General features: G+C 62.4%; 52 protein-coding genes (2 of these 52 cut by a window edge). 31 read left to right on the top strand and 21 right to left on the bottom strand.

All coding sequences use genetic code 11. The features are described 5' to 3' along the window. A protein-coding gene (locus tag GJ699_RS07985; RefSeq protein WP_154374842.1) for a Fe2+-dependent dioxygenase crosses the window boundary here: on the top strand, window positions 1-348 show its 3' portion. It extends 339 nt beyond the left edge of the window; 348 of the gene's 687 nt are visible here — the last part of the coding sequence; the start codon falls outside the window, past its left edge; its stop codon occupies window positions 346-348. Between the two features lie 46 nt (window positions 349-394). After that, the gene (locus tag GJ699_RS07980; RefSeq protein ID WP_154374840.1) at window positions 395-1,435 is read left to right on the top strand and encodes a bifunctional UDP-4-keto-pentose/UDP-xylose synthase; all 1,041 of its coding nucleotides are present in this window, start codon (window positions 395-397) and stop codon (window positions 1,433-1,435) included. On the opposite strand, the gene GJ699_RS07975 is transcribed toward GJ699_RS07980, so the two are convergent. From GJ699_RS07975 to GJ699_RS07960, 4 genes are read right to left on the bottom strand one after another with little or no spacing between them, the layout of a single operon-like run. Further along, window positions 1,436-1,870 (bottom strand): hypothetical protein, encoded by a 435-nt coding sequence (locus GJ699_RS07975; protein ID WP_154374838.1) that lies wholly within the window; start codon window positions 1,868-1,870, stop codon window positions 1,436-1,438. It abuts the gene before it with no gap. Continuing rightward, entirely contained in the window at window positions 1,867-2,712 is an 846-nt protein-coding gene (locus tag GJ699_RS07970; RefSeq protein ID WP_154374836.1) for an FAD:protein FMN transferase, read from the bottom strand. Before GJ699_RS07970 ends, GJ699_RS07975 begins: the two co-directional genes overlap by 4 nt. Continuing rightward, the gene (locus GJ699_RS07965; RefSeq protein WP_154374835.1) at window positions 2,702-3,241 is read right to left on the bottom strand and encodes an FMN-binding protein; all 540 of its coding nucleotides are present in this window, start codon (window positions 3,239-3,241) and stop codon (window positions 2,702-2,704) included. The genes GJ699_RS07970 and GJ699_RS07965 overlap by 11 nt, the downstream gene beginning before the upstream one ends. Window positions 3,242-3,249: 8 nt before the next feature. Then, entirely contained in the window at window positions 3,250-4,167 is a 918-nt protein-coding gene (locus GJ699_RS07960) for a DUF6662 family protein (RefSeq protein ID WP_154374833.1), read from the bottom strand. Window positions 4,168-4,458: 291 nt separating this feature from the next. On the opposite strand from GJ699_RS07960, the gene GJ699_RS07955 reads away from it, so the two are divergent. From GJ699_RS07955 to GJ699_RS07925, 7 genes are all read left to right on the top strand, one after another. Then, a complete protein-coding gene (locus GJ699_RS07955) occupies window positions 4,459-6,534 on the top strand; it encodes an outer membrane beta-barrel family protein (protein ID WP_154374831.1) in 2,076 nt (691 codons plus the stop codon). A 67-nt stretch (window positions 6,535-6,601) separates the two neighbouring features. Next, the gene (locus tag GJ699_RS07950) at window positions 6,602-7,342 is read left to right on the top strand and encodes a COG4705 family protein (protein WP_154374829.1); all 741 of its coding nucleotides are present in this window, start codon (window positions 6,602-6,604) and stop codon (window positions 7,340-7,342) included. A 12-nt stretch (window positions 7,343-7,354) separates the two neighbouring features. Then, the gene (locus GJ699_RS07945) at window positions 7,355-7,741 is read left to right on the top strand and encodes a histidine kinase (RefSeq protein ID WP_154374827.1); all 387 of its coding nucleotides are present in this window, start codon (window positions 7,355-7,357) and stop codon (window positions 7,739-7,741) included. An 11-nt stretch (window positions 7,742-7,752) separates the two neighbouring features. Continuing rightward, window positions 7,753-8,598: an undecaprenyl-diphosphate phosphatase gene (locus GJ699_RS07940; protein ID WP_154375119.1), complete on the top strand. Its 846-nt coding sequence runs from the start codon at window positions 7,753-7,755 to the stop codon at window positions 8,596-8,598. Between the two features lie 5 nt (window positions 8,599-8,603). After that, window positions 8,604-9,263, top strand: a complete 660-nt coding sequence (locus GJ699_RS07935; RefSeq protein ID WP_154374825.1) for a phosphatase PAP2 family protein — start codon at window positions 8,604-8,606, stop codon at window positions 9,261-9,263. A gap of 3 nt (window positions 9,264-9,266) precedes the next feature. Further along, window positions 9,267-10,409 carry an ATP-grasp domain-containing protein gene (locus tag GJ699_RS07930; protein ID WP_154374823.1) on the top strand — a complete coding sequence of 381 codons (1,143 nt, stop codon included), beginning with the start codon at window positions 9,267-9,269 and terminating at the stop codon, window positions 10,407-10,409. 96 nt (window positions 10,410-10,505) lie between these two features. Further along, entirely contained in the window at window positions 10,506-11,513 is a 1,008-nt protein-coding gene (locus GJ699_RS07925) for a YncE family protein (RefSeq protein WP_154374821.1), read from the top strand. A 10-nt stretch (window positions 11,514-11,523) separates the two neighbouring features. On the opposite strand, the gene GJ699_RS07920 is transcribed toward GJ699_RS07925, so the two are convergent. From GJ699_RS07920 to GJ699_RS07890, 7 genes are all read right to left on the bottom strand, one after another. Then, a complete protein-coding gene (locus GJ699_RS07920; protein WP_154375117.1) occupies window positions 11,524-12,612 on the bottom strand; it encodes a DegT/DnrJ/EryC1/StrS family aminotransferase in 1,089 nt (362 codons plus the stop codon). Window positions 12,613-12,654: 42 nt separating this feature from the next. Then, complete coding sequence (locus tag GJ699_RS07915) at window positions 12,655-13,821, bottom strand: ATP-grasp domain-containing protein (protein WP_154374818.1); 1,167 nt, start codon at window positions 13,819-13,821, stop codon at window positions 12,655-12,657. Window positions 13,822-13,825: 4 nt separating this feature from the next. Next, window positions 13,826-15,238: an efflux transporter outer membrane subunit gene (locus tag GJ699_RS07910; RefSeq protein WP_154374816.1), complete on the bottom strand. Its 1,413-nt coding sequence runs from the start codon at window positions 15,236-15,238 to the stop codon at window positions 13,826-13,828. Between the two features lie 9 nt (window positions 15,239-15,247). Then, complete coding sequence (locus tag GJ699_RS07905; protein ID WP_154374814.1) at window positions 15,248-18,367, bottom strand: efflux RND transporter permease subunit; 3,120 nt, start codon at window positions 18,365-18,367, stop codon at window positions 15,248-15,250. 9 nt (window positions 18,368-18,376) lie between these two features. Then, window positions 18,377-19,555, bottom strand: a complete 1,179-nt coding sequence (locus GJ699_RS07900; RefSeq protein WP_229261991.1) for an efflux RND transporter periplasmic adaptor subunit — start codon at window positions 19,553-19,555, stop codon at window positions 18,377-18,379. 117 nt (window positions 19,556-19,672) lie between these two features. Continuing rightward, window positions 19,673-21,061, bottom strand: coding sequence for a sensor histidine kinase (locus tag GJ699_RS07895; protein WP_154374812.1), 1,389 nt, complete (start codon window positions 21,059-21,061; stop codon window positions 19,673-19,675). Next, window positions 21,039-21,722 (bottom strand): response regulator transcription factor, encoded by a 684-nt coding sequence (locus GJ699_RS07890; RefSeq protein ID WP_154375113.1) that lies wholly within the window; start codon window positions 21,720-21,722, stop codon window positions 21,039-21,041. The genes GJ699_RS07895 and GJ699_RS07890 overlap by 23 nt, the downstream gene beginning before the upstream one ends. Before the next feature lie 102 nt (window positions 21,723-21,824). Here GJ699_RS07890 and GJ699_RS07885 point away from each other — a divergent pair, with 102 nt between their 5' ends. Further along, complete coding sequence (locus GJ699_RS07885; protein WP_229261990.1) at window positions 21,825-22,517, top strand: response regulator; 693 nt, start codon at window positions 21,825-21,827, stop codon at window positions 22,515-22,517. Here GJ699_RS07885 and GJ699_RS07880 read toward each other — a convergent pair. Then, window positions 22,481-23,176 carry a COG4705 family protein gene (locus GJ699_RS07880; RefSeq protein ID WP_195763491.1) on the bottom strand — a complete coding sequence of 232 codons (696 nt, stop codon included), beginning with the start codon at window positions 23,174-23,176 and terminating at the stop codon, window positions 22,481-22,483. The two genes, GJ699_RS07885 and GJ699_RS07880, sit on opposite strands and share 37 nt — an antisense overlap. A 191-nt stretch (window positions 23,177-23,367) precedes the next feature. On the opposite strand from GJ699_RS07880, the gene GJ699_RS07875 reads away from it, so the two are divergent. From GJ699_RS07875 to GJ699_RS34135, 10 genes are all read left to right on the top strand, one after another. Then, entirely contained in the window at window positions 23,368-23,712 is a 345-nt protein-coding gene (locus tag GJ699_RS07875; protein WP_154374808.1) for a CzcE family metal-binding protein, read from the top strand. A gap of 4 nt (window positions 23,713-23,716) precedes the next feature. Then, on the top strand, window positions 23,717-23,953 hold the full coding sequence (locus tag GJ699_RS07870) for a hypothetical protein (protein ID WP_154374806.1): 237 nt from the start codon (window positions 23,717-23,719) through the stop codon (window positions 23,951-23,953). Window positions 23,954-24,022: 69 nt separating this feature from the next. Further along, window positions 24,023-24,694 (top strand): heavy metal response regulator transcription factor, encoded by a 672-nt coding sequence (locus GJ699_RS07865; RefSeq protein ID WP_154374804.1) that lies wholly within the window; start codon window positions 24,023-24,025, stop codon window positions 24,692-24,694. Next, window positions 24,691-26,127, top strand: coding sequence for a heavy metal sensor histidine kinase (locus tag GJ699_RS07860; protein ID WP_371867489.1), 1,437 nt, complete (start codon window positions 24,691-24,693; stop codon window positions 26,125-26,127). Before GJ699_RS07865 ends, GJ699_RS07860 begins: the two co-directional genes overlap by 4 nt. Window positions 26,128-26,271: 144 nt before the next feature. Next, entirely contained in the window at window positions 26,272-28,119 is a 1,848-nt protein-coding gene (locus GJ699_RS07855; protein ID WP_154374802.1) for a prolyl oligopeptidase family serine peptidase, read from the top strand. A 67-nt stretch (window positions 28,120-28,186) separates the two neighbouring features. After that, the gene (locus GJ699_RS07850) at window positions 28,187-28,879 is read left to right on the top strand and encodes a heavy metal response regulator transcription factor (protein WP_154374800.1); all 693 of its coding nucleotides are present in this window, start codon (window positions 28,187-28,189) and stop codon (window positions 28,877-28,879) included. Next, window positions 28,876-30,252 (top strand): heavy metal sensor histidine kinase, encoded by a 1,377-nt coding sequence (locus GJ699_RS07845; protein ID WP_154374798.1) that lies wholly within the window; start codon window positions 28,876-28,878, stop codon window positions 30,250-30,252. The genes GJ699_RS07850 and GJ699_RS07845 overlap by 4 nt, the downstream gene beginning before the upstream one ends. Window positions 30,253-30,593: 341 nt before the next feature. Beyond that, window positions 30,594-31,583 carry an extracellular catalytic domain type 2 short-chain-length polyhydroxyalkanoate depolymerase gene (locus GJ699_RS07840; RefSeq protein WP_195763490.1) on the top strand — a complete coding sequence of 330 codons (990 nt, stop codon included), beginning with the start codon at window positions 30,594-30,596 and terminating at the stop codon, window positions 31,581-31,583. An 11-nt stretch (window positions 31,584-31,594) separates the two neighbouring features. Then, window positions 31,595-32,107, top strand: coding sequence for a hypothetical protein (locus tag GJ699_RS07835; protein ID WP_154374794.1), 513 nt, complete (start codon window positions 31,595-31,597; stop codon window positions 32,105-32,107). A 53-nt stretch (window positions 32,108-32,160) separates the two neighbouring features. Further along, window positions 32,161-33,258: a hypothetical protein gene (locus GJ699_RS34135; RefSeq protein ID WP_195763489.1), complete on the top strand. Its 1,098-nt coding sequence runs from the start codon at window positions 32,161-32,163 to the stop codon at window positions 33,256-33,258. Window position 33,259: 1 nt separating this feature from the next. Here the strand turns inward: GJ699_RS34135 and GJ699_RS07825 are convergent, their stop codons facing one another. Together GJ699_RS07825 and GJ699_RS07820 are read right to left on the bottom strand one after the other, a co-directional pair. After that, window positions 33,260-34,690, bottom strand: a complete 1,431-nt coding sequence (locus tag GJ699_RS07825; protein ID WP_195763488.1) for an esterase-like activity of phytase family protein — start codon at window positions 34,688-34,690, stop codon at window positions 33,260-33,262. Window positions 34,691-34,749: 59 nt separating this feature from the next. Next, on the bottom strand, window positions 34,750-35,715 hold the full coding sequence (locus GJ699_RS07820) for a LysR family transcriptional regulator (protein WP_154374790.1): 966 nt from the start codon (window positions 35,713-35,715) through the stop codon (window positions 34,750-34,752). Between the two features lie 152 nt (window positions 35,716-35,867). Between GJ699_RS07820 and GJ699_RS07815 the strand changes: the two genes are divergently transcribed. From GJ699_RS07815 to GJ699_RS07785, 7 genes are all read left to right on the top strand, one after another. Further along, window positions 35,868-37,187, top strand: a complete 1,320-nt coding sequence (locus GJ699_RS07815) for an NAD(P)/FAD-dependent oxidoreductase (protein ID WP_154374788.1) — start codon at window positions 35,868-35,870, stop codon at window positions 37,185-37,187. Between the two features lie 49 nt (window positions 37,188-37,236). After that, complete coding sequence (locus GJ699_RS07810; protein ID WP_229261989.1) at window positions 37,237-38,592, top strand: MFS transporter; 1,356 nt, start codon at window positions 37,237-37,239, stop codon at window positions 38,590-38,592. Window positions 38,593-38,626: 34 nt separating this feature from the next. Continuing rightward, the gene (locus tag GJ699_RS07805; RefSeq protein WP_154374786.1) at window positions 38,627-39,535 is read left to right on the top strand and encodes a dihydrodipicolinate synthase family protein; all 909 of its coding nucleotides are present in this window, start codon (window positions 38,627-38,629) and stop codon (window positions 39,533-39,535) included. Further along, complete coding sequence (locus GJ699_RS07800; RefSeq protein ID WP_154374784.1) at window positions 39,535-41,025, top strand: aldehyde dehydrogenase; 1,491 nt, start codon at window positions 39,535-39,537, stop codon at window positions 41,023-41,025. Before GJ699_RS07805 ends, GJ699_RS07800 begins: the two co-directional genes overlap by 1 nt. Continuing rightward, entirely contained in the window at window positions 41,022-41,924 is a 903-nt protein-coding gene (gene yddG, locus GJ699_RS07795) for an aromatic amino acid DMT transporter YddG (RefSeq protein WP_154374782.1), read from the top strand. The genes GJ699_RS07800 and yddG overlap by 4 nt, the downstream gene beginning before the upstream one ends. A gap of 127 nt (window positions 41,925-42,051) precedes the next feature. Beyond that, window positions 42,052-43,011 (top strand): porin, encoded by a 960-nt coding sequence (locus GJ699_RS07790; protein ID WP_154374780.1) that lies wholly within the window; start codon window positions 42,052-42,054, stop codon window positions 43,009-43,011. A gap of 87 nt (window positions 43,012-43,098) precedes the next feature. Then, window positions 43,099-44,703 (top strand): tetratricopeptide repeat-containing glycosyltransferase family protein, encoded by a 1,605-nt coding sequence (locus GJ699_RS07785; RefSeq protein WP_154374778.1) that lies wholly within the window; start codon window positions 43,099-43,101, stop codon window positions 44,701-44,703. Here the strand turns inward: GJ699_RS07785 and GJ699_RS07780 are convergent. The 3 genes from GJ699_RS07780 to GJ699_RS07770 form a co-directional block, all read right to left on the bottom strand. Continuing rightward, window positions 44,690-45,079 (bottom strand): type II toxin-antitoxin system VapC family toxin, encoded by a 390-nt coding sequence (locus GJ699_RS07780; protein ID WP_371867501.1) that lies wholly within the window; start codon window positions 45,077-45,079, stop codon window positions 44,690-44,692. The two genes, GJ699_RS07785 and GJ699_RS07780, sit on opposite strands and share 14 nt — an antisense overlap. Then, on the bottom strand, window positions 45,073-45,270 hold the full coding sequence (locus GJ699_RS07775) for a type II toxin-antitoxin system VapB family antitoxin (protein WP_154374777.1): 198 nt from the start codon (window positions 45,268-45,270) through the stop codon (window positions 45,073-45,075). Before GJ699_RS07775 ends, GJ699_RS07780 begins: the two co-directional genes overlap by 7 nt. Before the next feature lie 82 nt (window positions 45,271-45,352). Beyond that, window positions 45,353-47,773, bottom strand: a complete 2,421-nt coding sequence (locus GJ699_RS07770) for a sensor domain-containing protein (RefSeq protein ID WP_229261988.1) — start codon at window positions 47,771-47,773, stop codon at window positions 45,353-45,355. A gap of 203 nt (window positions 47,774-47,976) precedes the next feature. Between GJ699_RS07770 and GJ699_RS07765 the strand changes: the two genes are divergently transcribed. Further along, window positions 47,977-48,927, top strand: coding sequence for a 2-hydroxyacid dehydrogenase (locus GJ699_RS07765; RefSeq protein WP_154374773.1), 951 nt, complete (start codon window positions 47,977-47,979; stop codon window positions 48,925-48,927). Window positions 48,928-49,022: 95 nt separating this feature from the next. Here GJ699_RS07765 and GJ699_RS07760 read toward each other — a convergent pair whose 3' ends face one another. After that, entirely contained in the window at window positions 49,023-49,973 is a 951-nt protein-coding gene (locus GJ699_RS07760) for a DUF4351 domain-containing protein (protein ID WP_154374771.1), read from the bottom strand. 139 nt (window positions 49,974-50,112) lie between these two features. Between GJ699_RS07760 and GJ699_RS07755 the strand changes: the two genes are divergently transcribed. After that, window positions 50,113-51,051: a family 43 glycosylhydrolase gene (locus GJ699_RS07755; protein WP_154374769.1), complete on the top strand. Its 939-nt coding sequence runs from the start codon at window positions 50,113-50,115 to the stop codon at window positions 51,049-51,051. 13 nt (window positions 51,052-51,064) lie between these two features. Here the strand turns inward: GJ699_RS07755 and GJ699_RS07750 are convergent, their stop codons facing one another. Further along, window positions 51,065-53,002 carry a TonB-dependent receptor gene (locus GJ699_RS07750; RefSeq protein ID WP_154374767.1) on the bottom strand — a complete coding sequence of 646 codons (1,938 nt, stop codon included), beginning with the start codon at window positions 53,000-53,002 and terminating at the stop codon, window positions 51,065-51,067. 238 nt (window positions 53,003-53,240) lie between these two features. Between GJ699_RS07750 and GJ699_RS07745 the strand changes: the two genes are divergently transcribed. Then, complete coding sequence (locus GJ699_RS07745; RefSeq protein ID WP_154374765.1) at window positions 53,241-55,826, top strand: bifunctional aconitate hydratase 2/2-methylisocitrate dehydratase; 2,586 nt, start codon at window positions 53,241-53,243, stop codon at window positions 55,824-55,826. A gap of 135 nt (window positions 55,827-55,961) precedes the next feature. After that, a complete protein-coding gene (locus GJ699_RS34130) occupies window positions 55,962-56,258 on the top strand; it encodes a DUF6447 family protein (RefSeq protein ID WP_195763487.1) in 297 nt (98 codons plus the stop codon). Here GJ699_RS34130 and GJ699_RS07735 read toward each other — a convergent pair. Continuing rightward, window positions 56,255-56,914 carry a DUF2459 domain-containing protein gene (locus GJ699_RS07735; protein ID WP_154374763.1) on the bottom strand — a complete coding sequence of 220 codons (660 nt, stop codon included), beginning with the start codon at window positions 56,912-56,914 and terminating at the stop codon, window positions 56,255-56,257. The genes GJ699_RS34130 and GJ699_RS07735 overlap by 4 nt on opposite strands. 92 nt (window positions 56,915-57,006) lie before the next feature. Further along, window positions 57,007-57,017: the final stretch of a hypothetical protein gene (locus GJ699_RS07730; RefSeq protein ID WP_154374762.1), read on the bottom strand. It continues 361 nt past the right edge of the window; 11 of the gene's 372 nt are visible here — the last part of the coding sequence; the start codon falls outside the window, past its right edge; its stop codon occupies window positions 57,007-57,009.

Raw genomic sequence — 57,017 nt, 5'->3', positions numbered from 1 at the left:
TCCTGCACGCTGTTTTTGAGCGAACCCGATAGCTATAGCGGCGGCGAGCTGGTCATCGCCGACGCCTGGCGCGATGAAGTGGTCAAGCTGGCGGCGGGCGACATGGTGCTGTATCCGGCCAATCGCGTGCACCGGGTCAAACCGATCGAAGCCGGCGCCCGCCAGGCGTGCTTCTTCTGGATCGAAAGCATGGTGCGCAGCGCCGAGCAGCGCGATCTGCTGTTCGAGATGGACCGCAATCTGATGCAATTGCGCGCCGAGCCGGCGGCCACGGCGGAAGCCCGCGCCGCCTTGCTGGGGCTGACCGGCGTTTATCACAATCTGCTGCGGCAGTGGGCGGACAGTTAGGACGTTTTTAATGCGCTGTTAATGATTGCTCTGGCATCATGCGGCGATGAAGAAAGTACTTATCCTTGGCGTGAATGGTTTTATCGGTCACCACCTCTCCAAGCGCATCCTGGAAACGACCGACTGGCAAGTGTACGGCATGGACATGAGCACCGACCGTATCACTGACCTGATCACGCATGAGCGCATGCATTTCTTTGAAGGTGACATCACCATCAACAAGGAATGGGTCGATTATCATGTCAAGAAGTGCGACGTGATCCTGCCGCTGGTGGCGATCGCGACCCCGTCGACTTACGTCAAAGCGCCGCTGCGCGTGTTCGAGCTGGACTTCGAAGCCAATCTGCCGATCGTGCGTTCGGCCGCCAAGTACGGCAAGCACCTGGTGTTCCCATCGACCTCGGAAGTGTATGGCATGTGCCACGACGAAGAGTTCGATCCGGAGAACTCCGAGCTGATCTGCGGCCCGATCAACAAGCCGCGCTGGATCTACTCCAACGCCAAGCAGCTGATGGACCGCGTGATCTGGGGCTACGGCATGGAAGGCCTGAACTTCACGCTGTTCCGTCCATTCAACTGGATCGGCGCCGGCCTGGATTCGATCCATACGCCGAAAGAAGGCTCGTCGCGCGTGGTGACCCAGTTCTTCGGCCACATCGTGCGCGGCGAGAATATTTCGCTGGTTGATGGCGGCCACCAAAAGCGCGCTTTCACCGACATCGACGACGGCATCGACGCGCTGATGAAAATCATCGAGAACAAGAACTGGGCCGCCACCGGCAAGATCTACAACATCGGCAACCCGGTCAACAACTACTCGATCCGCGAACTGGCCAATATGATGCTGGCACTGGCGCCGCAATATCCTGAGTACGCCGAAGGCGCCGCCAAGGTTCAGATCGTTGAGACCACCTCGGGCGCCTACTATGGCGCGGGCTATCAGGACGTGCAGAACCGCGTGCCGAAAATCACCAATACCTGCGAAGAGCTGGACTGGAAGCCAACCACCACCATGGCAGAAGCGCTGAAGAAAATCTTCGACGCCTACCAGGGCCAGGTGGCCGCCGCCCAGGCGCTGATGGAGTAATCAGCTTCGGCTGCGTGCCCACCAAATATGCCAGGGGAACACTATCCCCACGGCTATCCCGACGGCGACGTGCACCCAGTGTCCGGCGTCGTGCCAATCTTCCAGTCCGTATTGCAGACACAGGGCGCTCAGCACCACCAGCGCCAGTGTCGCGCCCAGCACGGCGCCGGCCGTGCGGTTGCGGTGCGCGCGCCAGGTCATCAGCGCGTGCTGTGGCACAGCGGCGCCTATCGCCAGCGTGGCGGCGAGGGCGGTGATGCCGTGCAGCACCCAGCACAGACGCAAACGTGGTGGCGGTAAATCCAGCAGATCCAGTCCGACGAACCAGGCCAGCCCGCTCAGCGCGCATAGCGCCAGCAGCGTGTAAGTGGTCAGCCGGTGCCAGCGCGCCATGCGGCCGATGCGGCGAGGAGGGAAGGAGTGTGGGTGGTTCATAACAGAATTGCAGTAGCGTTGAATTGGGAAAAATAGGGGGCGGTAGGATTGGCGTCGACCGCCAGCGCCTTGGTCAGCGCATCGGCCAGCGCGCATGTGGGCGCTAGCACGGTGTAGCTGGCGATGCGGTTCAGGGCATCGCCGGTGTGCGGATGGACCAAAGCGCAGCGCTGGTCCGTGCCGTCGGTGGTGCGTGAAAAGTAGGGCGCCGAGGTGGCCATGGCGCCATCGGCCAGCGTGCCTAGGTAAAGCAGATGCTGCGCTTGCTGTGGATTGCGGATGTGGATTTCTTCCGGAGCATCTCCCAATACGCGCAGATCGCCGCCGGCGTTGACGACGGCATGCGTGACACCATGCGATGCCAGCGCTTCGATCGCCTGGTCGACAGCGTAGCCTTTGGCGATGCCGCCGAGGTCCAGGCATAGTGGACGATGCACCATGATGGTGTCATCGCCCAGCAGTTCCAGTTGCGACAGGTCGCCTCTGTGGCTCCATGGCCGGGGCGGCGCATCGGGGTGGTGCGGCAGCATCTGCCATTCCTGCAGCCGGGCGCCGATCGCGCAATCGAAAGCACCGCCGCTGGCCTCGTACACCGCACGGGCCAGCGACAGCACTTCATAGGTCCACGAATCGATGCGCAACAGCTCGCCGGCCCCGGCGCGGTTGATGGCGGACAGCTCACTGCCGGCATCGTGGAACGACATCAGCGTCGCCACGCGCGCCACCGCCGCATAGGCAGCTTCGGCAGCTTCGGCGGCCGCCACGGCATCCGCGCCGTGGACGGTCAGCTCGACCAGCGTGCCGAGCAGAGGACGACAAAACCGCATCGTCTCACTTGCCATGCCGGAGCACCAGTTCGTACATCGTCATGACGCGCTTGACGCCATCTGTCAGGTGCTTGGCGGACAGCGTGGCGCCGGCCAGGTTTTCAATGTCGCGTTCAAGCTTCAGCGGCGAAGCGGCGGTCTTGCCGACGAACTGCTGGCGCCATTTGGCGTCGGCCACTTCACTGCCGTACGACTCCTGGTATTCCAGCACGGCGATCTGGCGGACAGCGCCCGCCGCGTCGATGCCCACCGCATAGGTAATCATCTCGTGCTTGCCGACCACTTCATCGACCACAAACCAGCCGCCATCGCCGGTCTTCCAGACGCGGTCGCCCTGGAACGGCAGGCTGACGCTGGACGCTTCGCGCAGCTTGGCCTGCTGCTCGGCGGTCAGCAACACCCGTACCGGCGTCATGCTGGCGGTGCCGAACATGGCTTGCTGGGCGGCGGCCACGGTGGCATAGGTCTTGGCATGCGCCAGCACCGGCACGGCGGCCGCGCTGAGCGCGGCCAGTGTCAGCGCGCCGGCGGGAACAAATGACATGGCCATGATTAGTGCGAACCGAAAGGAATGCCCACTTTGATCATCAACTGGTCGCGGCCATGGTTATCCGAGACATAGCCGTTCCAGCAATCCGCCGTGCCATCGTTGAAGCAATGACCGCTCAGCTGATGGCGCCAGGTGGTGGTGACCCACCAGTTCTGCGCCGCGTAGTGCACGGTCGGGCCGATGAAGTGGGCGGTCTGGCTGTGCGAGTTGTACAGGTAGCCGTCGTAGTCGGTGTGGCGGCGGCCTTCGATGCCGGCGGTCCAGCTCGGTGCGAAGCGGTAGCTGACGCCATAAAGAATATCGAACATGCTGTTGCGGATGATATCGGTGTCGTACTTTTCCTTTTCCAGTTCGGACAGGAAGTTGACGGCGACGATCAGGCGGTCATCCATGAAATTGCTTTGCAGGAGCAGGCGGGTTTCCAGTTCATCTTCCAGATGACCGAGCGTCGGCTCGATGTACAGGCCGACGCCGACCGGCGAGGTGACCGGGTTGGTGATACGCCAGATCAGCTCCGCCGAGGCGCCATCCACAGCGGTGTGGTTGTAGGCGGCGGTTGGATTGCGGTTACCCGGCACGCCAAAGCCGGCGGTGCAGCGCGGCGTGGTGTCGCAGGTTTCCGGATTCAGGTAGTTGTTGTTGGCATTGACGGAAATTACGTTCATATAGCCGGCCACCTGGATGTCGTTGGTCAGGCCGTATTCAATCTCGGAGCGATACTGGCCCAGGTTGTAGCTGCCGGCCGATTGGCGGTGGGTGATGTCGGCTTTCTGCTCGAATTCCCAGCTGCCCTTGGGTTGCAGATCGAGCGTTTGCAGCCAGCCAAACGCGCTTTCGCCGGCCTGGCTGGTCACGCTGGCCAGCAGTAGCGCGGCTGCCATCGTGGTGCGTAAAAATGGAGCGGATTGAATGCTTTTCATGGCTTCCTTATGATTAATTGCGAACGAGAACGATTCGCATCATAGTTAATCAACCGGCTGCCGTGGAGCTGTCTTTACATGGATTTTCATGAAAAAAAATATTCTTTTTCGTCGCGCCACACTAGGCGGATTTTTAATGATCGGTTAATGTTGCGGCTAGTACGCTGAGGAAGGAAGTCAGCGTGTAAGCGCGGTTTGGGGGTGTGAACGCGGGCGGCGGACTTAATGTGGGGTTAATAATGGGCTTGATGTAATGCGCTCTCATTAGCCAGCATTGAAAGCCTCCATCACATGAAATTTCCTCTGTCCATCGCGCTGGCCGTCACCGCCACTGTTGCCCACGCCCAGAGTGATACGCCGTCCACCGTGGTGGTGGCCGGCAAGCGCGCGGACGTCATCAACAAGATCGACCGCAAGGTCTATCGGGCCGAGGCCGATATCCAGGCCAGCACCGGCAGCGCCGTCGATTTGCTGAACAATATTCCCGCCGTCGATGTCGATATCGATGGCAATGTCAGCTTGCGTGGCGACACCAGTGTGACGGTGCTGATCGATGGCAAGCCCTCCAGCCAGATGCAGGGCGCGGCGCGCGGCGGCGCCTTGATGGGCTTTTCGGCGGCCGATATCGAGCAGATTGAAGTCATCACCTCGCCGTCGGCCGAGTTCAAGCCGGATGGCGCGGGCGGCATCATCAACATCGTCACCAAAAAGAATCGCAAGCCGGGTTCCAGTGGCCAGCTATTGGCGAATCTGGGCAATGAAGGCCGCCATAACGGGGCGCTGTCTGGCGCTTACAAGGCTGGCAGCCTGGATCTCAGCGGTACGCTGGGCAACCGCCTGGACCAGCGGCGGCGCATCAGCGACAGCCTGGCCGGCACGCGCGGTGTAGATCCGACCGGCTCGCACCAGGTGCTGGATGAGAGCAATGACCGCTGGTATGGCAAGGGTGCCGTCAAATACTCGCCGGACGACAAGCAGACGCTGGGGCTGACGCTGGACTACGTCAACCGCACTGAACATCGCATCTCCGAACAGGATACGACTCCGGCCAGCAGTCCGGCCTATCAGCGCTCTGGCGATGGCGGTGGACCGCGCACGGATGCCGGCATCATGCTCAGCCTGGACCAGAAGCTGGCGCTGCCGGGGGAGGCGCTGTCGCTGTATCTGCAGCGCAGCCATTCGGTCGAAACCAATCTGTACGATTACCGCACCTACAACGCCGATCCCGCGCTGCAGCGGGATTTCAGCCAGCAGGTGTATGACATCTCAAAATTCAGCGGCAGCTATGTGCGGCCGACCGGCGAGGCCGCGACGCTCAAGCTGGGCTACGAGGTGGAGTACAACCATAACGGCTTCAACAACTGGAGCGCGCAGGGCGATGTTGAATCGACAACGGCCAACCCAGCCGCCGATAATCACTTCCGTTACCGGCAGGCGGTCAATGCCGCTTACGGTACCTATGCATTCAAGCACGGCGCACTGGAAACGCTGACTGGCCTGCGGGTTGAGCAGGTGGATATCCATAGCTTGCAGCGGGTATCGGGCGACACCAGCGCGCAGCATTACCGCAAGCTGTACCCGACATTGAATCTGCTGTACACGCTGAGCGACAATGATCTGCTGTCGCTGGGCTACAGCCGGCGCGTGAAGAAGCCGGATCCGGAAGACTTGAATCCCTATATCAACGCGGCGGACCCGAAGAATCTGCGCCAAGGCAATCCCTCGCTACGCCCGCAAGTCACCGACGCGTTGGAGTTGGGCTATCGCCACGAGGCTGGCGGCGCCTCATACGGCGTCACGGCTTACTACCGCCGCAGCCGCGATGGCGATACCGAAGTCCTGACGCCGCTGGGCAACGATGTGGTGCTGGTCACCAAGGCGAATATGCCGGGCAACCAGTCCGGCGGTCTGGAGTTCAGCGCCGCCGGCAAGTTCTGGCCGGGGCTGAGCTACAACCTGAGCGGCAACGGCTTTTACAACCAGATCGACGGCCAGGCGCTGGGGTATGCGGCCAAGCGTTCGAATGTGGGCCTCAACGGCAAGGGCACGCTGGATTACCAGTTGAGCGCGCGCGACCGTGTGCAACTTGGGCTGAATTATCGCGGCAAGCGTCTGACGCCGCAGGGTTACATTCTGCCTTTCACTGTACTCAACCTGGGCTACCGCCGCCAGATCGACGAGCAATGGACGCTGGTGGCTACTTTGTCCGACGCCTTCAACACCCAGCGCATGCGCCGCGTGTATGAGACGCCGACATTCAGCGGTGTCTACCGTCGCCAGCAAATGGGCCAGATCGCCTATTTGGGTTTTGCCTACAGCTTTGGCGGCGCGCGTAAATCCAAAGACGCGGATTTCAATTACGAGTGAACGCCACTTAATACGGCGTTAATGCTGGCCCGGTTTTAATGGACGCTGTTGTCATAAGGAGCATTCCATGCTGAACAAGGTTCCCGCAGTCACTCTCAGCTTCTGGCTGATCAAGATTCTTTCCACCACTGTTGGCGAGACCGGCGCCGATTATTTGGCAGTGAATGTCGGGCTGGGCGCGATGGTGACCGATGCCATCAGCGTTGCCTTGCTGCTGGCGGCGCTGTGGCATCAGCTGCGCGCGCCACGCTACACGCCTTGGGTGTACTGGCTGTGCGTGGTGCTGCTGAGCGTGGTCGGCACGCAAATCACCGATGCGCTGACGGACGGGCTGGAGGTCAGCCTGTATCTGAGCACCGGCGTGTTTGGCGTGTTGCTGGCCGTGGTGTTTGCCAGCTGGTACCAGCGCGAACGCACGCTGTCGATTCACACCATCATGACGCGGCGGCGCGAGCTGTTTTACTGGAGCGCGATTCTGCTGACCTTCGCTCTGGGCACGGCCGCCGGCGATCTGGCCACCGAGGCGCTGGGACTGGGCTTCCGTGTCGGCGTCTTCATCTTTGGTGGCCTGATCGCCGCCACTTACGTCGCATACCGTTGCGGCCTTAATCCGGTGCTGAGCTTCTGGATGGCTTACATCCTGACTCGTCCGCTGGGCGCATCGCTGGGCGACTTGCTGTCGCAATCGCCTGAATACGGCGGTGTCGGTCTGGGTACGGTCAATACCAGCCTGGCCTTCCTGCTGGTGATCGCGGCGCTGGTCGCGTTCATCAGCCGCTCCGCGTCATCGACTTCCACCAACGCTTAAAAAGGACCACACATGAAAACCGTACACCTGATGATGGCAGCCGCCGTCTTTGCCCTGGGCGTGCTCGATGTGCCCGTGTTGCAGGCCGTGGTGCCGGCGGCCCAGGCCGCGCAGGGCACGCTGGGAGACCTGAGCAAATTCCGCCTGATCGCCGCCGATACCGCAGCCATCGCCAACAAGGGCGACCTGGCCGGTGCCAAGACTCGCATCAAGGATCTGGAAACCAGCTGGGACCAGGCCGAAGCGGGCCTGAAGCCGCGCGCGGCGGCGGACTGGCACGTGGTCGATAAGGCTATCGACAAAGCGCTGTCGGCCTTGCGTGCCAGCCATCCGGACGCCGCCGCGTGCAAGCAGGCGCTGGCCGACTTGCTGGCGTCCTTCGACAAATACGGCAAATAACCATGGCTGAGTTGAGTATCTTGCAGGTCGCGCTGTTGGCGGCGATACAGGGATTCGCGGAGCTATTGCCGGTGTCCAGTTCGGCCCACGTGATTACCGCTGAAAAGCTGATGGGGCTGGATCCGACCGCGCCGGAAATGACCTTGCTGCTGGTGATGCTGCATACCGGCACCATGTTTGCCGTCATCGTGTATTTCTGGAAGGCGTGGCGGCAAGCGTATTTCAGCTCGGCGGCGGTGCTGCGCCAGACCATCACCTATCTGGTGGTGGCGACTGCGGCGACCGGCGTGGTCGGTCTGGGATTGCAGGCGTTGATCAAGTACCAGTTTGCCGCTGATGCGTCCAAGTTTGAAATTGAGCAGCTGTTTGGCAATGCCACCCTGATGGCCGTTGCGCTGGCTGCGGCGGGCGTGCTAATCATCGTTTCTTCGCGCCTCAAGGAGCGCGAGGGGGCACTGTCATTGCAATCGGCGGCGGTGATTGGCGGCGTGCAGGGTTTGTGTCTGCCGTTTCGCGGCTTTTCGCGTTCGGGAGCGACCATCTCTACCGGCCTGGTGGCCGGTGTCGCCCGCAAGCGCGCGGAAGAGTTCAGTTTCGCGCTGGTGGTGGTGCTGACGCCGGCTGTCATCGTCAAAGAGGTGCTGCGCGTGCTGCATGCGCGGGCGGAATTGCCGGTCGGGCAGGCCCAGCACATGACGCATCTGCTCGGTCCTAGCCTGGCCGGCATGGTGTTGAGCTTTGGCGCCGGCCTGCTGGCGCTGCGCTGGCTATCGAGTTGGCTGGAAGCTGGGCGCTGGCATCTGTTCGGCGCCTATTGTCTGCTGGCTTCTGTACTTGTGTACTGGCAGGGTGCCTGAAACGGATGATGAAGTTTTTTCGCGATGATGGCGGGGAGCCCGGTGGCCAGCGCCTGTTCAGCACGCTGCTGCTATTTGGCGGTCTGTTCGGTGCCCTGACGCTGTTCGGCCTGATCGCAGAGGATGTGGTGGAAGGGGACAGCCTGTTCTTTGACTTCCCGCTCATGAACTGGCTGCGCCATCACTCAGGCGCGGGATTGAACACGGCAATGCGCGTCATCACGACACTGGGCTCCGCATGGACGGTGGTGCCGCTGATTGTGGTGGTCGGCTATTGCTGCCGGCGACGGCCACAAGCGATTGCTTATCTGCTGGCCGCCAATGCTGGTTCTTCGCTGTTAAACGTCACCGCCAAACACGCGTTCGAGCGCATTCGCCCGAGCTACTGGACCCCGCTGGTACACGAAACCACTTATAGCTTCCCCAGCGGCCATGCGATGGCAACCATGGCCCTGGTGACGTCCGTCTGGCTGATCTGGCGTCCGCGTTGCGGCCGCAGGACGCTGCTGACGGTTGGGGGCATCTACGTGGTGCTGGTCGGCATATCGCGCATGTATCTCGGCGTGCACTATCCATCCGACGTGCTGGCGGGATGGTGCGCGGCTTTCGTCTGGTGTCGGGGATTGGCGCTATCCATGCGCAATGAATCGGATCAAAAGGAATAATGAATGAAGCCTTACCACGGCTTGCTGAAGTTGGCTCGCCTGCTGCAAGAAGGCCATCGTTTTGAGGAACTGATCGCCAGCGCCGCCACGCAAGGCGATTCTGCCTATGTACTGATGCGCATGGCCATGCTGTCCCACATCGGTGGCGCGACCGCGCAGTCATGGGAGTTGCAACATGAGGCATTGCAATTGCAGCGCCACTATCGCACGGAAGCGGACCGGCAGCCGTCGCGGTTCCGCTTGCTGGTCGTGATGAGGTCTGGATTCATGCTGGACAACACGCCGCTCGACTTTCTGCTGGAAGATAGCAGCATTGCGTGCGAGTGGTTGTACGTGCTTCCGGACTTGCCGCTGCCGGAGCAATTGCCGGAGCACGATGCGGTGTTTATCGCGATTGGTCATCTGGAGCGTAACCGCCAGCTGTTCGATCGTCTGCTGCCGCTGCTGCGAAGCACGCGGCGGCCGATATTCAATCTTCCGCGCGCCGGCTTCGGTTTCGAGCGCCATCGGCTGAATGAGCTGCTACGGGATATTCCTGGCGTGGTGGTACCGCAAACGTTTGCCATCGCGCGTGATCAGCTGAAAGCGGTTGTGGCACATGATTTGCCGCTGCCGCTGATTATTCGGCCACTGATCTCGCAGGCAGGCAAGGCCTTGCAGCGCCTGTTGCTGCCGAAGGAGCTGGACGTTTATCTTGCCGCCCAGCCGGAAGCGTTCTTTTACGTGGCGCCCTACGTGGACTACCAAAGCGCGGATGGCCTGTATCGCAAGTGTCGTCTGCTTATGTTGCGGGGCGTGCCTTGGGTTTGCCATTACGCCATTTCGTCGCACTGGATGGTGCATTTTCAAACCGCCGGCATGGAACAGGATGCCGCCAAACGCGAGGAGGAAGCGCGTTTCATGGCCACGGCGGACAGCGATTTCTGTCATCGTCATCGGGCGGCACTGGCGGAAATTTACGCCCGTGTCCGATTGGATTACTTCGTCATCGATTGCGGCGAAACGGCTGACGGCCAGTTGCTGTTCTTCGAGGCCGATAACACCAGCCTGGTGCACGCGACCGATTCTATCGCGCTGTATCCCTACAAGCAGGTGCAGATGCAAAAAGTGTTCAGCGCATTCCGCGACATGCTCGGTGCACCTTAACGATTGTTCATGCGGGCGAGAGGTGGCGTTTAGCGCGTGTACAGCAAGATAGCAAAGTCGCGGCGCAAGTGCCGTCAACTTCATGAGGATATGTTTATGCAATTACGGAAAATCGGTATCGCCTGCGCGGGATTGTGGCTGGTGACTGCGGCCTACGCCGCTGATCCGCTCAAGCTGGTGTCGACCACGCCGTTGCCGCAAGTTAGCGGTGGCGACTTCGATCACTTTGACGTGGACCTGCTGCGCAACCGGCTGTATGTGCCGTCTGAAGTCTACGGCTCGATCGAAGTATTCAAGCTGCCGGATGGCCAGCATCTGAGCAGCACGCTAGGTCTGGCCAAGTCACCGCACAAGATTCTGCTGACCCAGGCGGGCAAGGAGCTGTGGGTTGCCGACGCCGGCGCTGCGAGTCTCAAGATAGTCGACACCAGCGATATGTCGGTCCGCAACAGCATCGCCATGGAACCGCAGCCGGATTCTGGCATCGTGGATGAAAAGCGTGGCATTTTCTATCTGGGCAATGGTGGCAAGGGTGGCGAGGCACATGCCTACATCAGCTTGATCTCGCTGGCGGACCACAGCGTGCTTGGACGCATCGACGTGCCGGCCAAGCAGGTGAAGGCGATGGCGATTGATGCCGCCACAGACCGTCTGTTCGTCAACTTCCGCGATCGTAACGAGGTCGGCGTGATCGACCTGGCGTCCCGGAAGTTGACGGGCCTGTGGCAGATTCCAGGGCCGGGCCGCAACTCGGCGCTGGCGTTCGATCCGGAGACCAAGCGCCTGTTCGTTGGCGCGCGCGGACCGGGCAAGCTGCTGGTGCTGGACGCCGCTGACGGCAAGGTGCTGCAGACGCTGGATATCGTCGAGACATCAGACGAAATGATCGTCGACAGCGAACACCGCCGCCTGTACATTGCCGGCGCCGGCGGCCTGGATGTGGTTAGCACACACGGCCCGGACAACTATCAGATCGACCAGCACATCGATACGCTGGGCGGCAAGACCGCCGTGTATGTACCGACGCTGAAACGGTTATACGTGGTGCACACCAAAGGCCCGCAAGCCGCCGAAGCGGGCTTGCAGGTATTTGACGTGCGCTGACCGGAAAGCTTCAGGCCGGCCGCAGCACGTGGCCGACCGCTGTGCACACGTGCTGCACGTCGGTCGGCGTCATGGCGGCGTGCAGAGGCAGGGTGACGGTTTCACGGGCGATCCGTTCGGTATTCGGGAACTGGCCTTCATGGTAGCCGTATTGCTTGCCGACGCTGGTGAGATGGCAGGCCTCGTAGGACATGCCGGTGCCGATGCCCATCTCCTGTAGCGCAGCGCGAAAACTCGGGCGGGTATGACCGAACTGCTCGTAAGAAATCAATACGTTGAACATATTCCAGCTCTGTTGCGGCGTGCCGTGAGGCGGCAGCCGCAGGCCGGGCAGTGCAGGGAGGTGCTGGAAGTAGCATGCTGCCAGTTCCGCGCGATGCGCCAACAGTGCCGGCAACTGGCGCAGCTGATGCAGTCCGATCACGGCGGAGACGTCCGACATATTGAACTTGCCGGCGGCAACGCTAACGTCGCGCGTGCCGTCCGGCAGGCGCTCGATGCCATGAAAGCGCAGCACCTCCACCAACCTGGCCTGGTCCTCATCGGCAACCACGATGGCTCCGCCTTCGATGGTGGTCATATTTTTATTCGGGTGGAAGCTGAAGGTGGCGATGTCGCCAAAGCTGCCTATCGGCTGGCCCTGCCAGTACGATCCTTGAACCAGTGCCGCATCTTCAATCACACGCAGGCGGTGGCGGCGCGCCAGCGCGTGCAGCGCCGAAATATCGCCGAGGGCGCCGGGAAAGTAGGTCGGTAAAATGGCCTTGGTGTGCGGCGTGATTGCGGCTTCCACTTGTGCCAGGTCGATGAAGCGGGTGTCGAGATCACAATCGACAAACACTGGCGTTGCGCCCACCTTGACGATCATGTTCATCGCGGAAAAGAAGCTTTGCGACGAGGTGATCACTTCGTCGCCAGGGCCGATGCCGCACACTTGCAGAGCAATTTCGATCGCCGCCGTGGCCGAGGTGACGACCCGTGTTGGGCGGGAGCCGAAGCTGGCCGACAGGGCTGCTTCGAATTCTGTTACTTTGGGGCCGCTTGCCAGCCAGTTCGAGCGAAGAACCTCTACTACACCCTGGATGGTCGCTTCATCCATGGTGGGTTGAGCAAATTTGAGCACTGCTGGCGTCCTTTCAAATTATAAATAGCCTTCCAGCATACTCTGAAAGGCGGAGAAGATTTTTTGCATGGCCGGCTGTTTGTAGGGATAGAGCGCGGCGTCGTCCATCGAGTGGACCGCCATCGCGGTGCCGACTTCGAAAATCAGCAACTCGCCGCCGGCCAGCTCGGCGCAGTCGATAACCAGGTAGTCCAGTCCGATACGCTGGTTTAGCTCTTGCAGTGCCGCCGCGTGGCGGGCCGCGAAGCCGGTGTCGAAACTGTCCATACAGGCGGCTTCTTCGGCACGCTTGTCCGCGCTCTCATCCATGCCGGCGTTCAGGTAATGTACCAGCCAGTGCGACGAAATCGCCATATGGCCGAGGAAGGTCTGGCCCTGAATCAGCACCACACGATATTTGCGATACAAGCCGTCGGCGCTGCGGTAGTCCACAAATGGTGAGACGTAGAATTGTTCGTCCGCCACTTCAACCAGATAGGCGGCGATTTGCCGCGCATCCTCAAGACATACCAGGTCGCGCCCTGCGTGCGAGTCCAGCGGTCGGGCGATAAAGGGGAAGAAGTCGCAGTGCATTAGCACATCGCGTCCGACGCGGCTGGTGGACGGCACGCGCAAGCCAGGAACACCGCTCAGCAGCGCGCTGGTGGCGTCGCGGGTCAGGGCGGCGATGCGTTGCGGACGGTTGATTACCGGGCGCTCCCAGTGCTCGGTAATTTGCGCCAGCCGCATCAGCAAACTGTGGTTGCCGCGCGACTCGGCGATGGCGACGAACAGCACGTCGTGCTCGGGCAGCGCGTCAGGCCATGGGTGGTCGTGGGTCAGGTATAGCGTGTGAATGGTAATGTCGGCGTCTTCCAGCAGCAGTTCCACCGGTGTGTTCCACATCAGCTCTCCCGGCCCCATGACGACCAGCAGCTTCAGCGGCCCGGCCAGTCGCGAATAGCAAACTTGCCGGTCCAGCGCGCGCTGCTGCATCAGCATGGCGATTGCTGGCTGGCCGGTGAGCTGCAGTACGATGGAGTAATCGAGAGCGGCATGGACATCGTTCGGTTCGTGCAGCACGCGGCGTAGCAGGCCTGCCGCGACCGGGTTCAGATCCTGTCCACGCATCGCGTAGCGCATCAGCTTGGCATAGCCGATCAGCGGCGCAAACGCGGTGCGCGCGTTGTTTATTAATTGATCCATTTTTCTATTGGGCTCCTTGCCAGCCGCCGCCCAACGCCCGGTACAGGTCGACCAGGCTGGTGAGCTGATTCAGGCGTGCTGTCAGCAGGGACTGTTGGGCTGCGTACAGCGCGGTCTGTGCGGTCAGCACATTCTGGTAGCTGTCGACGCCATTCTTGTAGAGCATGTTTTCCAGCTCCAAGCGCTTTTGCTGGTCGGCGCTTTCCTGGCGCTGGGCTGTCAGCTGGTGCTCATAGGTGCCGCGCGCGGCCAGGCCATCGGCCACTTCGCGGAATGCGGTCTGCACGGTTTTCTGGTACTGGACCACGCCGATGTCGCGGTTGACCACGGCGACGTCCAGATTGGCCTGGTTGGCGCCGGCATTGAAGATCGGCAGCGTCAGCGCTGGCACGAACGACCAGGCGCCGCTGCCGGCGCTGAACAGGCCACCGAGGGCGGCGCTTTGCGTGCCGGCGCCGGCGGTCAGCGACAGGCTGGGGAAGAAGGCGGCGAGGGCGGCGCCGATGTCGGCGTGTTCCGCGCGCAGCGTGGCTTCCGCTTCCAGTATGTCCGGGCGGCGCCGCAACAGGTCGGAGGGCAGGCCGGCCGGGACGTCCGCCATGATGAAATTGTCGTGCAAGTTGGCCGGTGGCGGCAAGTCGGCCGGCAAGGGCTGGCCGATCAGCAGCACCAGGGCATTTTCGGCCTGGGCACGCTGCCGGAGCTGGGCCTGCAAGTTGGCGTCGGCCTGATCGACCGCCGTGCGCGCCAGCTGCAGATCCAGTTCCGACACAGTGCCGTTGTCGAACTGTAGCTGGACCAGTTTGCTGGCTTCCTCGGCGGCCGTCAGGGTGGCGCGGGTTAAGTGCAATTGCGCGTCGGCGGCCAGCGTGGTCAGGTACTGGTCGGCGATCTGCGAGATCAGCAGGATTTCAGCCGCCTGGCGCGCATGGTCGCTGGCCAGGTATTGCTGGAATGCGGCGTCGGACAGGCTGTGCAGGCGACCGAAGAAATCCAGCTCCCAGGACAGTGATAGACCGGCGGAATAGCTCTTGCTGGTGGTGTCGGCCTTGCTGTCGCCCGACTTGCCGGACGTATGCGCCGTGTCCAGACTGGCGGTGGCACCCAGTTGCGGCGCCATGCCGGAGCGCGCCAACTGGTACTGGGCCTGCACGCGCTGGACGTTGAGCATGGCAATGCGCAGATCGTGGTTGTTGTGCACGCCCAGTTCCACCAGTTTTTGCAGGCGGGCATCCGCCAGGAAGGCGCGCCAGTCGGTGCTGGCGGCGGTGGCGCCGGCCGGCGTCTGGCCATAGGCCGCTCCGGCCGGATAGCTGGCGGGCATGGCGGTGGCGGGGCGCTGATACACCGGTTGCAGCGAGCAGCCGGTGGCCATGGCCAGCAGGGCGGCGCCAACGGCGAGGGTAAGGGTTTTCATGCTGTGCTCCTATGCTTGCGGGATGGCGGTCTTGCGCGATCCCAGCTTGTTCATCACGACGATAAAGAACATCGGGATCAGGAAGGTGGCGATGAAGGTGGCCGCCAATGTGCCGCCAATCACGCCAGTACCGATCGAGTTCTGGCTGGCCGAGCCGGCGCCATGCGACAGCGCCAGCGGCAGTACGCCCAGCAGGAAGGCCAGCGAGGTCATGACGATCGGACGCAAGCGCATCTGCGCCGCTTCGATGGCGGCTTCCAGCACGGAGCGTCCTTGCTGCTGCAACTCGCGGGCAAATTCGACGATCAGAATCGCGTTCTTGGCTGACAGGCCGATGGTGGTCAGCAGGCCGACCTGAAAGTAGACGTCGTTGGTCAGACCGGCCAGCATGGTGGCCGCCAGCGCGCCCAACACGCCGATCGGGATCACCATGATCACCGAGATCGGAATCGACCAGCTTTCATACAATGCCGCCAAGCTGAGGAACACCACCAGGATGGACAGGGCGTACAGCAGTGGTGCCTGCGAGCTGGCTTGCTTCTGTTGCAGCGAGCTGCCGGTCCATTCATAACCGATGCCTTGCGGTAGCTGGGCAACCAGCTTCTCCATTTCGAGCATGGCCTGGCCGGTGCTATAGCCTGGCGCCGGCTGGCCCTGGATTTCCATCGCTTCGACGCCGTTGTAGCGCTGCAGCTGCGGCGGGCCATACGTCCATTTGGCGCTGGCGAAGGCGCCGAACGGCACCATGCCGCCAGTGCTGTTGCGCACGTAGAGCTTGTCCATGTCCTGCGGATTCATGCGAAACGGTGCATCGGCCTGCACATAGACTTTCTTGATGCGGTTGTCGGTGTCGAGAAAGTTGTTGACGTATTTGGCGCCCCAGGCAATCGAGAACGATTGGTCGATATCGGCCGCGCTAACGCCCAGCACGGCCGCCTTTTCACGGTCGATATTGACTTTGAAGGTGGGATTTTCGGTCTGGCCTTTCAGGTGGACCTGCGCCAGTGCCGGGTTTTTTGCGGCCAGGGCCAGCAGTTGATCGCGCGCTTTTGCCAACGCCTCGTGTCCCAGGCCGGCGCGGTCCTGCAGCTCGAAGTCGAAGCCGGATGCGCTGCCCAGGCCACGGATCGGAGGCGGGCTGATGGTGGTGATGACGGCGTCCTTGTCATGCGCGAAGTGGCGCGTGATGCGGTCGCTCAGCGCGGCTGCGGTCTGGTTGGCGTTGGTGCGTTCCGACCAGTCTTTCAGGTGCAGGAACAGCTGACCCTGATTGCCGCCACGGCCGGCATCGTTGTAGCCGTTGACCATGAAGGTGGCGTCGACCACGTCGCTCTCCTTGGTGCGCAGATAGGTATCGACGCGGTCCAGGATGACGCCGGTCTGGGCCTGGGTGGCCCCGGTGGGCGCCTGGACCTGGACGAAGATGTAACCCTGGTCTTCGTTCGGCAGGAAGGAGGTTGGCAGCTTGGCGAACATCAGCAGCACGGCGGCGATGATGACGCCGTAAATGATCAGCCAGCGGCCGGAGCGGGCGGCGATGTGGCGCACGCCGTGCACGTATTTGTCGCGGCCGCTGTCGAAGGTGCGGTTGAACCAGCCGAAGAAGCCGCGCTGGGCCGCATGGTCGCTGGCCGGCTTCAGCAAGGTGGCGCACAGGGCCGGTGTCAGCGACAGCGCGACAAACACCGACAGCAGCATGGAAATCACGATGGTCAGCGAGAACTGGCGGTAGATGCCGCCCACAGTGCCACCCGAGAACGCCACCGGCACGAACACCGCGCACAGCACCAGCGCCACGCCGATCAGCGCGCCGCTGATCTGGCCCATGGCCTTGCGGGTCGCTTCCAGCGGGCCGATATGCTCTTCGTGCATCACTCGTTCGACGTTTTCCACCACCACAATGGCGTCGTCCACCAGCAGGCCGATCGCCAGCACCAGGCCGAACATGGACAGGGTGTTGATGGTGAAGCCCAGCGCCGACATCATGCCGAAGGTACCCAGCAGGACCACCGGCACGGTGATCGACGGAATCAGCGTGGCGCGCACGTTTTGCAGGAACAGGTACATCACCAGGAACACCAGGACGATGCCTTCGATCAGGGTCTTGACGACTTCTTCAATCGAAATCTTGATGAAGGGCGTGACGTCGTTTGGATAGACCACCTTCAGGCCATGCGGGAAGTAGGGCTCCAATTGCTTGAGCTGGGCGCGGATGGCATTGGCGGTGTCCAGCGCATTGCCGCCGGGCGCCAGCTGAATGCCGATGCCGCTGGCTGGCGCGCCGTTGTACTTGTTGTCGACCTTGAAGTTTTCCGGTCCCAGGTCAACCCGGGCGACGTCGCGCAGGCGCACCTGCGAGCCGTCCGCTTGCACTTTCAGCAGGATGTTGCCGAAGTCCGCCGGGGTACGCAGCAGCGTCGATTCGGTGATGGTGGCGTTGAGCTGCTGGTCCGCCACGGCCGGCGCGGCGCCCAGCTGGCCGCCGGAAATCTGCACGTTTTGCGCGGTCAGCGCGCTGGTCACATCCAGCGGCGACAGCGCGTAGCTGTGCAGCTTGTCCAGGTCCAGCCAGACGCGCATTGCGTACTGGCTGCCGAACACGTTCATATTGCCGACGCCGTTGATGCGGCTCAGCGGTCCCTGCACGTTGGACACCACGTAGTTGGCGATGTCGAATTTGTTCATGCTGTTGTCGGTCGAGACAAAGCCCACCACCATCAGGAAGCTGTTGGTGGACTTGGTGACCTGCACGCCGCTTTGCTGCACCGGCGCCGGCAGCAGCGGGGTGGCCAGCTGCAGCTTGTTCTGCACCTGCACCTGGGCGATGTTGGGATCGGTGCCGGTGGCGAAGGTCAGCGAGGTGGTCGACACGCCGGTGTCATCGGTGGTGGACGACATGTACAACAGGTTGTCGATGCCGCTCATTTGCTGCTCGATCACCTGCACCACGGTGTCCTGCATGGTGACGGCGGAAGCACCCGGATAGCTGGTGGAGATCTGCACGGTCGGCGGCGCCACCGGCGGGAACTGTTCCACCGGCAGGCCGGTCAGGGCGATGATCCCGCCCAGCATGATGAGCAGAGCCAGTACGATGGCAAATACAGGGCGTCGTATAAAGAATTGAGCCATGATTCCCCCTTAGTGACCGTTAGCCGCATCGGCGGCCGCGGCAACAGTGCTGGGTGCGGCCGCCACGCGTACCTGCATGCCCGGCTGCACGCTTTGCAGGCTGTTGACGATCACGCGTTCACCATCTTGCAGACCGGCGGTGACCACATAGTCCCTGCCGCGCAGGGTGTCGGCCTGCAGGATGCGCTGCGCCACCTTGCCGCCGGCATCGACCACCAGCGCGGTGGCCTGGCCTTGCTGGTTATGGCTGACGGCGCCGGCCGGCACCAGCATGGCCTTGGTATTCACGCCTTGCACCAGGCTGGCGTGGACAAACATCCCCGGCAGCAGCACATGTTGCGGATTCGGGAACACCGCGCGCACGCCCACGGTGCCGGTGGCCTGGTCGACCGTGATGCCGGTGAACTGCAGCTTGCCCTGCAGCGGGTAAGTGCTGCCATCTTCCAGCTTGAGGCTGACCGCCGGCTGGGCGTTGCTGTCGGGGCGCAGCTCGCCGCTGGCGATGGCTTGGCGCAATTGGAGGCCGGCCACGCTGGACTGGCTCAGGTCCACATAGATGGGATCGATTTGCTGCACGGTGGTCATCAGCGTCGCCGCGCTGGCCTGCACGTAGGCGCCCTGCGTCACTTGCGAAACGCTGCTGCGGCCGGCGATCGGCGAGGTGACGTTGGTGTAGCCGAGGTTGATGCGCGCGGTCTGCACGCCGGCCTGCGCGGCAGCCAGATCGGCGGCGGCCTGGCCTTGCGCCGCCACGGCATTGTCATAAGCTTGCTTGCTGACGGCGTTGCCGGCCACCAGGTTCTTGTAGCGTTCGGCCTGGGCATTGGCGGCCACCAGATTGGCGGCGGCTTTTTGCTGGGCGGCCTGCGCATTGGCCAGCGTGGCGCGGTAGGGGGCGTCGTCGATACGGTACAGCGCCTGCCCGGCGCGCAAGTCGGCGCCCTCGGTGTAGCTGCGCTGCTGCACGACGCCATCAACCCGCGCCCTGACTTGCGCGACCAGATACGGCGTGGTGCGGCCCGGCAGCTCGATGCTGACCGGGACGCTGGTTGGGTGGACCGTGATCACGTCAACCGCCGGTGCGGCGTGCTGGGCTGGCGTGGTGGTTTGCTTGCCGCAGCCGCTCAAGGCCAGCAGCATGGCTGGCACCAGCAGCGCGGGGAGTAGATGTTTTTGTTGAACTGGCATGTCGATATCCCATCGATGTCGATCGATGACAGCGGGTTGCCGTCATCCTTGCAGCCAGTTTGCGCGCGCGACGGTTAACGTCGTTTCTTGGGAGTATGAACAATAGTTAAGGTTGGGCTAGGCCGGCAGGTAGAAGCCGATATGGCAACCCGGGCCTTGCTCAAGAATGCGCACCTGCACGCCGTGCAAGTGCGCCACCGCGACCACCAGACTGAGGCCGAGGCCATTGCCGGGTGTGTGGCGGCTGCTTTCGCTGCGGTGGAAGCGTTGGAATACGGCTTCGCGCTCGGCGGGTGGAATGCCGGGGCCGCTGTCATGGATTTCGACGCCGACCAGATCGGGCTGGCGCACCAGCGCAACGTTGATCTGGCCGTGCTCCGGCGTGAACTTGATGGCGTTATCGATAAGATTGCCCAGCGCTTCGAACAGCAGGCTGGCATCGCCGCGCAGCGCGAACTGCCAGCCCGCCGGGCGCTGGTAGGTCAGCGTGATGTGCTTGTCCTCGGCGCTGGGTTCGTAAAACTCCACGGCGTCGTCGACGATGGCGGCCAGGTCGACATCGCTAAAGCCGGCGCGGCGGGCGCCGGCCTCCACTTCCGAGATGCGCAGCATGGCGTTGAAAGTGGCCAGCAGCGATAGCGTTTCCGCGATTGCCGCTTCGACCGCCAGGCGGAATTCATCGGTATTGGCGGCGCGGCGCTGGGCACGCTCCAGTCCGGCCAACAGGCGTGACAGCGGCGTGCGCAAATCGTGGGCGATGTTGTCGCAGGCACCTTTAACCTCATGCATCAGGCGCTCGATCTCGTCCAGCATACCGTTGACCACCGTGACCAGCCGGTCCAGGTCGTCGCCGCCGTCTTGCAGCGGGCGTTGCGGCAGGCGCTGGCTGAGGTCGCCCAGCACGATGCTTTGGATGGCGCCGGTGATGGCGTCCAGCCGGTGGACGGCGCGGCGGCCGATCCAGGCCGCGCCCGCCAGCCCAAGCAGCACGGCCAGCAGCGCAGCCGAGGCTAGCGCGCGCAGCAGTACTTCATTGAACTCGTGGGCTTCGTACAAATCCTGGGATAGCACCAGCAGGCGGCCATCCGGCAAGGGATAGGCGGCGACGCGCAGCTCGCGCCGGCTGGCGCCTTGCTGGACCGGCAGCGTGTAGGCGCGGCCATCGACCGAGGCGGGTGGACGCGGGCCGGGGAAGGCGCCGGCCAACGGGCTGCCGTCGGCGCCGTAGAGACCGAACGGACGGGCGTTGTCGGGATCGAGCCGGGCGTGGTAGTTGACTCGCTCGACCAGCTCCGACGGCGCGCTGCGCAGGAAAGCGTTACGCTCGCGCGCCAGCCATTCGTCCATGCGGCCCAGCGCGTAGCTGGATATCTGCTGATAGAGGAAGCCAAACAGCAGCGCGCCGATCACGCCGTACAAGGCGAGGAACAGCAGCGCCGTGCGGAAGCTGGCGGCGCGGCGGATCTCGCCCAGCGAGACCGGCTTACTCGGCCGCGCGGAAGACATAACCGGAACCGCGCACGGTGTGGATCAGGGGCGCGCTGCCGTCGGGATCGATTTTCTTGCGCAGTCGGCTGATGTGGACATCAATCACGTTGCTGCGCTCGTCGCTGCGGTATTCCCATACCGCTTCAAACACCATGGTGCGGGTCAGGATTTCACCGGCGTTGCGGAAGAAATATTCCAACAGGCGGAATTCGCGCGGCTGCAAGTCGATAGCCTGGCCGGCCAGGCGCACACTGTGGGTCAGCAAATCCATTTCCAGGCGGCCGACTTTGAAACTGGTGACGGCGGCCGGGGCGTCGCGGCGGCGCAGCAGGGCGTCCAGGCGCGCGGTCAGTTCGATGTAGTCGAAGGGCTTGGCCAGATAGTCGTCGCCGCCGGCGCGCAGGCCGCGCACGCGCTCGTCCACGGCGGATAGCGCGCTCAGAATCAGCACCGGCGTGGTGACGCCGGCCGTGCGCAGCGTGGACAATACCGCCAGGCCATCCAGGCCGCCGGGCATCATGCGGTCGAGCACGATGACGTCGTAGTTGTCGGCGGCGGCGCGCAGCAGGCCGGCGCGGCCGTTATCGGCCAGCTCGACCTGGTGGCCGTCGTCGCTCAGCGCGGCGTGCAGCTCCTGCGCGGTTTGCGTATCATCCTCGATTACCAGTACCTTGGCCATGCGGGCGGCCTCCTTGTTATGACTGTCCAGTGCGCTGTTATACTGATCCATTATGCCGTAGCGCTGGCTAATGGTAGTTCTCTTCAACATTAAAAATCGTTCATGTTGCGACTGTTGCTCATCGAAGACGATGTCCGTTCGGCCCAATACCTGATGCGCGGCCTGGCGGAAAGCGGCCATGTGGCCGACCATATTGCCGACAGCCGCACCGGCCTGGCCATGGCGGGCGAGGGCATTTATGACGTGGTGGTGGTCGATCGCCGCATGCCGGGGCTGGATGGCGTCGAACTGGTCAGCGCGCTGCGCCGGCGCGATCCTGGCATTCCGGTACTGATGATCAGCGCGCTGAGCAGCACGCAACAACGCGTCGAGGGGCTGAAGGCGGGCGCCGACGATTATCTGGTCAAGCCGTATGCGTTTGCCGAGATCCTGGCGCGCATCGAGGCGCTGGCCCGCCGCAACGATGAGGGGCGCCGGCAGACGGTGTTGCAGGTGGCCGACCTCAAGCTGGATGTGGCGGCCCGCAGCGCCGTGCGTGGCGCGCGCGACTTGCGCTTGCAGGCACGCGAGCTGGCTTTGCTGGAGCAGCTGATGCGGCGTCCCGGCCAGGTGGTTACGCGGGCCATGCTGCTGGAGGCGGTGTGGAACTACGACTTCGATCCCAAAGGGAATATCGTTGACATGCATATGCACCGCCTGCGCGGCAAGGTAGACCACGACACCGAGGCCGCCCTGATCCACACGGTGGCGGGTGCCGGCTATTGCATCCGCGCCCTGGCCACCGATGGCGAGTAAAACAGAACAGAGGCAAAGACGCAGACGGTGATCAGGGTGCACAGCGGCAGGCCGATATTCATCAGCTGGTTCTCGGCCAGCCAGTCGCCGATCGCGGTGCCGGCGGTGCGGGCCGTGGCGACGATTAGCCAATAGGCGCCCGCGCCAGGGTTCCACCACAGCACGGCTGCCAGCAGCAGGCTCAGGCAGATACTGGCGTAGCCCTGGCCGATCAGGTGGGACAGCGCGTCGCCGCTGACGGTGCCGAACACGCCGGCAATCAGCATGGCGATCCAGTAGGCGGCATCGGTGTTGGGCACGCTGGCTGTGGCGGCATCGCGCCGGGTGCGCCACGCCAGCATGGCCAGAGCGGCGGCCAGTCCGACGATTAGCACTGGCATGGGAATGTGGACACGGAAAGCCAGATAGTCGGCGATATTCGTCGCGCCAGTGCGAATGATCAGAATGACCAGCCAGTAGTAGGCTTCATGCACACGCTGGTCGGCGCGCTCCGCCGCAAACACGGCAGCCGCGATAACGCACAGGATCAGCAAGCCCTGCATGATGCCCAGATGCGTGGTGTGCGCATACAGGTCGCCAAGGTTGGTGCCGCAGATGCTGGCCAGCGTGATCGCCGTCCAGTAGCGTGGGTTGACGGCCGGGATATGGACAGTTTTCATGGCTGGCATCCTGTAGATGATCGGAGACAGCATGCAGGCTAGCGCAGCCTGTATTAAACCATCATTAATTTTCTGACATGTTGCGGTAATAAAAGTGTAATCCAGAGGCAATGCTGCGGTAATCGTGTGGTTTCTATAATGGTTTTCATTAGCCAATCAGCGCTGATGCCACTACCTATCTGGAGAACCGCATGACAGACCATTCCGCCATCTCGATGTCCAAACGCCTGCTGCTCGCGGCAGTGATCGCCACTGCCGGCCTGAGCGCCGGCGCGCACGCTGCGCCGGCCAGTGACTACGGTCACACCGAGCCCGCCACGGCTTCCGAAAAGCTCATCAACATCAGCGCTGACACCAAAACGGTGAACGTCGAGAACGGCGACACCGTCACCTTCGTCAGCGGCCATCAGACCTTCACCTGGAACTTCCGCACCCTGCGCGATGAGGACGATGTGCGGCTGTCCACCATCGCGCCAGCCGGCTTCCCGGCCAAGGACATCGAAGTCTACGTCGCCCGCGACCCGCTCTACCGTTAAACCGATGCCAGACCGCGAAGAGCTGCTTCCCAGCCCGGGATTGGCGGCACGCTGGCTGGCGTTGCTGGCAGAGATACGGCGGGAACGCGAAATCAGAACGCGCGCCCACCTGTCTCTGTCGGTGAACGCCTGGCTGTGCGGGCTGGCCGATTGCACCCTGCTGACGCCCGCCGCATTCTCGCAGTTACAGCATGTGCTGCTGCGGGAGTCGGTGGCGGCCAAACAGCGGGCTGTGGCGTGAATTTCAGGACTTTCTAATTTTCAAACCTCCAAACTCAAGCAAAATTGCGGTTTTGTTAGTGCCATCATCATGCGTATCCTGATTGTTGAAGATGAAACCAAAACCGGCGATTATTTGCGCAAGGGGCTGCTGGAAGCCGGCTTCCAGGCCGACCTGGCGCGCACCGGCGTCGATGGTCTGCATCTGGCGCTGAACGCCGACTATGCCTTGATCGTGCTGGATGTGATGCTGCCCGGCCTGGATGGCTTCAGCCTGCTTCAGCAACTGCGCGAGCGCAAGCAGACCCCGGTGTTGATGCTGACCGCGCGTGACGAAGTGGCCGATCGCGTGCGCGGCCTGGAGCTGGGCGCGGACGATTATCTGATCAAACCGTTCGCGTTCGCGGAACTGCTGGCGCGGCTGCGTACCTTGCTGCGGCGCGCGCCGCCGCGCGTGCAAGACCGGCTGAGTATCGCGGATCTGTCGATTGAGGTGCAACGCCGCCGCGTCACGCGTGGCGAGGTGCGCATCGACCTGACGGTGCAGGACTTCGCGCTGCTGCATCTGCTGGCGGAGCGGGAAGGGGATGTGTTGTCACGCTCGCTGATCGCGTCCCACGTCTGGGACATGAACTTCGAGTCGGATACCAATGTGGTCGACGTCGCGATCCGCCGCCTGCGCGCCAAGATCGATGATCCCTATCCAGTCAAACTGGTGCACACGGTGCGCGGCATGGGCTATGTGCTGGAGATCAGGGCGTGAGATTGACGGCCGGTGCCAGAGCCAGCTCGATCGCGTTCCGGCTGACGCTGTTGTTCGCGATCGTCTCGGTGCTGACCTTCGCGGCGGTGGGGACCTATCTGTACCAGGTGCTGGTGCGTAAAATCGAGCTGCGCGATGATGGCCGGCTGGTCGACAAGGTGGTGCTGGTGCGCAGCCTGCTGTCCGATTACTCCAGTATCGCTTCCATTGACCGAGCGCCGGCACCGTTCCGGCATTCGGTGCACGGCATCGATGGCCTGGTGCTGCGGCTGTCCAGCATGGATGGCAAGGTGATATTGCAGACTACCGCGCCGATGTATTTTCCATCCACGCTGTCGCCGCAGGGACTGGTGCCGATCACGCGCACACCGCAGGCGGAAGATGTGCACCGGCAGTCGTGGGCGCCGGATGAGCTGCGGGTGCTGAATGCCATCGGCGTGCTGGGCGATGTGGCCGGCACGCCGGTACAGATCTCGATTTCCCGGCCGCGTTCGCGGCACTCGGAATTTCTGCGGCATTACTTGCTGAATCTTGCCTGCGCGGTGACGCTGGGCGCGACCGTGGTCGCCGTGCTTGGTTTTCTGATCGTGCGGCAAGGCATGGCGCCGTTACGCATGGTAATCAGCCAGGCCAATAATATCAGCACGCACCGCATGAATACCCGTTTGCCGGCGCAGCGCGGCCCGCTGGAATTGCGCGAGCTGGGCGCCGCCTTCAATGCCATGCTGGACCGGCTGGAGGATGGCGTACAGCGGCTGTCCGGCTTTGCCGCCGACCTGGCGCATGATCTGCGCACGCCCGTCAACACGCTGATGATGGAGACACAGGTGGCGTTGTCGCGGCCGCGCACCGTCGAGGAATACCAGACGCTGGCGGCGTCCAATCTGGAAGAGTACGAGCATCTGGCCACCATGATAGAGAACACACTGTTCCTGGCGCGGGTGGACAACGCCGGCCTGGCCATCAACCGGCAGACGCTGGACGCGCAGGCCGAGTTGCTGCGCATCCGCAACTACTTTGAGGGACTGGCGGAGGAGGCCGGCATCACGCTGACGCTGGCGCAGACCGCCGCCAACGCGACGCTCGACGCGGATGCCACCTTGCTGCGCCGGGCACTGGGTAATTTGCTGTCGAACGCCATCGCGCACACCCCGCGCGGCGGTGCAATCACGCTGACGCTGCGGCAGGCCGACGATGGACTGCAAATCGACGTCGCCAATACTGGCGACGGCGTGGCCGCGCAGCATCTGCCGCATATCTTTGAACGCTATTATCGCGCCGATTCGGCACGGCCGAGTAACGCTTCCACCGGGTTGGGGCTGGCCATTGTGCGCGCCATCATGCGTTTGCATGGAGGAGAGGCCACAGTGCACAGCATGCCCGGCGCCACCACCACCTTCAGCCTGCGGTTCTGTTCCGCACCCACTTGCTGACGCCAAGATTACATTTTTGCCAGTTTGGGGAAAAGTACCAGCGGATCGCGGTTTTGTGCATTAAGTGCGGCACGGCCGATCCTTACCATTGTCTTGCCCGCGCAAAAAGCGTCGGTTCAAATATAAATAGACAACGGAGACTTTATGACAACGCGATATCGCACACATCAGCTCACGCCGGGCATCACCTCTGTGCTGCTCGGGCTGGCACTTGCCGGCTGTGGCGGCAATGGCGGCACCGTGGCCACGACCAGCAGCACCGCCGCCGCCACCACCACTACCACCCCAGCCGCCGTCACGCTGGCCGCCGACAGCGCCATCACCGGCGTGACCACCACCGGTACCGTGGAGGTGGATGGCGCCAAGGCGCAAGCCATCGCCATCAAGTACAACGTCGAACTCAAGGGCGCCAGCGTCAGCGCCAGTACTTTCGAGGTGTGGGACTATGCGCAGGGCAAGGCGGTGGAACTGGGTGTTAATCCGGGCGCGGTCACCGGCGTCTACATCGACAACGAGCCGTTCGACACCGACGGCAAAACCGGCAGCGGCAATTACGTGGTCATCACGCTGAACACCGATTACCAGCTGGCCGCCGTGCCATCCTACGGCGCGGCCATGGCGGCCGGCATCAAACAGGTCGCGGCCTTCACCACCGCCGCGAACACCACCGTCAACGCCAGCGCCACCGAATTCACCAACTACACCGTGGTGACCGCCGTCAGCATGCAGGGCGCGACCACCTACACCAACACCGCCAAGGCCAGCACGTTCAATCTGACCAATATCACCAGCTTCAAGCGCTACAGCAACGATTCCATCCTGACCCTGGGCTATACGGCGGACGGCGCCGCCTTCCACGCCACCAACTGCTTCGATGAAATCGACGGCTTGCTGCATGATGTGGATTTGCCATATGCGCTGTACGTGCCGGCCGACTATGACGCCAGCAAGAAATACATGCTGGTGCTGCATGTGGTGGACGCCGGCGCGCTGGGCACCGATCCGATGATCACGCTGACCGAAGCCAAGGCCAACGCCAATTACGCCTCGGCCGAAATCCAGCAACTGGCCAAGGACCAGGGCTACGCCGGCCTGATCGTGGTGGCGCCGCAGATCCCGAGCGAGTTGCGCAGCACGCGCGATAATTATTCGATGAGCGCCGCCGTGCCGGCCACCTGGCAGCTGATGGATTACATCACGTCCAAGTACAACATCGATGCCGACCGCATCTATGCTTCCGGCCAGTCGATGGGCGGCATGCAGGTGGTGGCGATGGCGGCTCAGCGTGATAACTACTTTGCTGCGGTCTGGCCGATCGCTTCGCAGTGGGGTAACAACTTCAACCTGGAAGTGCCGTTCGGTGGCGCCAGGTACTACCAGTCGAACGACGCCACCATCTGGACCAAGGATGCGAACGGCAACGCGGTCGATTACCGCAACTGGTACTACATGATTTCCGATGACAACATCCTGATCGATAACTGCATCGGTGACAGCTTCTCGACGCCGATCTGGGGTGAGACGGCGGTGCTGTACAAGGACATCACCGGCAGCGTGATCGACATTAAGGGCAGCCGCTACACCAGCTTCAGCCCGCTCACGGCGACCGTCGACCAGCAGAATGCCGCCGTGCGCGCGCTGGTCGCTTCCACCGACTTCAAGAACCCTGACTCCGGCATCATCTGGGAAGCCTACGATGGCGGCAGCCACATGGTTACCTGGGTCTACGCGCACAAGCTGAAGGCCAACTATGAGTGGCTGCTGAGCCGCACGCGTCAACAGGAAATGAACCGCACCAAGCTAGCTTTGAACAAGCCCTTCGTGCCGGCCACCACCCAGTTGACCGACGCCACCCACCTGATCTTCAGCGGCCAGAGCTACTACTACAAGACCGCTGCGACCACCTCGGGCACGGCTGGCTACAACACCAGCTTCGGTAGCCCGACCGGCGGGTTGGTGCGCTTGCCTGGCTGGACCGCCGCCGATTACTAAACCACGCCGATAAGGTTCAGGCGCAGCCGTGCAGGCTGCGCCTTTTTGCGTTTGAAAGGCAACAGCAATGAATATACTGGTGGTGGAAGACGAACCGAAAACGCTGGATTACCTTTATCGTGGCCTGACCGAACATGGCTGCACGGTCGACATCGGCCGCAACGGTATTGATGGCCGGCTGCTGGCGATGCAGAACAACTACGATGCGGTGGTACTGGATGTCATGTTGCCGGGTCAGGATGGCTTCAGCCTGCTGCGCGAGCTGCGCACGCGCAAGCAGACTCCGGTGATCATGCTGACCGCACGCGATAGCGTCGATGACCGCATGCGCGGTTTCCGCGACGGCGCTGATGATTATCTGATCAAGCCATTCTATTTTCCTGAACTGCTGGCGCGGCTGCACGCGTTGACGCGGCGCCAGCGCGCCCAAGAGCAACTGCAGCTCAGCATCGGTGATTTGAAGATCGATCTGCTGAGCCGCAAGGCCTACCGTGGCACCCGCCGCATCGACTTGACCGCCAAGGAGTTCACGCTGCTGGTGACGCTGGCGCGGCGCGAGGGACAGATTCTGTCCAAGAATGCGCTGGCCGAACTGGTGTGGGAAATGAATTTCGACAGCAATACCAATGTGGTCGAAGTCGCGATCCGGCGCCTGCGCAACAAGATCGACGCCGACTCGCCGCATCCGCTGTTGCACACGGTGCGCAGCATGGGCTATGTGCTGGAAGCACGCGGTGCTGATGGCGAGTCGCAACCATGAAGCACTCGATCAGCCGGCGACTGGTATCGCTGTTCAGCATCACCACCCTGACTGTGATCGTACTGATCAGCACCGCGTTGTACACGCTGCTCATCGTGCAACTGGAGGGGTACCAACGCCGCCAGCTGTCGTCGGCGCTGCATGACCGCGCTTACCAGATCGAACGCATCGATCATGTGGATGGCTGGCAGCGGGTGTCGCGCAAGATGGGCGTGCTGACGCCGACCGATGGCGGCATGCGCTTCTGGGTGCTCAGCGATGCGCCGCAATTCCGTTTTGGCGGCGACCTGAGCTTTATGGCGCGGCAGTCGTTGGGCGATATGCAAATGCGCGAGCTGCGCCTGCCCGGCAGCGACTATACGTTGAGCGTGCTGGCGCAGCACTTTGACGCCAACCGTGAGCGGCCTGCGGTCACGCTGGTGGTGGGCATCGACACCCGGCCCTATACCGAGGCGCGCCGGGTTTTCCTGCTGGCGCTGGTGCTGCTGTCGTTGGCGGCGGCCGCCACGGTGTACGTGCTGGGCAAGTGTGTGGTGCGTCTGGGGCTGCAGCCCTTGCGGCAGTTGAGCGGACAGGCCAGGCAGCTCAGCCCGGCCAATCTGGCGCAGCGCCTGGAATTGGAACCGCTGCCGCGTGAATTGGCTGGCGTCACCAGCGCCTTTAACGGCGCGCTGGCGCGGCTGGAGCACGCCTATCATCAGCTGGATGCCTTTAATGCCGATGTCGCCCATGAGTTGCGCACGCCGCTGTCCAACCTGATTGGGCAGACGCAGGTGGCGCTGGCCAAACCGCGTAGCGCGGACGAGCTGGCCGATATTCTGCATTCCAATCTGGAGGAGTTGGGGCGGTTGCGTTCGATCGTCAACGACATGCTGTTCCTGGCGCACGCCGATCGGGGCGAAGCGCGCCCGGCGCTGGCCGAGGCCAATATCGCGGATGAAATCAACAAGGCGGTGGAATTCCTTGAACCGGCGCTGGATGAAGCCGGCAAGGAGGTCATCGTCACTGGCGATCTGGGCGCGTGCGCGCGGCTGGATGGCGCCTTGTTGCGGCGCGCCTTCGTCAACCTGCTGGACAACGCTATCCAGTATTCCAGCCCGCAGGCGCGGATCGAAGTCAGCATCCGTAGCGCTGCTGAGCATGTCACTGTGGCGGTCATCAATCCCGGCGCGGCCATCACGGCCGAGCATTTGCCGCGCCTGTTCGACCGCTTCTACCGCGCCGATCCGGCACGCCACGGCGGGGCGCACAAACGCGGCTACGGGCTGGGGCTGGCCATCGTCAAGGCCATCGCCCAGATCCATCACGGCACGGTGTTCGCGCAGTCTGCCGCCGGCCGCAATAGCATCGGTTTCAGCGTTGCAATCTTGTAGGATATGTCCTACGTAACTATTTTATTGGAATCGAATAGATAATACCGTTGACTCCGCCCAATATATTATTGCCGCGATGTGAAATTATTAATTATCTGAGGTAACTCTTCTGTCTCATATGAATTATAAATCTAGGTAAATCAATGGGATAGCTACAACACTTACATAATTTTTAGCGCCGTTGTCATTTTATCCTGCTAGAATTTTCGTGATGTCATTATTTTAACAATCGCGATGAAAGGGATATCATGGGGCGTAGGACTATTCTTAGGCTACAACTAGCCTATTTACTCGCGTTACTACCATCCGCCGCTTGGGCGGATTCGGCGCCACTGCCTGCATTGGGGGCGAATCTGAACCTGGTGTCGGTGTCGGGCATTTCCTCGGGCGGCTTCATGGCGGCGCAGCTGGCGACCGCGTATTCGTCGGTATTCATGGGCGTGGGCGTGATCGCGGCCGGGCCGTATTTTTGCGCCGGCACTTACCCGGAGCTTAACTATCTGGGCAACGCCACCACCACTTGCATGACGCCGGCCATCGCGGCGGTGGCGGCCGACGCCGGTATCTCGTGGGCCAACGCGCGGCGCTTCGCCCAGGCTGGCTTTATCGATCCGGTCAGCAATCTGGCGCGGCAGAAGGTGTATGTTTTCAGCGGCTCCAACGACACCACCGTGAAAACCATGGTGGTTGACGCGGTGCCCAAGTATTACGCGTTGGCCCACGTGCCCGCCGCCAACATCGTCTACGACAAAACCACCAAAGCCGGCCATTCCATCGTCACCGCCAAGCCGTCCGACGTGGCCTGCCCGGTGACCGCGCCGCCGTATATTAACGACTGTGACTTCACGCAGTCGCAAGTGCTGTTGAAGCACATCTACGGGCCGGCGGTGCAGAAGCCCTCGCCGAGTGCGACGCAGGGCATCACGCGCTTCAATCAGGGCGAGTTCTTCAGCAGTGAGCGCGCCAGCATGGATGCCGATGCCTATGTCTATATTCCGGCGGTGTGCCAGCGCAGCGCTTGCGGCGTGCACGTGGCTTTCCATGGCTGCGAGCAGGGCGCCAGTGTGATCGGCGACCGTTTCTACAACGGCACCGGTTACAACGAGTTTGCCGACACCAACAAGCTGATCATCCTGTATCCGCAAGCCCATCCATCCTCCGGCATTCCCGCCAACCCCAAGGGCTGCTGGGACTTCTGGGGCTATTCCAGCGATGATCAGAACAACCCGAATTTTTACACCAGGAACGCGCCGCAGATGAAAGCCATCGCGGCCATGATTCAACGCCTGGGCCAGCCGCGTTCCGTACTGGCCTCTGCTACTTCTCAATAAAGGAAACCACCATGACCACGACCACGCTTACCGCTTTGCCTTTGCTGGATTTCAGTAAGTCCAGCCTGACCGCCGTGCAATCGCAATTCGCCCAGTTCGCCAAATCGGCGCTGGCCGCTTTCAAGGACTGGGGCGACCTGCAGGCCAGCACCGGCACCAAGCTGCTGCACACCCAGCTGGACACCTGGCAGCCGCAGGGCGCCAGCATCTCGGCGCAGAACCTGCTGGGGCTGCCGTTCGGCCTGTCCAGCGATCTGGTGGCGCAGCAGAAGGATGTGCTGCAAAGCCTGCTGACTCGTAACAACAGCCTGGTCGACGACCTGCGCAAGGCACAGACCAAGGACGAGGTTTCGCTGGTGCTGTTTGGTTATCTGAAGGATGTCGACGCGCTGGTCAAGGATAACGCCGGCAAGGTGGTCACGCTGCTGAATTCGGTGTCGTCGGCCGCCACCGTGTTGACCGAGCGCACGCTGAACGACCTGATCGCCGCCGATCCGCAAAAAAAACTGCCTTCACCGGCCTGACCTGACGAGGAAAACGTATGCGGCATGCTCTGCGACCCACTTTCCGGTGCTGTTTGTTTATCCTCGCGGCCGGCTGGATGATAGCGGCGCACGCCGCCGACGCGCCGGTGCTGGCGCCGGTGCCGGCGCTGGCCGTTTGTCCTAACGCCAAGGACATTGCCAATGTGCAGGTGACGCAGGTCTATAAAGGGACCAAAGCCGGCGATCCGGCTCCCGCCGTGCCATCGGTGCAATTACGCGACGCCATCACCATTCGGGCGGACAATCTCGCTACGCTGCTTAACTATGAGCAGTGTTCGCCTTTGCACAAGCGCATTGTGTTGTTTCTGGATGGTCGGCCGCTGCCCACGCTGCCGCCATATCCGCCGGCCCGGCCGGATTCCGGCACGCTGTCGTTTCTGCTCAACCGTAATGAAGAAGAGCGCGACACCTGGACCTATCTGCTGGGCAAGCCGTCGTTCAAGCCGCGCGTGGTTTCCGTCAGCATCGGGTTGGAAGATGGTTATGCCATCAGCTCCAAGGCCAGCATGGCGCTGGATGTGATCCCGTCGCTGTGGCTGGGCGTGTGGATGATGTTCTTTGTGGCCTTGCTGGTGGTGTTTTTCAGGTTGGCCGCGCGCACCGAGATCTTGCGTGACGTCGGGCCGCCGACCGGCGACAAGAAGCCGTACAGTCTGGCGCGCACGCAGGCAGCGGTGTGGTTCTTCCTGATCGTTGCGTCCTACCTGTTCATTGGCCTCATTACCGGCGATTACAGTTCACCGATCACCAGCACCGTGCTGACGCTAATGGGGATCAGCGGCGGCACGGTGGTTGGTTCGTCGATCATCGATCAGTCGAAGCAGGCGGCGGACGCGGCGCCAGCACCAGCGCCTGCGCCTGCGCCTGCGCCGCTCCCGGCTGATGCGGCCGTGCCAACCGCCGCCCCGCCAGCGCCACGCAGCTGGTGGCGCGATATCCTCAGCGACGGGCAGGGCGTCAATTTCCACCGCTTCCAGATGGCGGTGTGGACCTTTGTACTGGGCATCGTCTTCGTCGAGCAGGTGTACAAGAACCTGTCGATGCCGGACTTCGACAATACCCTGCTGGGCCTGCTCGGCATCAGCGCCGGCACCTATCTCGGCTTGAAAACCACGTCCGAGGGAAAATAGCTTACGGCGTGTTGAGCGGCGCCGGCAGACGCACCAGGATGAACTCGTTGTTGTCCGGCTTCTTGGGATTGCGCGAGGCCGAGCCGCCTGGGTAGTTGTTATCGTTGGTGAGCATCAGCGTGCGGCTGTCAAGGATGCGCACGGACTCCACGCATTCCATCGGGAAGGTGAACATGCCGTTGATGGTGGCCGATCCGCCCAGTTGCTTGGGATCGGCAATGTTCATCAGGTCGACCAGCAGTTCCTTGACCAGATAGCCATTGGCGTCCACCTTGTTCAAGTCGATCTTGTAGACGCGCTTGACTTTGGCGGCGACGCGGTCGGCGCCCGAGGCCGGGAAGTTGTCGGTGCGGGCATCACCGGCGCCGCGATCCTTTTCCACCACCAGGAATTCATGATCGTTAATCGCGGTCATGTCGTTGACGCTGAAGTTTTCCTTGACCGTGCTGCCGGCGGCATTGACGTAGGTACCGTTGTCGACGCGGTAGGCGTAGCTGGTGCTCAGGAAGGCGCCGCTGGCGATGTCGAACACATTCATGACGCGGCGCTGGGTATCGGTATCCGTGCTCAGTTCGCGCTCAAACATCGTATAGATGCGGGTGCGCGAGGTGTTGATGGTCATGCTTTCCAGGCCGCCGGAGCTGGGCAGATTGGCCGTGCCGGCCACCAGATACGGGTTGTTGGTGGTCTGTACCAGCGGGTTGCTGCCCAGCTTAAGCGTGTTCGGCACCGGGATTTCCTTGGCCAGCACTTTGCCGGTGCGGTCGGTCTTGATGAGGAAGGGACCGAACTCTTCGCCAAACCAGAAATTGCCATCGGCATCGATCAGCATCGATTCGGGATCGATGTCGCCGCCGGTCAGCAGGCGGTTGTTCTTGATCAGCGGATCGACCGCGACGGTCTGGCCGCCGGCGGTGCTGGTGCCCGGATAGTTGGTGCCATCGGCCACCAGCGTGTAGCCCAGCTTGTGATCCGGATCGCGCAGGCGGATGTAGCTGTTGGCGTCGAACGAGGTCAGGCTGTCGCAGGTCGAGAAATTAGCCGGCACCATTTTGCCGTTGCTCCAATCCGGCTTGATCGCATACACATGCAGCAGCGCGTCCGGCGACGATGCCTTGCTGCCGAAGCCATTGTCCTGCATGACGTAGTAGCAGCCGGCCTGCGAGGCGGCGGCAAACGCGGAAAAGCCCTGCACCGGCTGCTTGCCGGCGAACGGCAGGCTGTAGCCGTAGGTGCTGGTGGCGGTGGTGTAATCGCTGCCGCTGATGAACTGGCCCGAGGTGGGACCGTCGACAAAGGTGTCGGCGGCAACGGAGACGTAGCCGACCAGGGTGGGGACGGTGACGTCGCCGTTATCGCTACCGCCGCAGCCGGACAACAGTGCGGCCGCCGCGCCGTACAGCAGGCAAAGGGAAAGAATGGGAGTCTTCATATCGTTCGGACGGGTTGAAATCCGAAAGTATATTTTTCGACTGTGACCCGACGATGACCTTATGGCATGCCGGCCTGCTCCAGGAACCATAGGCGGAAGCGGTTCAGCGGACTGTCGTCGGCCTTGTCCTCGCGATAGGCGAAGTAGTGGCGCGTATCTTCCAGCACCAGCTCCTGCTCGACCGGCTTGGTCAGCAGCCCCTTGGCGATCAGCGGACTGACCAGATGATCGAAGCCCAGCGCCACACCCTGATTGTTGAGCACCATCTGGATCAGCAGGTTGTAGTCGTTGGCGTTGAAGTAGTGCGCGCCGTTCTGCAGCCGCGCCTCGATGTCCAGATGATGGATCGCCAGCCATACGCGCCAATCCACATGCTCTGCCACTTGCGAGCGGCCGTGCGGACTCAGGTTGAGCAGCACGCCGTCGCGGATGCCTTCCAGGCTGCGAATCTCCGGATGCTGGTCCAGATAGGCCGGCGTGCAGACCGGATAGATACGGTCATGAAACAGCGGCAGGCTGACATAGCCCTCGCGCACGCGCGACATCTTGGTGATGAAAATATCCGGATGAATGCCCGGCTCCAGCGACAGAAAATTCTGCGTGGTCACCAGGTCGAGGTCGATGTCCGGATTGGCGCTGAAGAAGCTGGGCAGACGGTGCGACATCCACAAGGCCGAAAAGGCAGGGGAGCAGCACACCGTCACCGTGTGCCGGGCGTGGCCGCCGTAATCCTTGCGCACCCGCGTCGCCGCCTGCGCGATGTTGAGGAAGGATAGCTGCGCCGCTTCAAAGAAGATCGAACCGGCGCTGGTCAGCTTGACCGAGCGCCCGACCCGTTCGAACAGATTGACGCCGAGGTGTTCTTCCAGTTCGCGGATCTGGCGGCTGATCGCGGCCTGGGTCACGCACAGGGACTCGGCGGCGCGGGTGAAGCTCTGGTAGCGCGCCGCGACCACAAAGCATTTGACCGCCCGCAGCGAAGGCATCTTAAGCAGGGTCTGGTCGGTGGAGGGGTTCTTATTCATAACGCCTGGTTATCAATTTCCTGCATGAAAAGTCGATTGTGCACGACTACTGGAATATCTAGACTCTCATCTAATAAAAAACATTATATCGGCGTTAATCCAAACCGGTCGATATAAATACAGAGCGATATTAAAAGCAGTAAGGAGGCAATATGATCAAGATAAGCGCCACGCCGAAAGACGATGCAATGTGCGGCTGGTATCACACCGCCCCGGTACGTCAGGCCAAACCAGGCCACGCCGGCGACAAGCAAACCCGCTGGACTGTTTTAGGCGCCGGTTTCACCGGCCTGGCAGCCGCCCGCCAATTGGCGCTGCATTATCCGAGCGATGAAATCGTGCTGATCGACGCTCAGGAAGTCGGTTTCGGCACCTCGGGCCGCAACGCCGGCTTTGCCATCGACTTGCCACACGATATAGGCGCCGACGACTACATCGGTGATATCGGCATCGCCAAAAGCACGCTCAAGCTCAACCGCACCGGCCAGAACATCCTGCACTCGCTGGTCCAGCAGCACGGCATCGATTGCCATATGCGGCCCAGCGGCAAATATCAGGCCGCCGTCGAGGATCGTGGCATCGCCGTGCTGGATGCCTATCGCCGTGGCCTGGACAAGCTGGGTGAGCCGTACGAAATCATCTCCGGCCAGGATCTGCCGGATCACATCGGCACCACGTTCTACCGCCAGGCGCTGTTCACGCCCGGTACCATGCTGCTGCAGCCATCGGCGCTGGTAAAAGGGTTGGCGGACAGCCTGCCAGCCAACGTCAAGCTGTATGAAAACACTGTTATCACCGAGGTCGAGTACGGCGACAAGGTGGTGCTCAAGCACGCCCACGGCCGCATCGTCACTGACAAGTTAATCCTGGCCAACAACGCCTTCGGCGCGCGCTTCGGCTTCCTCAAGCATACGGTGCTGCCAATGTATCTGTACGCCAGCCTGAGCCGTCCGTTGACCGAGGCCGAGCAGGCGCAATTGGGCGGCAAATCGTTCTGGGGCGTGATTCCGGCCGATCCTTACGGCAGCACGGTGCGCCGCACGCATGACAACCGCATCCTGATGCGCAACAGCTTCAGCTTCAATCCGGATCAGCAGTCGAAACCGGACTGCCTGCAGCGGTTCGCCCACAACCACCGCCAATCCTTCGAGCGTCGCTTCCCGATGCTGCCGGATGTCGAGTTCGACTACACCTGGAGTGGTTCGTTGGCGCTGACGCAAAACCACAAGGGCTTCTTCGGCCAGCTGGCGCCGAATGTCTACGGCGCGCTGTTCTGCAACGGCCTGGGCGTGACCCGGGGCACCGTCACCGGCACCTTGCTGGCGGACCTGATCGCCGGCCAGCGCGATGAATTGATCGACTTCCTGCTGTCCGACTCCGGCCCCAGCACCTTGCCGCCGCAACCCTTCCTGTCGATCGGCGTCAACGCCACCCTGTGGTGGGGCCAGCGCAAGGCTGGCATAGAAAGCTAATTGTTTTTAATCCCGCAGAGTATATAAATAATATAGGAGACAATCTGCCATGCGTAAAAATAATACGGCGATGGAAAATACGCCGTTAATATCCATCGAAGATGTGCCATTAAATAATTTCCACCAGCTGATGACTTTAAGGGCCGGCGGCGGGTGGATACTGGATGGTTATATTCTCAGTATTATCGGTGTTGCCATTGTCCAGTTTTCGGACTACCTGAAGCTGGATTCGTTCTGGCAGGGGCTGGTGGCCGCGTCCGCCATGCTGGGCACGTTTTGCAGCGGCTTCCTGGGCGGCTGGTTGACCGACAAGTTCGGGCGTCAGCGCCTGTTCTTCGTTGGCCCGATCCTGTTCATTGTCGGATCGCTGGGTTCGTTATGGGTGGAGTCCGGCCTGCAGCTGTTCTTGCTGCGCTTCCTGGTCGGCATGGGCGTGGGGCTGGAATATCCGGTGGCCGGCTCGCTGCTGACCGAATTCCTGCCGCAGAAAAATCGTGGCCCGCGCCTGGCCGGCCTGACCATCCTGTGGTTTGTTGGCGCCGCGCTGTCGTATATGGTCGGTAATGCGATTCTGGCGCAAGGCGGGCCGGATGCCTGGCGCCATGTGCTGGCCAGCTCGGCGGTGCTGGGTGTGGCGCTGTTCCTGATCCGTATCGGCACGCCGGAATCGCCGCGTTGGCTGGTGGGCAAAGGGCGCTTCGACGAGGCCGGCCGCATCATCAAACGGGTTTATGGTCCGTCGTTCTCGCTGGCCAACATGCCGGCCGAAACCTCCGAGAAAAAGGTCTCGCTGGGCAATCTGCTGACCTCTGGTTATGGCAAGCGCATGCTGTTCGTGATCGTGTTCTGGACCGCCGCCGTGGTGCCGATGTTTGCCGTCTACTCGTTTGCGCCGGTGGTGCTGCAGGCGCTGAACCTGAAGGGTGCCTGGGCCGCCTACGGCTCGGTGCTGATTACCTTGCTGTTTGTGGTCGGCTGCATCATCGCCACCCGTTTGATCGACACGATGGGCCGCCGTCCGCTGGTCATCCACAGCTTCTTGTGGTCCAGCCTGGCGCTGCTGGGACTGGGCGCCTTTTCCAGCGGTTCCGAAATTGCCGTGCTGCTGATGTTTGGTGCCTACGCCCTGTTCATCGGCGGCGCCCAGGTGCTTGAGCTGGTCTACCCAAATGAACTGTTCCCGACCGAGATCCGCGCTTTTGCCGTCGGTATCGGCTCTTCCATGACGCGAGTCGGCTCGGCCATCGGTACCTGGCTGGTGCCGGTGGCGCTGATCAACCTGGGCATCGGCAACACCATGTACGTGGCCGCCGCTGTCTCGGTGGTGGGCCTGATTGTGTCGGTCTGGCTGGCGCCGGAAACGCGCGGCATGAGCCTGGAACAGGCTTCCTCGCTGAAACGCTAATTCTTCATCCCCATTTTTTAGTAGAGAGATCATCATGAAATTTGAAGGCATTTACACCCCCGCGATTACGCCGCTGAAGGCCGATGGCGCCATTGACCACTCCGCCTTTGCCGAAGTGCTGGAATACCTGATCGCACAGGGCGTGCACGGCATCATCATCGCTGGTTCTACCGGCGAGTACTACGCCCACACCACCGAAGAGCGGCTGGCGCTGGCCACGCTGGCCAAGGAAGTTATCGGCACCCGCACCCAGCTGATTATCGGCACCGGCGCGATCCGCACCGAAGAGTCGGTCGAGTACGCCAAGCTGGCAAAGAACATCAAGGCGGATGCGATTCTGGTCGGCACCCCACCATACGCGCTGCCGACCGAGCAGGAGAACGCGGCCCACGCGCTGGCGATCGACGCCGCCGCTGGCCTGCCGGCGATGCTGTACAACTATCCTGGCCGCATGAGCCAGTCGATGGGGCGCGAATTCTTCAATATTGTCACGCAGGCGTCGAAGAACTTTGTGGCGATCAAGGAAAGCTCGGGCCAGACCAATCAGCTGCACATGCTGGCGCGCGACTTCCCGCAGATCAACCTGTCGTGCGGCTGGGACGATCAGGCGCTGGAATTCTTCGCCTGGGGCGCGCGCAGCTGGGTCTGCGCCGGCTCCAACTTCCTGCCGAAAGAACATATCGCGCTGTACCAGGCTTGCGCGGTCGAGAAAGACTTCGACAAGGGCCGCCGCATCATGTCGGCCATGCTGCCGCTGATGGATTATCTGGAGGGCGGCAAGTTTGTGCAATCGATCAAGCACGGCTGCACCCTGGTCGGCCTCCGCGCCGGTGGCGTGCGTGCGCCGCTGCAAGGGCTGACCGATAGCGAGAAGGAAGCGCTGCAAACCGTGGTCACCAATCTCAAGCGTGAAGTGGCCGCCATCGTTGGAGGCCAAGCCTGATGGCCGCCGCACTGTTGAGCGGCGCCGAATACGCGGCGCTGGCTGAAACCATCAAGCTGCCGACCGAGGCATTTGTCGACGGTGGCTTCCGCCCGGCGTTGTCGGGCGCGCGCTTCGACACCACCAATCCGGCCACCGGCAAGCTGCTGGCGCAAATTGCGGCCTGTGGGCCGGAGGATGTGGATGTGGCGGTGGCCAATGCCAAGGCGGCGTTTGAGGATGGCCGCTGGAGCAAGCTGTCGCCGAACGAGCGCAAGCACATCCTGCTGCGTTTTGCCGATCTGCTGGAGCAAAACGCGCACCAACTGGCGGTGATGGAAAGCCTGGACAGCGGCAAGCCGATTCGCGAATGCCAGAACACCGATGTGCCGGAAACCATCCACACCATCCGCTGGCACGCCGAGCTGATCGACAAGATCTACGATAGCACCGCGCCGGTCGGTTCGAACGCGCTGGCGCTGGTGGTACGCGAGGCGATCGGCGTGGTCGGCCTGGTGCTGCCATGGAACTTCCCGCTGCTGATGCTGGCCTGGAAGATCGGCCCGTCGCTGGCGGCGGGTTGCTCGATCGTGGTCAAGCCGGCCAAGGAAACCACGCTGACCGCGCTGCGCGTGGCCGAGCTGGCGTATCAGGCCGGCGTGCCGGCCGGCGTGTTCAACGTGCTGCCGGGCGGTGGCCGCGAAGTGGGCGAGCCGCTGGGCCGTCATCGCGACGTGACCATGGTCAGCTTCACCGGTTCGACCGATACCGGCCGCAAGTTCCTGCATTATGCGGCCGAGTCCAACCTGAAGCGCGTGGTGCTGGAGTGCGGCGGCAAGAATCCGGCGGTGGTGCTGAACGATGTGCAAGACCTCGATGCCACGGCACGTCATCTGGTCAACGGCGCGTTCTGGAATATGGGCGAGAACTGCTCGGCCTCGTCGCGCCTGATCGTGCATGCCGATATCAAGTGCCAGCTGCTGGAGCGCATGGAAGTGCATATGCGCGAATGGCAGATGGGTAATCCGCTCGATCCGGACAACCGTCTGGGCGCCATGGTCAGCAAGGCGCACTTCGAAAAAGTGCGTTCCTACCTCGAACAGGCTGCGGCTGAAAAGCTGACGGTGGTGTATGGCGGCGAGACCGAAAAGGGTATTTACGTGCAGCCGACGGTGATCGATGGCGTGGGCCAGGATAGTCGTTTGTTCCAGGAAGAGATCTTCGGCCCGGTGCTGACGGTCACTACCTTTACCACGCTGGAAGAGGCGATTACGCTGGCCAACGATTCGGTGTACGGCCTGGCGGCATCAGTCTACACCGACGACCTGCGCAACGCCATCAAGCTGTCGCGCGAGATCCGCGCCGGTGTGGTGACGGTGAACTGCTTTGGCGAGGGTGACGTCACCACGCCGTTTGGCGGCTACAAGGAATCCGGCTTTGGCGGCCGCGACAAATCCCAGTGGGCGCACGACCAGTACACCGAAATCAAGACCATCTGGATCGACGCATGAAGACCAACAAGGCTACCCTGATCGGCCTGGTGGCGGTGGTGCTGTGGAGTTCCATCGTCGGCCTGATCCGCAGCGTCAGCGACCATTTGGGCGCGACTGGTGGCGCGGCCATGATGTACAGCGTGGCCTCGGTGTTTTTGCTGCTGTCGGTGGGGCCGGTCAAGTTGCGGGATTTTCCGCGCCGCTATCTGGTTTGGGGCAGCCTGTTGTTCGTGACGTATGAGCTGTGCTTGTCGCTGTCGATCGGCTATGCCAACACGGCGCGCCAGGCGATCGAGGTTGGCATGGTCAACTACCTGTGGCCGACCTTCACCATCGTGGCCGCCATTCTGTTCAACCGGCAGAAGAGCAATCTGCTGATTGTGCCTGGGTTTGTGCTGTCCATCGCCGGCATTTGCTGGGTGCTGGGCGGTGCGCAGGGCTTCGATCCGTCCGGCATGCTGGACAACGTGCGTGACAACCCGCTCAGCTACGGGCTGGCGTTTGCCGGCGCGGTGATCTGGGCCGGCTATTGCACGGTGACGGCGCGCATCGCCGGTGGCAAGAATGGCGTGACGCTGTTCTTCATTCTGGTCGCCGCGACGCTGTGGGTCAAATACCTGCTGGAGGGCGGCGGTCAGATGGCGTTCAGTGGCGAGGCCGTTGTCTATCTGATTCTGGCGGCGGCGGCCATGGGCTTCGGCTATGGCGCGTGGAATGTCGGCATCTTGCACGGCAATGTGACGGTGCTGGCTGGTGCCTCGTACTTTATCCCGGTGCTGTCGGCGGCGCTGTCGACCTTGTTGCTGCGGGCACCGCTGTCGATGGCGTTCTGGCAGGGCGCGGCGATGGTGTGCGGTGGCGCCATTCTGTGCTGGCTAGCCACGCGCGCCAAGCGCGCGGTGCCGGTGCTGGACTGAAGGGAGCACATTCGCACTATACTTAAGCCAAGCCCGGCTGCGCGCCGGGTCAGGCTCCCGTTTGCCCACCAAAACGCGCCACAGAGCGCCGGGCCAACGATATACCTATAAAAATGGAGACTTCATCATGCGCAGTCATCACGTATTGCTGTGCACGGCCGTTGGCGCCCTGACAGCGTCGGCGCCCGTGTGGGCACAATCCTCGGTCGTCATCGGCGGCATGCTCGATACCGGCGTGTATCGCGGCTTTGACGGTGTGGCGCAGGTCGGCACTATCCAGCGCAGCAACGTTGCCATCTCGGGTTACGAAGAACTGGGCGGCGGCGTGAAGGCCGTGTTCCGGCTCAGCACCCGGTTTGAGCTGGATACCGGCAGCAGCGAGGGCGCCGGCTACAAGCCACTGTGGCACGACGAATCCACCATCGGTCTGCAGGGCGCCTGGGGCACGGTGCGTGTCGGCCGCGCCATGACGGCGATGTGGGCGAACGATTGGAAGTTCGATCCGTGGGCCAATTTCAATCGCATCGCGTCGCCGGCCTGGCAGTACTGGCATTACCTGACACCCAGCGATCCGTTTGCCAACAATGGCACGGCGGAATATGGCCGCATCAACAACGGTATCTTTTATGATTCTGCTACGTTGGCTGGTTTCACGGTGCGGTGGAGCGGTTCGCCCGAGCGCGATCCTGGTACCACGCGGCGGCCGTTGTCCGCCGTGCTGGAATACGGTCAGGGCGCGGTGGCGGCGATGGCGGCCTACGAGCGCAACAGCATCGGCGACAAGGATGTGTTCTTGGCTGGCAAATACACCTTCGGTGCGGCGGCGGTGATGGCCGCTTATGACGACAGCCGCGAGTTCGCCAGTGCCAGCATCGCGCGCTCGGTGACGCTGGATGCGACATATCGTGCCGGCGTGTTCACGTACAAGGCTGGCTATGGTCTCCAGCGCCTGAACGGGGTGCGCAATCAGTTCATGTCGCTGGGTGCGGATTACGCCTTGTCCCGACGCACAATCTTGTATGCCAGCCTGGGCAACCGGCAGGCCGCCCACACCTCGTTCGGCGTCGGCATATCGCATTCGTACTGAGACTTTTACAAGACTTTACCGTACCAGTGGTTAACTTAACATTTCGATGGGTACAGTGGGAGGGAGGTAAACAGCAGCTAATCCTCTATGGCAATCGCCACCCATTCCGCGCAGGCCGACGTCGACACCATCGTCGGCCTGATGTGTCAGAGCATAGAACATACCCACAGCAAGAGATCGCAGGATGCGCTGGCCTGCCTCGACGAAGGCGTGCGGCTGGCCCCGGCATTTTTCCCGTGTCGCGTGGCGCGTGCCCGACTGCTGGCCGATATGCAGCGCTACGATGATGCGCTGGCCGATCTGAACTATGTGCGCCGGTTGGTGCATTTGCCTGACGTGGAGGCGGGCTTTACCGTTATCTTTGATGCCGCCATGGCCAGCATCAGTGCGCGGCTGAGCGCTGATGGACAAGATGCCGCCGCCTACGTGCAGCGTGCCAAGGTGCATGAACAGGCGCTGGACTCAGCCGCCGCGCTGGCCGACTATGAGCGCGCGCTGCGGCTCGGCGCGAACGATGGCGCCACGCATATGGCGCGCGCCAACATCCTGTGCGAATCGGGCCGCCACGCCGATGCCGTCGCCGCCTACGAGCACCTGCTTGACTTGGGCCGCGATAATGCGCTGGCTTGGTACAACCGTGGCAATGCGCTGCAGAAGCTGGGCCGCCTCGGCGACGCGATCGATTCGTACCGGCGTGCGGTGGCGATCGTGCCGGAATTTGCCGAAGCCTGGCTTGAAATCGCGCACTGCCTGCTGGCGAGGGGCGAGCATGCCGAAGGCTGGCGCATGTACGAATGGCGCTGGCAAACCGCGCAATTGGCGCCGACCCGATTGGCCAGCGCGCAGCCGCAATGGTCGGGCCAGCCGGGCCACACTGTGCTGTTGTGGGCGGAGCAGGGGCTGGGCGACGCGATTCAATTTGCCCGTTTCATTCCGCGCGTGGTGGAGCGGGCGGGCAGGGTGGTGGTGCGCGCGCCGGCGGTCTTGCACGGCTTGCTGTCCACACTGGACCCGCGCATTACCATCTTGAGCGACGCAGAGCCGCCGCCACCGCACGACAGCCATTGTCCTTTAATGAGCTTGCCGCTTGTGCTGGGCATCACCCGCGACGAACAGCTGAGCGATCAGCCCTATGTGAGCGCCGACGCCGCGCGCGGCCAGGCATGGCAAGCCCAGCTTGGCGCGTGGCCGCAGCCGCAGCCACATCGGGCGCCGCGCATCGGCTTGTGCTGGGCAGGCCGCAAGGCTGGCGCCGCGCGCGCCTACAATCCGACGCGGGACATCCCGCTGGCCGCGCTCGCCCCTCTGGCTGCGCTGGACGCCCAGTTCATTTGCCTTCAACAGACGTATTCAGGCACCGAGGATGAATTGCTGGCCGCATGGCCAAATTTCGCCGCCATCCGCCAAGGGCTGGAGACCCTGGCCGACACCGCCGCACTGATGTCGCAGTTGGATCTGATCATCACCGTCGACACCGCCGTCGCCCACCTGGCTGGCGCGCTGGGCAAGCCATGCTGGCTACTGCTGCGCCGCTCCAGCGAATGGCGTTGGCGGCAAACCGGCACGACCACACCCTGGTACGCCTCCATCCGCATCTTCCGCCAACAGACCGAAGGTAATTGGAACGATGTGGTGCACAAAGTCGCAGGCTCTTTAATTGAACTTTGGCGTCAGCAAATTAAGGAACCTTGATAGCTTCTGACACATTTAACCGCTTTGCTATTGAAGCCAAATGCTTATCTAGCGTCCACAGTCGAGCACCAGGGGTAATCAACGTTGATGCCAGCAGCAGCATGTCAATTAGTCCGCAGCCGGCACCATACAACGCTTCGCGATCGATCAGCGCTATCGTATCGCTGAGGCTTGCTTGTGCCGTGGCAGGAAGCCGACTCAAGTCATTTAATGTTTGTGCCCTGGGCGCAGGAGGCGTACCGCAGGCAATCTCTCCGATTACCAAAGGGTGTACAAGCACCCGATTTTGATGGAGAAGCGAATCCAGTGTCTGGTTATGGTTTCTGAAGTGGTCAACCCACACGGATGTATCGACCAGTACGCCATGCTTCACGATTCTGCCGTGCGACGGGGAATATCTTTCATCTCTGGTGCTTTTCCACCTAACGCTGCGAGGCGCTGTGCTGCCCGTACTTGCACAAAGGTTTGGACGGCCACCCGAAAGAGATCTGATTTATCCATGGACGGGTCCGCCACTTCCAGCGCTTCTCTGTACAGATCATCATCGATTGTGACAGTCGTTCTCATGGAAACTCCTGAATCAGATTGATTTAATTGTGCACTAGTCCATCCATCATAACAAGCGGAGAAGGGTAAAGCTTTCTCGGTGCTAGCTTATAGAGCGCAACGGCGGCAATTTCTTGACTAGCGTTTGGGCGGACTGCGGGCGGCCGAACAGGTAGCCTTGGTAGTGCGAGCAACCTTCGGCCTGCAGACGCAGGAACTGTTCTTCGGTTTCCACGCCCTCGGCGGTGATTTCCATTAGCAGGCTGCTGCTGAGGCCGGTGATGGCGCGGATGATGGACAGCGCTTCGCGGCTGTGGTTGATGTCGCGCACAAACGAGCGGTCGATCTTGATCTTGTCGAAGGCGAACGAGCGCAGGTAGCTGAGCGAGGAGTAGCCGGTGCCGAAGTCGTCCAGCGCAATCCGCACGCCCAGTTGCTTCAGCGCGCGCAGCACGTTGATATTGCCATCGGTATTGTCCAGCAATACCGATTCGGTGATTTCCAGCTCCAGCCGGTGCGGCGCCAGGCCGGTGGTGACCAGCGCCTGCGCCACGGTCTTGACCAGATCGCCACTGCTGAATTGCACCGGCGACAGGTTGACCGCGACCGACTGCTGCTCCGGCCAGCCGACCGCCTCCTGGCAAGCCAGCTGCAGCGCGAGCGCGCCCAGCTCATGGATCAGGCCGGTTTCCTCGGCAATCGGAATGAAGTCCAGCGGCGGAATCTGACCCCTGAGCGGATGCTGCCATCGCATCAGTGCTTCGTAGCCGACGATGCGGTCGCCCTGTTGGGCCACCACCGGCTGGTAGTGCATTTCCAGCTCGCCATGGTCCAGCGCGTGACGCAGGTCGACTTCCACCTGGCGCCGCTGCAGCGCTTCGGTTTCCAGCTCGGGACGGAACAGTTCGAATCGGTTACGGCCGGTGCGCTTGGCCTCGTACAGCGCCAGGTCGCCAAAGCGCAGTAATTGCTCGGCCGAGCTCTCCGCCCGCGACGACAGCGCGATGCCGATGCTGATGCCGACCGCGAAGCTCTGCTCGTCGACCATGAAGGCCGGTGCCACCGCGTCCAGCAGGCGCTGCGCGGCATGTTTGGCTTCCTGCATATTGCGCACCTGCGGCAGGATCACGGCGAATTCGTCGCCGCCGAGCCGTGCCAGGGTGTCGCCGCTGCGTAGCGAGGCGCGCAGGCGCTTGGCCAGTTCCAGCAGGATTTTGTCGCCGAAGCCATGGCCGAAGGTGTCGTTGATGCTTTTGAAGTTGTCCAGATCCAGGCACAGCAGGGCGACGTCGAACTCGCCGCTGACACTGCCTTGCAGCGCGCTTTCCAGCCGCTCGTTCAGATGGGTGCGGTTGGGCAGATTGGTCAGGCCGTCGTGATGCGCCATGTGATGGATCTTGGCGTAGGCCGCCAGCTCCTGCGTCACGTCCTCGGTAATCACCAGCACGTAGTCGCCTTCGTCGTTCGGCAGCTTGCCGTGCACGGTGCGGCTGCGCAGATGGCGTGGCCCGGCGGCGGTGTTGATTAGCGTGGCGTTGTCGTGCTGCGCGTCCTTGCTGCCGTGGCTGGCGATCTGGCGCTCGATGTAGTCGGCAATTTCCGGGCTCAGGCACTCGCGCGCCTGGCGACCTTTCAGCGTGCTATTGGTGGGCGAAAACAGCGCCTGGGCATGGCTGTTGGCCAGCAGGATTTCATCGCTGGCGGCATGTTTGGCCAGCACGCTGGCAGGTATGTTGGAGATCACCGAATCCAGGAATTGCAGCAGCGATGCCAACTGCAATTCCTGCTGCCGGCGGTCGGTGATGTCGCGCGTGATCTTGGCAAAACCGAGCAGGCTGCCATCGTCGTCGTGGATGGCGTCGATCACTACATTGGTCCAGAATTGCGAGCCGTCTTTGCGCACGCGCCAGCCCTCTGCCTCGAAGCGGCGCTCATTGCGGGCGGTGTCCAGCGCGAGCTGCGGTAGGCCGCTGGCGCGATCCTCGGGCGTATAAAACACCGAGAAATGGCGGCCGATGATTTCCTCGCCCGCATAGCCCTTGGCGCGCTGAGCGCCGGCGTTCCAGTTGACGATGTGGCCGCTCGGGTCGAGCATGTAGATGGCGTAGTCGGTCACGCCCTGCACCAGGTAGCGGAAGCGGCGCTCCTGTTCGCGCTGCGCCAGCTCGGCGGCGTGGCGGGCCGAGTCGTCGCGCGTGATCTTGGCAAAGCCGACGATGTGGCCGCTATCGTCGCGCACCGCGTCGATCACCACATGCGCCCAGAAGGTGCTGCCGTCCTTGCGCACGCGCCAGCCCTGGTCCTCGAAGCGGCCGGTTTTCAGCGCGATGGCGAGATTGCGCGCCGGCAGCTCGGCCGCGATGTCGTCCTCGGTATAGAAGCGGGAAAAATGCTGGCCGACGATTTCCTCGGCGCGATAACCCTTGGCGCGCTGGGCGCCGGCATTCCAGTTCGACACGATGCCGTCCGGCGTCAGCATGTAGATCGCGTAGTCGACCACGCTCTGCACCAGCAGTCGATACATGAGGTCGGTGTTTTCTCTACTTTCAGGCATGGTCGCAACTTTGGCGTATAAACACGAAGTATATGATAAACGGTTCCAGCTGGAAACAAGCGCACGGAACAGTCGATTCTTGAATTCAGGGAAAAACTGAGATGAATCCGTGGTTGAAGCTGGGTATCGAGGCGCGGCTACACTAGAAACCCATATTTTCAATGGATCACCGCATGAAGCCTGAAATTCTTGTATTTGCTTCCAGTCCGTCCGCCGTCGTGATGGAACAGCTGGAGCGCGAGTTTGTTTGTCACCACGTTCCGAAGGCCGGCGCCGCCGAGAAGCTGGCGTTTATCGACAGCGTGGCGCCGCGCATCAGCGCGGTCTGGACCGTGGGCGCGATCGGCATCGATGCCGCCACCATCGCCCGCCTGCCCAAGCTGGAAATCGTCGTAGTCGGCAGCGTTGGCTATGACAAGGTCGACCTCGAGCCGTTGCGCGCGCGTGGCATTCCGGTCACTAATACGCCCGGCGTGCTGACCGACGATGTGGCGGATTTGACCGTGCTGCTGCTGTTGTCGGCCGCGCGCCGGCTGCCGGCGATGGACCGTTTTGTGCGGGATGGCAGCTGGGCCGCCGGCAAGCCGCTGGCGCCGGCGCGCAATCTGCGTGGCAAGGTGGCCGGTATCTTTGGTTATGGCCGGATTGGCCAGGCGATTGCCAGCCGGCTGCAGGCGCTGGGCATGGAGCTGCGCTATTTCCAGCCACGCGCGATTGATGGCGTGACGGTGCGGCGCGCCGAGTCGCTGCTGGCACTGGCGCAGGAAAGCGATTATCTGGTGCTGAGTGCGCCGGCCACCGCCGCCACCCGCAATGTGGTCAATGCCGGGGTACTGGAAGCGCTGGGGCCGCAAGGCACGCTGGTGAATATCGCGCGCGGTGCGTTGGTGGATGAGCCGGCCCTGATCGCGGCGCTGAACAGCGGTCGTTTGGGCGCCGCCGCGCTGGATGTGTTTGCCGACGAGCCGAACGTGCCGGCCGCGCTGCGAGAGCTGGATAATGTGGTCCTGACGCCGCACATCGGCAGTCTGACGGTGGAGACCCGCCACGCCATGGGGCAGCTGACGCTGGACAATCTGCGCGCCCACTTCGCCGGTCAGCCGCTGCTGACGGAGGTTAAGTAAGGCAGCAAGGGCGCTCAGTCGGGGCTGGGCGCTTCACGCTGCAACGACCGGATTCGCACAACGTGTTCCGCAATCAGATGCTGAACAAAATCGGCTCATTCCCGAGGCGTGAGCAGCTCATGGAGTGATGTCGCTTCTGGAAGGGCGTCTGCCCAGACTTCCAGTTGCGGCAAGCTCGCCTTTACTAGTTTGGCGCGGACAGTTTCCGACAGTGGTCCGAAGCGGCGCACGAGTTGCCGTTCCAGTATCGCCAGAGCACCTTCCTTGCGGCCTTTTTCCACGCCTTCATCAACCATGTCTTGAAAAAACGGGGGTAGCAATTCCATTTTTTGCTCCTTCTCCAACGTTAGTACAGCTTGCCAGTAATGCTGCTGATACTGCTCGGGCAAGGCCATCATCCAGTTGATCACTTTGAACAAAACGATTATGCGCGTTTTATGCCAGCCATGCTGGTACAGTAGTTTGGTCAGTTGCCATTTCGCGGCAGCGAGCTGATCTGGATCGTGCCGGGCTTGCTGCGTACGCAGGTGCGCCAGCGTGACCAGCGCGAAGGGATTGTGCGATGCCAGTAGTTCGTCAGTGCGCGGCGCAAAGTCCAGCAGCTTGGCGGTGGTGAAAGAGATTCCCATCACGGTTCCCAGCACACGGTGATGGAACTCACAGGGTCGCCAATGGGGATCCTCATCAGCCAGCAGCACCAGGCTAGCCACCGGTTGCCGGTATTCCTTGGTAATCCGATAGTTATAGTCGTGCACACGCTCCGCCAGCGCGGCGTTGCGCTGCGCCTGTACTTCGATATGGATAAGCACCCATCGCACGCTGCCGTCGCGCAGGAAAACCTCGACCAGCTTGTCGGCGACCATGGTGTCGGTAGCGCTGCCGTAGCTGATGCCGGCCAGTTCCTTGTCGCGAAAACGTGGTCGCTTGCGCCAGTCGATCTCAGTGCTGAGTTCGGCAAAGAAGAAGGCCATGAAGTCCTGCAGGGCGTGCGCTATCGCAGCTTTCCAGGGTAAATCATAACGGGCGGATGGCGTGGTATTCGGCATCCGCCCAGTCTAAGGTCAGGTTCGGTGCGGGGGCTTTGAACTAACGCAAGCGTGCCGGGAATACAGTGACCATCAAGCTGGCCGAAATAATCAGCGCGTTGAGTGGCTGCTGTGGCGCTCGTTCGGCATACAATAGGGCATGTTGAAACGCCTTATTCAGACCGTGTCGTTGTGCTGCTATCTGTACTTCGTACCGGCGTGGTCGCAATCGATCACTGAGCGCTTTAGTGCAGATCCGTCGCCGCATTACTTTCAGACCGCCAAGGGCGGACAGTTCTATCTGTACGCGACCGACGATGCCTCGAATTCCGGCAAGTACTGGGATTCGGTGGCGTGGCGTTTGTACACCTCGTCCGACATGCGGCATTGGCGCGACGCCGGCGTGCCGCTGGACGTGACGGTATTCAAATGGGCGCGGCCGGACGCCAAGGCGTGGGCTCCGGAGGCGGCCTACCGCAACGGCAAATACTATTTCTATGCGCCGATCGGCGGCGACAAGATCGGCGTGGCGGTGGCGGACAATCCGGCCGGCCCGTTCGTCGATGCCCGCAGCGATGCGCTGGTGGACAAAGCGCGCGATGCCAACGCCGGTGCGGAGCCAATCGATCCGGCGGTGTTCGTCGACCGCGATGGCCAGGCGTATCTGTACTTCGGCACGCGCGTGCCCAAGGTGGTGCGATTGAAACCGGACATGGTGACGTTGGATGGTCCGATCCTGGACGTGACGATTCAAGGTTGGCCGGCCAGCGATCCGAAGAAGAAATACGGCGAGGCACCGTTCCTGCACGAGCACGGAGGGCGCTATTACTTCAGTTTTTCCACCGGCTGGCCGGGGCAGATCGTCTACGCCACCGCCGCCTCGCCACTGGGGCCATTCAGCTACCGTGGTGTGGTGCTGGACTATCTGCCGATTTCCACCAACCACCAGGCCATCATCGAACACGAAGGGCGCAGCTGGCTGTTCTACCACAACAATCTGCTGCCCGGCGGCGGCGACTACCGCCGCGCCATCGCCATCGCGCCGTTGGAATATGACGCGGATGGCGCCATCCGCCAAGTGGTGCTGTCGTCGAATTAGTACGTATTCGCGTTTACCAATCCCGCCGCACGCGCAGCATGGCGTAGGGTTGGGTGCGGGTGATGTTGTGCTCGGTGAAGTCGACCGCGCTGGCCAGGCGGTCGTTGTTGCTGTAGTGGCTGCGGTCGTAGCTGATGGTGCGGCCGGCCAGGTTGTTCAGTTCCAGCGTGACGGTCAGTTTGGGCTCGGGCCGGTAGTTGACGTAGGCGCGCGCCCAGCCGCTGCCGCTGCTGCTGTCGCGCTCGGCCACTTGCCAGCTGTCGTTGCTCCAGCCGTTGTCGACCGAGACGCCCCAGGCGGTGCGCTGTTGTGGCAGATCTTGCGTGAATTCGATGCGCCACGCCAGCGGATTTTCGCCCGACAGCCGGCGCGCGGTTAGCGTGGTCGGATCGGTCACCGACGATGAGCGCCAGGTGGTCGATAGTTTCAACTGGCCTTGCGGCAGTGACCAGCTGTCGGTCGGCAGATTGAGCAGGCCGGTGACGGCGTCGGTGCTGGCGTCGCCGATGTTGCCGGCGACGTCGTAGGTGGCGCCGCCGCTGCGCACCGGCACGCGGTCGATGACGTCGCTGATGTGCGACTGGGTGTAGGTCAGCACGGCGGTGCCGCGCTCCCAGAAGTGGTATTCGAGCGCGCCTTCGCATAGCCAGGTCTTGGCCGGCAGCAGTTCCGGATAGTCGCCACGAATGGCTTTGTTGGGATTGTCGAAATACGCGGCGGCGTCGCCAAAGTTCAGCTGGCTGATTTCGCGCTCCATGCGCAGCCGCAGTTGCAGCGCGGGCGAGGGTGATAAGGCCAGCCGCAGGCGCGGCTTGGGATAGACATGGGCCGGCGCGTCCGGCTGCTCGGTGCCGACGCTGAGGCTGGAATATTCGAGTTTCAGCCCGGCCTCGGCGCTCAAACCGCTGTCGACTTGCCAGGCCGACGACAGCTGGCCTTCCAGCCGCGATTCGTGGACCTGGGCGTCGGCCTGGTAGCTGGCGCTGGCGTCGTTGTTGTTGACCACGTGTTCCAGCCCGCCGCGCATGGTGACGCCGGGCAGCGCTTGCCAACTGAGCTGGCCGGCCACGACTTTCTCGCTGGCGGCGGTATTGGTGTAAGAATACGACGTAACGCCGGCGGTGGCCGAGGCGGCATCGGCGTTGACTTCGGCCGTGCGGTACAGCGCTTTCAGGTCCAGGCTGGCGCCGGGCGCCAGGTCGCGGCTGTAGGCCACGCCTTGTTCGCGGGTGCGGCCAGCGTTGTCGTTGCTGTTGACGGTGTGGGCGGCGGCGTCGTAGCTGGCTTGCGATTGGTAAGTCCACGGCGTCAGCGCGCCGTTGATGGTCAGCTGGCCGTCCGCCAGGTCCTGGCCGTAGTTTAGCTTGACGACTTTGTTGTCGGCCAGGCCGGCGCCGTTGATGCGTACCGCCGCGCTGGGCGTGGCGCCGGCGTACACGGTGGTGCGGGTGCCTTGGCCCTGCGCCATGTCCGGCGCGCGGGTCCAGCCCAGCGCCAGGTTGATGCTGCGGTCGCCGCGTTTCAGGTTGTAGGTGCCTTCCAGCGCGGGTTGCAGGCTGCCATCCGGCAGCAGGTAGCTGGCGGCGCTGGCGCTGGCCGAGACCAGGTCCATCTGTTTTAGTAGCAGATTGGCGACAGTCGGGTAGCCTTGCATGTCGATACCACCGGCGCCGTTGGTGACCAGCTCGATGCGTTCGACCGCCGCCAGCGGGATGCGGCCCAGCACGTCGCCCAGCGATTCGGATTTGGCGGCCGGGCGCTTGCCATTAATGAGGACATTTCCCGACACTCCGCGCGAGGCGTTGCCGCCATCGAACACAAAGCCCGGCAACCGGGTTACCATGTCCAGTGCAGAAGTCGCCTGAAACTGATTGAAGTAGTCGGGGGCATACGATTGCTGCCCAACGTCGGTCGCCACGGCCGGCGCCGCCATGGCCAATGCGCTGGTCAAAGCCAGCGTCAAAGCCGATGCGAGGGCGGGGCGGGGGCGGGTCGTTGGGCGCATCCAAACATTGTGCAATGAACACCATAATAGTGCAAGAGGTGGCACGCACCGCGCAAATGTGTAAAAAACCTACGTGTCGTCTCCTATTATATGTCTTATATAAGAGTTGTTGAGGTACAATAGCACCGAGTACAGGTGGTGGACCGAGCTGCCTGCCCTGCAATCAACCCTGACGAGAACTATCATGCTAGCTGCTTATCGTGCCCACGTTGCCGAACGTGCATCCCTTGGTATCCCTCCGCTGCCGCTGTCCGCAGCCCAGACCGCCGACCTGGTGGAACTGCTGAAGACCCCGCCGGCCGGCGAAGAAGCCTTCCTGGTCGACCTGATCACCAACCGCGTGCCGGCGGGTGTGGATGACGCCGCCAAGGTCAAGGCCGCTTTCCTGACCGCCGTGGCCAAGGGCAGCGAGTCCTCGCCGCTGGTGTCGCGCGAACTGGCGACCCAACTGCTGGGCACCATGCTGGGCGGTTTCAACATCAAGCCGATGATCGATCTGCTGGCGGACGACGTGGTGGGCGACGTGGCCGCCGCAGGTCTGAAAAAGACCCTGCTGATGTTTGATTACTTCCACGACGTTAAGGAACTGGCTGACCAGGGCAATGCCCGCGCCAAGGGCGTGCTGCAATCGTGGGCCGACGCCGAGTGGTTCACCTCGCGTCCTGAAGTGCCGCAAAGCCTGACCCTGACCGTGTTCAAGGTCTCCGGCGAAACCAATACCGACGATCTGTCGCCAGCACCAGACGCGACCACCCGTCCCGATATCCCGATGCACGCGCTGGCGATGCTGAAAAACCCGCGCCCAGGCATCAATCCTGAAGAGCCGGGCAAGATCGGGCCGCTGAAACAGCTGGAAGCGCTGAAAGCCAAGGGCAACCTGGTGGCCTACGTGGGTGACGTGGTCGGTACCGGTTCGTCGCGTAAATCGGCGACCAACTCGGTGCTGTGGTTCACCGGCGAAGACATTCCATTCATCCCGAACAAGCGTTTCGGCGGTGTCTGCCTGGGCACCAAGATCGCGCCGATCTTCTACAACACCATGGAAGACGCGGGCGCGCTGCCGATCGAGCTGGACGTGACCCAGATGGAAATGGGCGACGTCATCGAACTGCGTCCATACGAAGGCAAAGCGCTGAAAAACGGCGCCGTCATCGCTGAATTCAAAGTCAAGTCGGAAGTGCTGTTCGACGAAGTGCGCGCCGGTGGCCGGATTCCGCTGATCATCGGCCGTGGCCTGACCGCCAAGGCGCGTGAGTCGCTGGGCCTGCCAGCGTCGACGCTGTTCCGCCTGCCGCAAAACCCGGCCGATACCGGCAAGGGCTATTCGCTGGCGCAGAAAATGGTGGGCCGCGCATGCGGTCTGCCGGAAGGCACCGGCATCCGTCCGGGCACCTACTGCGAACCCAAGATGACCACCGTCGGCTCGCAAGACACCACCGGCCCGATGACCCGCGACGAGCTGAAAGATCTCGCTTGCCTGGGCTTCTCGGCTGACCTGGTGATGCAATCGTTCTGCCACACCGCCGCCTATCCGAAAGTGGTGGACGTGAAGATGCACCGCGAACTGCCTACCTTCATCGAAAACCGTGGCGGCGTGGCGCTGCGTCCGGGCGACGGCGTGATCCACTCGTGGCTGAACCGTCTGCTGATGCCGGACACGGTCGGCACCGGCGGCGACTCGCACACCCGTTTCCCGATCGGTATTTCGTTCCCGGCCGGTTCCGGCCTGGTGGCGTTTGCCGCCGCCACCGGCGTGATGCCGCTGGACATGCCGGAATCGGTGCTGGTGCGCTTCAAGGGCGAGATGCAGCCGGGCGTGACCCTGCGCGATCTGGTCAACGCGATTCCGCTGTACGCGATCCGTGCCGGCATGCTGACCGTCGACAAGAAAGGCAAGAAGAACATCTTCTCCGGCCGCATCCTGGAAATCGAAGGCCTGCCTAACCTGAAAGTGGAGCAAGCATTCGAGCTGTCGGACGCCTCGGCTGAGCGTTCGGCCGCCGGTTGCACCGTGCATCTGGATAAAGCGCCGATCATCGAGTACATGACCTCGAACATCACGCTGATGAAGTGGATGATCGCCAACGGCTACCTGGACAAGCGCACGCTGGAGCGCCGCATCAAGTCGATGGAAGCGTGGCTGGCCAATCCGGAGCTGCTGGCGCCGGACGCGGACGCCGAATACGCCGCCGTGATCGAGATCGATCTGGCCGACATTCACGAGCCGATCGTGGCTTGCCCGAACGATCCGGACGATGTCAAAACCCTGGCCGACGTGGCCGGCGCCAAGATCGACGACGTGTTCGTGGGTTCGTGCATGACCAATATCGGTCACTTCCGCGCCGCGTCGAAAGTCCTGGAAGGCAAGTCGGATATTCCGGTCCGTCTGTGGATCGCGCCGCCGACCAAGATGGATGCGCAGCAGCTGACCGCCGAAGGTCACTACGGCACGCTGGGCCGCACCGGCGCCCGCATGGAAATGCCGGGCTGCTCGCTGTGCATGGGTAACCAGGCGCAGATCCGCAAGGGCGCGACCGTGATGTCGACGTCGACCCGTAACTTCCCTAACCGTCTGGGCATCGAGACCAATGTGTACCTGGGCTCGGCCGAACTGGCGGCGGTGTGCTCGGCGCTGGGCCGCATTCCGACCAAGGAAGAGTACATGTCGCACATCGGCGTGATCGACAAGAACGCGGCCGATATCTATCGCTACATGAACTTCGACCAGATCGAAGAGTTCCGCACGGTGGCGGATTCGGTGCAAGTCTAATTACTGACTGAGCGTCGCTCATCACCCCGGTCAGCTGGCAACGGCTGACCGGGGTTTTTTATTGCAAAGCCGCCCGGCCAGCACATACAATTGTGGCCGTTGGGCGTTTCCGCCCGTATTCGAACAAGGAAAAGAATGAGTCTGCCGCAATACATCACGATCAATGGAACCTCGTATGCGTCCGAGAACCTGAACGACGCCGCCAAGCTGCAGGCGGCCAATATTCAGGTGGTGGACGCCGAGCTGGCGCGCCTGCAGCAGCAGGTGGCGATCGCCCAGACCGCGCGCAACGCCTATGTGGCGGCGCTGATCGAGTCGGTCAAGGGCAAGGGTGTGGATGCGCCGGCCAAGCCAGCGGCCAAAAAAGCCGCGGCCAAGAAGCCTGCTGCCGTCAAGAAGCCGGCCGTCAAGAAGGAAGCGGCCGCCGCTTAATGCGCGTGCTGCAGGGCCGAGATCTGCTCGGCCTGTTCAAACACGCTGCGCGCGGTCAGGTTAATGCCGGAAATCGGCATGCCGGCGGCGCGCAGCGCACCCACCACCCATGAGTTGCAGTTGTTGAACATGCTGTAACTGCCTGTCGCCTGGTAGAAGCGGTCCGGATTGGATGGCTGATTGCCCAGGTAGACCGGTTTGCCGTCCGGTCCGGCGGCGATGCTGCCATCGATGTACTTCACCAATGTCGCGTAGCCTTGCTCGCTGATCGCCAGCGGCACGCTGTCGCGCGCCGTCACGCCCAGTGGCGGATTGGTTTCGCGGCCGCCGACCTGCAAGGCCGGATAGTCGGACGCCACCAGCGCCTTGACCGCCTTGGACCAGGGCGGATGTTCCTGCACAAAATATTCGCCGTCGCCCCAGCCGACCAGCACATAGGTCGGGCCGTGGAAGTCGTGCCCCAGTTTGGTGCTGCGGGCCAGCAGCGCCGGGCCGTCGAACATCAGCGCGGTGTGCCAGCCGTATTGCACCACGTGGATGGTGTAGGGCGTGGGGGCGGCCGGCAGGTCGGCGCGGCGCGGCGTGCCGGCGCAGCCGGTGAGAACGAGTAGTAGGGCAACCAGGATGAGGCGGTACGGTGAGACGGTCAGTTTCATGCGGTGGTGGGCGGGACTGGAACGCTGTCATTTTACAACAGCGGCTGCGGCGGCCATGACGGGCCCGCCATGGCCGGCCGGCATGGCGCGGCTCAGGATAGCC

This window comes from Duganella guangzhouensis, assembly GCF_009674535.1.
Taxonomy (GTDB): domain Bacteria; phylum Pseudomonadota; class Gammaproteobacteria; order Burkholderiales; family Burkholderiaceae_D; genus Rugamonas; species Rugamonas guangzhouensis.
Note: the sequence above shows the minus strand (reverse complement) of the source record. Positions and strands in the feature narration are given on the sequence as shown.

What these genes read in the sequence shown, in the direction of transcription:
- GJ699_RS07955 (WP_154374831.1), top strand. Translation starts at nt 4,459, where the DNA reads ATGAAATTTCCTCTGTCCATCGCGCTGGCCGTCACCGCCACTGTTGCC.
- GJ699_RS07755 (WP_154374769.1), top strand. Translation starts at nt 50,113, where the DNA reads ATGTTGAAACGCCTTATTCAGACCGTGTCGTTGTGCTGCTATCTGTAC.
- GJ699_RS07855 (WP_154374802.1), top strand. Translation starts at nt 26,272, where the DNA reads ATGACAACGCGATATCGCACACATCAGCTCACGCCGGGCATCACCTCT.
- GJ699_RS07935 (WP_154374825.1), top strand. Translation starts at nt 8,604, where the DNA reads ATGATGAAGTTTTTTCGCGATGATGGCGGGGAGCCCGGTGGCCAGCGC.
- GJ699_RS07885 (WP_229261990.1), top strand. Translation starts at nt 21,825, where the DNA reads ATGTTGCGACTGTTGCTCATCGAAGACGATGTCCGTTCGGCCCAATAC.
- GJ699_RS07790 (WP_154374780.1), top strand. Translation starts at nt 42,052, where the DNA reads ATGCGCAGTCATCACGTATTGCTGTGCACGGCCGTTGGCGCCCTGACA.
- GJ699_RS34130 (WP_195763487.1), top strand. Translation starts at nt 55,962, where the DNA reads ATGAGTCTGCCGCAATACATCACGATCAATGGAACCTCGTATGCGTCC.
- GJ699_RS07785 (WP_154374778.1), top strand. Translation starts at nt 43,099, where the DNA reads ATGGCAATCGCCACCCATTCCGCGCAGGCCGACGTCGACACCATCGTC.
- GJ699_RS07865 (WP_154374804.1), top strand. Translation starts at nt 24,023, where the DNA reads ATGCGTATCCTGATTGTTGAAGATGAAACCAAAACCGGCGATTATTTG.
- yddG (WP_154374782.1), top strand. Translation starts at nt 41,022, where the DNA reads ATGAAGACCAACAAGGCTACCCTGATCGGCCTGGTGGCGGTGGTGCTG.
- GJ699_RS07900 (WP_229261991.1), bottom strand. Translation starts at nt 19,555, where the DNA reads ATGCCAGTTCAACAAAAACATCTACTCCCCGCGCTGCTGGTGCCAGCC.
- GJ699_RS07745 (WP_154374765.1), top strand. Translation starts at nt 53,241, where the DNA reads ATGCTAGCTGCTTATCGTGCCCACGTTGCCGAACGTGCATCCCTTGGT.
- GJ699_RS07735 (WP_154374763.1), bottom strand. Translation starts at nt 56,914, where the DNA reads ATGAAACTGACCGTCTCACCGTACCGCCTCATCCTGGTTGCCCTACTA.
- GJ699_RS07870 (WP_154374806.1), top strand. Translation starts at nt 23,717, where the DNA reads ATGCCAGACCGCGAAGAGCTGCTTCCCAGCCCGGGATTGGCGGCACGC.
- GJ699_RS07965 (WP_154374835.1), bottom strand. Translation starts at nt 3,241, where the DNA reads ATGTCATTTGTTCCCGCCGGCGCGCTGACACTGGCCGCGCTCAGCGCG.
- GJ699_RS07805 (WP_154374786.1), top strand. Translation starts at nt 38,627, where the DNA reads ATGAAATTTGAAGGCATTTACACCCCCGCGATTACGCCGCTGAAGGCC.
- GJ699_RS07810 (WP_229261989.1), top strand. Translation starts at nt 37,237, where the DNA reads ATGCGTAAAAATAATACGGCGATGGAAAATACGCCGTTAATATCCATC.
- GJ699_RS07820 (WP_154374790.1), bottom strand. Translation starts at nt 35,715, where the DNA reads ATGAATAAGAACCCCTCCACCGACCAGACCCTGCTTAAGATGCCTTCG.
- GJ699_RS07845 (WP_154374798.1), top strand. Translation starts at nt 28,876, where the DNA reads ATGAAGCACTCGATCAGCCGGCGACTGGTATCGCTGTTCAGCATCACC.
- GJ699_RS07880 (WP_195763491.1), bottom strand. Translation starts at nt 23,176, where the DNA reads ATGAAAACTGTCCATATCCCGGCCGTCAACCCACGCTACTGGACGGCG.
- GJ699_RS07970 (WP_154374836.1), bottom strand. Translation starts at nt 2,712, where the DNA reads ATGGCAAGTGAGACGATGCGGTTTTGTCGTCCTCTGCTCGGCACGCTG.
- GJ699_RS07815 (WP_154374788.1), top strand. Translation starts at nt 35,868, where the DNA reads ATGATCAAGATAAGCGCCACGCCGAAAGACGATGCAATGTGCGGCTGG.
- GJ699_RS07905 (WP_154374814.1), bottom strand. Translation starts at nt 18,367, where the DNA reads ATGGCTCAATTCTTTATACGACGCCCTGTATTTGCCATCGTACTGGCT.
- GJ699_RS07875 (WP_154374808.1), top strand. Translation starts at nt 23,368, where the DNA reads ATGACAGACCATTCCGCCATCTCGATGTCCAAACGCCTGCTGCTCGCG.
- GJ699_RS07765 (WP_154374773.1), top strand. Translation starts at nt 47,977, where the DNA reads ATGAAGCCTGAAATTCTTGTATTTGCTTCCAGTCCGTCCGCCGTCGTG.
- GJ699_RS07925 (WP_154374821.1), top strand. Translation starts at nt 10,506, where the DNA reads ATGCAATTACGGAAAATCGGTATCGCCTGCGCGGGATTGTGGCTGGTG.
- GJ699_RS07960 (WP_154374833.1), bottom strand. Translation starts at nt 4,167, where the DNA reads ATGAAAAGCATTCAATCCGCTCCATTTTTACGCACCACGATGGCAGCC.
- GJ699_RS07915 (WP_154374818.1), bottom strand. Translation starts at nt 13,821, where the DNA reads ATGGATCAATTAATAAACAACGCGCGCACCGCGTTTGCGCCGCTGATC.
- GJ699_RS07825 (WP_195763488.1), bottom strand. Translation starts at nt 34,690, where the DNA reads ATGAAGACTCCCATTCTTTCCCTTTGCCTGCTGTACGGCGCGGCGGCC.
- GJ699_RS07890 (WP_154375113.1), bottom strand. Translation starts at nt 21,722, where the DNA reads ATGGCCAAGGTACTGGTAATCGAGGATGATACGCAAACCGCGCAGGAG.
- GJ699_RS07770 (WP_229261988.1), bottom strand. Translation starts at nt 47,773, where the DNA reads ATGTATCGACTGCTGGTGCAGAGCGTGGTCGACTACGCGATCTACATG.
- GJ699_RS07895 (WP_154374812.1), bottom strand. Translation starts at nt 21,061, where the DNA reads ATGTCTTCCGCGCGGCCGAGTAAGCCGGTCTCGCTGGGCGAGATCCGC.
- GJ699_RS07980 (WP_154374840.1), top strand. Translation starts at nt 395, where the DNA reads ATGAAGAAAGTACTTATCCTTGGCGTGAATGGTTTTATCGGTCACCAC.
- GJ699_RS07775 (WP_154374777.1), bottom strand. Translation starts at nt 45,270, where the DNA reads ATGAGAACGACTGTCACAATCGATGATGATCTGTACAGAGAAGCGCTG.
- GJ699_RS07975 (WP_154374838.1), bottom strand. Translation starts at nt 1,870, where the DNA reads ATGAACCACCCACACTCCTTCCCTCCTCGCCGCATCGGCCGCATGGCG.
- GJ699_RS07800 (WP_154374784.1), top strand. Translation starts at nt 39,535, where the DNA reads ATGGCCGCCGCACTGTTGAGCGGCGCCGAATACGCGGCGCTGGCTGAA.
- GJ699_RS07835 (WP_154374794.1), top strand. Translation starts at nt 31,595, where the DNA reads ATGACCACGACCACGCTTACCGCTTTGCCTTTGCTGGATTTCAGTAAG.
- GJ699_RS07760 (WP_154374771.1), bottom strand. Translation starts at nt 49,973, where the DNA reads ATGCCGAATACCACGCCATCCGCCCGTTATGATTTACCCTGGAAAGCT.
- GJ699_RS07910 (WP_154374816.1), bottom strand. Translation starts at nt 15,238, where the DNA reads ATGAAAACCCTTACCCTCGCCGTTGGCGCCGCCCTGCTGGCCATGGCC.
- GJ699_RS07950 (WP_154374829.1), top strand. Translation starts at nt 6,602, where the DNA reads ATGCTGAACAAGGTTCCCGCAGTCACTCTCAGCTTCTGGCTGATCAAG.
- GJ699_RS07920 (WP_154375117.1), bottom strand. Translation starts at nt 12,612, where the DNA reads ATGGATGAAGCGACCATCCAGGGTGTAGTAGAGGTTCTTCGCTCGAAC.
- GJ699_RS07850 (WP_154374800.1), top strand. Translation starts at nt 28,187, where the DNA reads ATGAATATACTGGTGGTGGAAGACGAACCGAAAACGCTGGATTACCTT.
- GJ699_RS07945 (WP_154374827.1), top strand. Translation starts at nt 7,355, where the DNA reads ATGAAAACCGTACACCTGATGATGGCAGCCGCCGTCTTTGCCCTGGGC.
- GJ699_RS07930 (WP_154374823.1), top strand. Translation starts at nt 9,267, where the DNA reads ATGAAGCCTTACCACGGCTTGCTGAAGTTGGCTCGCCTGCTGCAAGAA.